We start from the raw sequence: 56,775 nt of genomic DNA on the forward strand, positions 1-56,775 counted from the left end.
TCAACGACCTCGTCGAGAACCTGATGGAGGTCACCCGCTTCGACGCGGGTACGGCCCGTCTCGTCCTCGACGACGTCGACATCGCCGACCAGATCACCGCCTGCATCGACGCCCGCGCCTGGCTGGACGCGGTGGAGCTGGACGCCGAGCGCGGCGTCCACGCCCGCCTCGACCCGCGCCGCCTCGACGTCATCCTCGCCAACCTGATCGGCAACGCGCTCAAGCACGGCGGTTCGCCGGTGCGGGTGTCGGTGCGGATAGACCAGCAGGACGGGGCGGCGGACACGGCGGGGGCGGGGGACGGGGTCCTGGTCATCGCCGTACGGGATCACGGTCCGGGTATCCCGGAGGACGTCCTGCCGCATGTCTTCGACCGGTTCTACAAGGCCAGCGCCTCCCGGCCGCGCTCCGAGGGCAGCGGCCTGGGCCTGTCCATCGCCACGGAGAACGCCCGCATCCACGGCGGCTCGATCACCGCGGCGAACTCCCCCGAGGGCGGCGCGGTGTTCACGCTCCGGCTGCCCCGGGACGCCTCCCGGCTGACGGAGGAGAGCAAGGAGGCCGGGGACACCGGCGACGCCGGGTACACCGGGGAGAAGGGCGTCTGATGCACGTGCGGAGACTGGCGGTACGACGGCGGGGCGCGCCGCTCCTGGCCGTCGCCGGGCTGGCGCTCGCGCTCTGCGGGTGCGGGATCCGGGCCACCGAGGTGCCGACCGACTTCGGCGGGGCGCCCTCGCGGGTGCCGTGCTCGATGACCCAGCCGGATGTGCCGGCGCAGGAAGAGCGCGGGGTGCCGGTGCAGGTGTTCCTGCTGTGCGGTTCCTCGCTGGTGACCGTCGACCGGCAGGTGCGGGTCCCGGACGGCACGGCGGACGCGCAGCGCCGGGTGATGGTCGCCCAGGGGCTGCTGGACCAGCTCGCCGAGACGCCGTCGGCCGCCGAGAAGGACGCGGGCTACACGACGTCCGTGCGGGGCGGGATGAGCGTCGGCGGGCCGCGGGCCGGTGATCCCGAGGACACGCTGCGGCTGAGCACGTCGCCGCCGCAGCTGACGTCGTACGCGCTCGCCCAGATCGTGTGCACGCTCTCCGACTCGGCGGCCGCCGAGGGGGACGGGTCGGTGATCCTGGGCGGGCCGGGGAGGGAGCCGTTGCTGCGGTACGAGTGCACCGACGCCGTGCGGAACTCTCCGAGTGGCAGCCGGCCCCCGTCCACCGAGGTGGCTTCCGGGTGAGGGGCGTTTCGGCGCCCAGCGGGGTGCCGGGGAGGGTGGTGGGGCGAGTGCGGGTGGTGGGTGGTGCTCGCGCGGTTCCTCCCCCGGCCTTCGGCCGGGGGTACCCCCAGCGCCCCTGACGGGTCGCTGTCGGCTCCGCGTGTCGATACAGCCCAGGCCCCTGACGGGGCATTGTCGGTGCCCCACATCGATGAAGCCGGACGTGCCGGGCGGGGCGCGTTTTCGGGGGCGTGTGTTTGAGGCCTCACTCCCCTGTCCGGAACCGATCGTGTGCGTGGGCGCGTCTTGGGGGGCGTGCAGCGTCAAGGCTCCATCGGCGGCAGCGCCGCGATCCGCGTCCGTGTGGCAGGGGGTGTCCTCCTTGCCGCACACCTCGCGCTCGTCGCCTGGCTGATGCTGCGGCCGCTGGACGTGCCCTGGGTGATGCCCGCCAACCTGCACCCGCTCGCCGGTATCCGCGCCGACCTGGCGCTGGGCTGGCGGGAGGCGGCCCACCGGATCGGGGAGGGGCTCGCGCTGCTCGCCCCGCTCGGGGTGCTGCTGCCGATGACCCACGGCAGACTCCGGGTCTCCCCGCTCGCCTCCCTGATCAGCTCGGCCACCGCGGGCGCCCTGATCTCGCTGGGGATAGCCCTGTTGCAGACCGGGGTGCCGGGCCGGGTGGTGGACGTCGACTCGATACTCCTCAACACGGCCGGCGTCGTCATCGCGCATCTGGCGGTGGTGCCCGCGGGCCGCTCCCGGCTCCGCCGGCGAGGTGAGCTGCGGCGGCCCGCCGCCCTCCCCCAGGAGGAAGCGGCTCAGGGTCGTACCCCGACGATTCCCAGGGTCGGGATCGCCCCGTAGAGCGACGCTTCGCCCTGGTTCGTCTTCGTACTGTGGACATCGGATGAGGGGCCGCAGGGGCCGCCTCGGAACAGACGCTCACGAAGGAGCCGCAGATGTCCAGCCTCGCCCGCCCCACCCATGGCCGCATGATCGGCGGAGTGTGCGCCGCGCTGGCCCGGCGCTTCGGCACCTCCGCGACGACGATGCGGGTGATCTTCCTGCTGTCCTGCCTGCTGCCGGGCCCGCAGTTCCTGCTCTACATAGCGCTGTGGATCCTGCTCCCCTCGGAGGAGAAGGCCTCCACCGCCTGGTGACCGGGTGGCACGGCAACGCCGTTGGGGCGCTCCGGAGGTTTCCGGGGCGCCCCAACGGCGTTGCCGGTCGGCTGGGGGAGAGGTCAGCCGAGCGGAACTCCGATGAGCGGCAGGCCGTGCGTGGGCAGGCCCCGCAACGGCAGTCCGCCGAGGAGACCGCCGCCGGGCTTGGTGGGGCCGCCGGCCAGGCCGTGCCGGACGGCGGGCCGGACGGCGGTCAGTCCGGCGCCGAGGGCGGTCTGCCCCTGGTGGACGGCCTCACCGGCCCCCGGCACGGCCGTGGAGACCTGCTCGGCCGGCAGCGTCCTGGTGACGGTGTCCAGGGCCTGCGAGGCGTCCGGGACGGCCGGGGCCGCGTCGGCCGCGCCCGCGCCGACGGCCGCGAAGGCGGCACCGAGAGCGGCGACACCGAGGGTCTTGGCAGCAGACTGCTTCATCGTAAATGCGTCCTTGGAATGCGGTGACGGGGATCGGAAACACGCTGAGCGGTCCACGACCGTAAACATGCCGGGCCGTCCGCCGCAAACTCCGAAATGCGGACGGCTGGTGAGAGTCCGGCCGCGTTCCGTTCCCCGCGCGGTGCCTGATCAGCCCTCCGCGTCGCCAGAACCGCTGGTGGAGACGGCCTTCGGGAACAGCCATTCGGATTTCAGTTCCGCATAACCCGGCTTCACGACGTCATTGATCATGGCGAGTCGTTCATCGAAAGGAATGAACGCTGATTTCATCGCATTGACGGAGAACCACTGCAGGTCGTCGAGCGTGTAACCGAACGCCTCGACGAGATGCTCGAATTCCCGGCTCATGCTGGTCCCGGACATCAGCCGGTTGTCGGTGTTCACGGTGGCCCGGAAGTACAGCCGGCGCAGCAGCCCGATCGGGTGCTCGGCATAGGAGTCGGCGGCCCCGGTCTGGAGGTTGGAACTGGGGCACAGCTCCAACGGGATCCGCTTGTCGCGGACGTACGACGCGAGCCGGCCGAGCTTGATCGTGCCGTCCTCGTGGACCTGGATGTCGTCGATGATCCGCACGCCGTGCCCGAGCCGGTCGGCGCCGCACCACTGCAACGCCTGCCAGATGGACGGCAGCCCGAAGGCCTCGCCGGCGTGGATGGTGAAGTGGTTGTTCTCGCGCTTGAGGTACTCGAAGGCGTCGAGGTGCCGGGTGGGCGGGTAGCCCGCCTCGGCGCCGGCGATGTCGAAGCCGACGACGCCCAGGTCCCGGTAGCGGTTGGCGAGCTCGGCGATCTCCAGGGAGCGGGCCGCGTGCCGCATGGCGGTGAGCAGGGCGCCGACCCGGATCCGCCGGCCGTTCTGCCGGGCGAGCGCCTCGCCCTGCCGGAAGCCCTCGTTGACGGCCTCGACGACCTCTTCGAGGGTCAGCCCTCGCTCCAGGTGCTGCTCGGGGGCGTAGCGCACCTCGGCGTAGACGACGCCGTCCTCGGCGAGGTCCTCGGCGCACTCGCGGGCGACCCGGACGAGGGCGTCCCGGGTCTGCATGACACCGACGGTGTGCGAGAAGGTCTCCAGATACCGCTCCAGCGAACCGGAGTCGGCGGCCTCGCGGAACCAGATCCCGAGTTTGTCCGGGTCGGTCTCGGGAAGGCCGGTGTACCCGGTCTCCCGGGCCAGGTCGGCGACGGTGCCCGGACGCAGGCCGCCGTCGAGGTGGTCGTGCAGCAGAACCTTCGGCGCCCGGCGGATCTGGTCCGGCGTCGGGGTGTTCGCGGTGCTCTGGCTCGTCATCTCCGCACTCTAACTCCTACGCGCGTAGATCGCTCGGTACCCGGAGATTCACGTGCCTGTCGATACGCAACGGTGACCGCACGGACGGGTCGCGTACACCACGTCTTCTGACACTGTTCTGTCATGGCACAGCAAGCGACGCCGGTCCGAACGGCCAGCCTGGGCAGGGCAGTCGGCCCGGAGCCGACGACGGTGAGCGGGGCGGTCCTGCTCCTTCCCGGCGGGGAGGAGATCTCCGCGCGCAAGCCGTCCCTCGTATGGGCGACGGCCTTCGTCCGCGCGCTCGGCCGCCGGCTCGCCCGTGACGGCCGGGACGAGGGGCTGGCCGCGCACGTCGTCCACTACCGCTATCGCGGCTGGAACGGCAGCGAGGCACATCTCGCGGGGGACGCGACCTGGGCGGCGGACGAGGTGGTACGGCGGTACGGCGACGTGCCGGTGTGTCTGCTCGGCGTGGGGATGGGCGGCCGGGCCGCGCTGCACGCGGGCGGCCACGAGGCCGTCAACTCCGTTGTCTCCATCGCCCCCTGGCTGCCGGAGGCGAACGCGGCGGCGCCCGAGGAACCCGTTCGGCAGCTGGCGGGGCGGCGGGTGCTGATCGTGCACGGCACGAACGACGAACGGACCGATCCGGAGCTGTCGTTCCGGCTGGCGGCGCGCGCGAAGAAGGCGAACCGGGAGGTGTGCCGGTTCGAGGTGCACTCGGACGGACACGGGCTGCACCAGCACCGGGACGAGGTCCTCGCGCTCGTGTCGGACTTCGTGCTGGGGGCGCTGTACGGGCGGGCGGTGTCGCGGCCCGTGGAGGACGCGCTGGCCGCGCCGCCGCCGATCGGGTTGCGGATGCCGCTTGCCGCGGGCTTCGGGCGGTCGCTTCGCAGGCGCTGACCTCCGGTTACGGGGTGGGTCGTGGGTGGTTCTGCGCGGTTCCGCGCCCCTGGAGGAGCGCGCTGTCGCTAGGCGGGAAGCAGGTTGCCCCTTCTCGACAGCAGGAACTTCTTGAAGGCCGCCACCGGCGGGGTGTCCGGATGGCCGTCCAGCCATGCCACGCCGATCTCGCGCGCCGCCCTCGGGGCCGTGACCGTCAGTTCCGCGACTCCCGGGCGGGGGAACACCGCCGGGGGCAGGAGCGCCACCCCCAGCCCCGCCGCCACCAGCCCCCGCAGCGTCTCCGCCTCCTCCCCCTCGAAGGCGACGCGCGGCCGGAAGCCGGCCTCCTTGCACAGGTCGTCGGTGATGCGGCGCAGGCCGTAGCCCGGCTCCAGGGTCACGAACGTCTCGTCGGCGGCCTCCGCCAGGCGGACGCGCTTGCGGGTGGCCAGCGGGTGGTCCACGGGCACCACCAGGCGCAGCTTCTGTTCGTCGAGGCGGCGGCCGACCAGGTCGGGGGCGTCCGGTACCGGGGAGGTCAGGCACAGGTCCAGCTCGCCCGCGCGCAGCTTCTCGAGCATCGCCTCGCCGTAGTTCTGGACGAGGCTGAAGCGGATGCGGGGGTGGTCGACCCGGAAGGCCTGGAGGAGGCCGGGGACGGTTTCCGCGCCCATGGTGTGCAGGAAGCCGAAGGCGACCTTGCCCGTCGTGGGGTCGGCGTCGGCGCGGACCTCGTCGGCGGCGCGCCGGACCTCGGCCAGGGCGCGCTCGACCGAGGTGAGGAAGGTGCGGCCGGCGGGGGTGAGGGAGACGGTCCGGCCGTGCCGGGTGAAGAGGTCGACGCCCAGGTCCTGTTCCAGGCGGGCCATCGCGCGCGAGAGGGTGGACTGGGGGACGTCGAGCTCCTGGGCGGCCCTGGTGACGTGCTCCGTGCGGGCCACGCCGGCGAAGTACGCGAGGCGGGGCGCCAGCAACATCGTCATGTCTTCTGTGTCACCGTACGGTGACAGGCGCCCCGCTGGCCTTTGCTGATGCTCCATGGGATCGATTATGGCGATTCCGTGCATTGGACGGATGAGGGCGGGGTCCGTACGTTCGAAGCATGTCTCCCGCCAGTACCGGGGCGTCCACCGTCGTGGGCGCCGTCTCGTCCGTCCCCGCCGCCGACTCGCGCCTGGCCCCCGGCGGTCCCGGCTACCGCCGGATGAGCTTCGCGCTCTTCCTCGCCGGTGTCGCGACCTTCGCCCTCCTCTACTCCACGCAGGCCCTGCTCCCGCTGGTCTCGGACGGCTACGGCGTGTCCGCGAGCGACGCGAGCTGGACGGTGGCGGCGGCGACCGGCGGCCTGGCGCTGTTCGTCATCCCGATGAGCGCCCTCTCCGAGCGCTTCGGGCGGCGTACGGTCATGACGGCGTCGCTGGCGGTCGCGGTGACCGTCGGGCTGCTGGTCCCCTTCGCGCCCTCCCTGGGCGTGCTGATCGTGCTGCGTGGCGTCCAGGGCGCGGCGCTGGCCGGTGTGCCGGCGTCGGCGCAGGCCTATCTGGCGGAGGAGGTCCGCCCGAGGGCGCTGGTCACGGCCATCGGCCTGTTCGTCGCGGGGAACAGCGTCGGCGGGATGAGCGGCCGGGTCATCACCGGCTGGGTCGCGCAGGAGTGGGGCTGGCGGGTGGCCCTGGGCACCATCGGCGTGGTCGCGGTCGGCTGCGCCGTCGCCTTCCGGCTGCTGCTTCCCGCGCCGCGGCACTTCAAGGCGGGCTCGCTGCACCCGCGCCGGCTGCTCGGCACGGTCGGCGACCACCTGGCCGACCCGCTGCTGCGCCGCCTGTACGCGATCGGCGCGCTCTTCATGACCGTCTTCGGCGGCGTCTACACGGTGATCGGCTACCGCCTGACCCAGGAGCCCTTCTCGCTCCCCCAGGGCGTCATCGGCTCGATCTTCCTCATCTACCTGGTCGGCACGGTGTCGGCGTCGACGGCGGGCCGTCTGGTCGGCCGCCTGGGCCGCCGCGGAGCCCTCTACCTGGCCGGCGGCACCACGGCCGCGGGCCTCCTCCTCTCCCTGGCCGACTCGCTCCCCCTGGTCCTGCTGGGCCTGGTCCTGATCACCGCGGGCTTCTTCGCGGGCCACGCGGTGGCCTCCTCGGCGGTCAGCAAGACGGCGAGCCACGGCCGCGCCCAGGCCTCGGCCCTCTACCAGTCCGCGTACTACATCGGTTCCAGCGCGGGCAGCACGGTCGGCGCACTGGCCTTCCACGCGAGCGGCTGGGCCGGCACGGTCGGGGTAGGACTGCTGGCGATCCTGGGCGTCGTGACCATCACGGCCCTGGGCTCGGTGGCAGCCCGCCGCCAGGTCCTGGCCAACGCCCACTGATCAGCGCCCCGTCAGGGGCGCTGGGGGCACCCCCGGCCGAAGGCTGGGGGAAGAACTGCGCGACCAGCCACCACGCACCCGCACCCGCCACCCGACCGCGCACCACTCCTCGGCTCGGTGGCAGCCCGCCGCCAGGCCCTGGCCAACGCCCACTGATCAGCGCCCCGTCAGGGGCGCGAGGAACTGCGCGACCAGCCACAACGCACCCGCACCCGCCACCCGACCGCGCGCCCCACCCCCTTGGGCGCCCCACTCCTCACCTGCATGTTTCCCCACTCCAGGGGCCGTTGTCAGTCCCCTGCGATAGCTTCCGAAGTGCTGGGGCGCAACGACGCGCGGACAGGAACGGCCACAGGGGCGGGTGGACGGCACGATGAGTGACAGCACGGCGACGGCGGAGCTGGACGTCGCACTGGAGAAGTACCGGACCGAGCTCACGGGGTACTGCTACCGCATGCTCGGCTCGTCGTTCGAGGCCGAGGACGCGGTGCAGGACACGCTGGTGCGGGCCTGGCGGAGCTACGAGAAGTTCGAGGGCCGCTCCAGTCTGCGGTCGTGGCTGTACCGGATCGCGACGAACGTGTGCCTGGACATGCTCAGCGCGGGCAGCAAACGGGCCCGGCCCATGGACCTCACCGAGTCGACCCCGCTCGCCCGGGCGGCGCTCTCCCCCCGGCCCGACAACACCTGGCTGGAGCCGGTGCCCGACGCGCGCGTGCTGCCGGCCGTGGACGACCCGGCGGAGGCGGCCGTGGCCAAGGAGTCCATCCGGCTGGCCTTCATGGCCGCCCTCCAGCAACTGCCGCCGAAGCAGCGGGCGGTGCTGATCCTGCGCGAGGTGCTGGCGTGGCGGGCCAGCGAGGTGGCCGAGCTGCTCGGCACCACCGTGGCGTCGGTCAACAGCGCGTTGCAACGGGCCCGGGCCACGCTGGCCGAGCAGCGGCAGTCGGGCGCCGCCGCCGAGGTCTCCGACCCGCTGGACGAGGAGCAGCGGAAGCTCCTGGAGCGCTATGTCGCCGCCTTCGAGGGCTATGACATGGCGGCGCTGACGGCGCTGCTCCACGAGGACGCCATCATGACGATGCCGCCGTTCGACCTGTGGCTCACCGGTCACGACGACATCACCGGCTTCATGACCACCCTCGGCTCCGCCTGCGAGGGCTCACGGCTGTTCCCGGTCCAGGTCAACGGCCTGCCCGGGTTCGCCCAGTACAAGCCCGACCCGGACACCGGAGGGTGGAGCCCCTGGTCCGTCCAGGTCCTGGAGATCTCGGACGGCGGGCTGACCGGGTTCCACTTCTTCCTCGACACCAAGCGCTGGTTCCCGCTCTTCGGTCTCCCCCTCCACCTGGAGGCCGAGACCGACGAAGCGGAGGAGGGAGCGTAGGGCCGGGTCGGGGTGGCGCAGCCGTGTCCGCCCGCCGGCCCGCCGGGCCGCCAGCTCCAGCCGCGCCAGCAGGTCGACGGCCGCCAGGCCCGGCGGCCCGAGACCGGCCACATCGCAGACGACGATCCCGGCCCCGGTGACCCCGAGCAGTTCGCGCACGTCGTCGCAGAGCCCCGGCACCTCGTCCCTGGCGACGGGGCCGGACAGCACGAGTACGGCGGGGGTCACGGCATCCACGTACCGGTAGACCGGCCACGGCCCGACAACTCATCGGCGGGGCGGCGGGCTCCGCCGGGTCGCGCAGATCACCAGGTCACAGCGTTGACCCGCGACTGACCGGACCCGAGGGTTAGGTGCATGTCGCACAGATCACCTCGCGGATCAGCGCCGCCCCGGACACCCCGCGGTCTCCTCCCCCGCAAGGGGGTTCCGTGCAGGGGGTGCTGAGCGGCTTCGCGGTCATCGCGATCGTCATCGCCGTCGGCTACGGCCTCGGCCGCGGCGGCCACCTGGGGGCGGGCGGCCGCGAGGTCCTCACCAGGCTCGCCTTCCACGTCGCCTCCCCCGCCCTCCTGTTCACCCTGCTCGCCAAGGCCGACCTGGCGGTGATCTTCTCCAGCCGCCTGCTGGTGACGGCCCTGAGTACGGCAGCGGCGGCGGGCACGTTCGTGGCGGTGGGTGTCGTACGGCACTGGGGCGTGGGCCGTACGACGATCGGCGCGCTGTGCTCCAGCTACGTCAACTCGGGCAACCTGGGCATCCCGATCGCCGTGTACGTCCTGGGCGACGCGTCCCTGGTGGCACCGGTGCTGCTCTTCCAGGTCGTCGTCCTCACCCCGATCGCCCTGACGATCCTCGACCTGTCGGGCATGGGAGAGAAGGGCCCCTGGTGGCGCCGGCTGCTGACTCCGCTCCGCAACCCGATAGCCGTCGGCTCTCTCACGGGAGTGACGGTCTCGGGTCTCGGGATCCATGTCCCCGGCCCGGTGATGGACCCGCTCACTCTGATCGGCAACATGTCCGTACCGGCCGTGCTGCTCGCCTTCGGCATCTCCCTGCGGGGCAGCAGACTCCCCGGCCGGGGCCGCGACCGCCACGCGGTGTTCCTGTCCGTCGCCCTGAAGTCGGTGGGCCAGCCCCTGGTCGCCTGGACCCTGGCGTCGGCCGTCTTCGGCCTGCGCGGGGCACCTCTGCTCGACGTGACGGTGACGTCGGCGCTACCGGCCGCGCAGAACCTGTACACGTACGCCAGCACCTACCGGGTGGGCGAGGAACTGGCCCGGGACTCGATCCTGCTGTCGACGGTGCTGGCGGTACCGGTGCTGGTCGTGGTGGCGGCGCTGCTGGGGTGACGGGCCGGTCAGCCGACGGGGAACTCGCCGGTGTTGATCGTGAGGCCGAACGGCTCCGGCAGCGTGATGGGGGCGCCGAACCCTGCTGTGCGCAGGATCCGATAGACGCCGTCCGTCGGCTCACCGTAGAGCGTGACCGTCGGTCCACCCCGTGCCAAGCCGTCGATCAACAGGTAGAGCGGGACGCCCGCCTCTGCACAGCCTGCGACCTTGTGGGTCCGATCGTTGACCGCAGTGGCTTTCGAGGTGATCTCCACGACGAGTTCGGCTCTGCCCGCCGGAACGAACCAGGCATCGCGAGTGCCTCCTCCGGCACCGCAGCGAGATCCGGCACGTACAGACTCAGTCGGGGCGGCACGGTCATGCCCAGCCTCTGGTAAATGCCCCAGTCCCCCGGGATCACCTCGTAGAGGCGACGCTGCACCCGTTCGGCAGTGTAATGGTGCGCGTTGGCGGACAGGGGAGATACCGTCACGAGCCCTTCGACGATCTCCACCCTGCAGCCCTTGGGGACATCCGTCTGCTGCCAGATCCAGGCCAGTTCGTCCCACTCGTTGTCAGCCATGATGTAGTCGGCGTCGATCACACACATGGGTCCATCGAACACGCCGAACGGGACCGGCGCAGGTCCACCGGTCCCGTTCACCCGATCGAGAAATCCCCTGGTCAGTCGATACGTTCCAGCACGACCGGCGACGCCGTGAACTCCGTACCCGCCGCCGCGATGTCGTACGCCCCCGCCACCGCCTGGAGCGCGTACTCGAAACGCTCCGGGGTGTCCGTGTGCAGGGTGAGCAGGGGCTGGCCCGCCGTCACCGGGTCGCCGGGCTTGGCGTGCAGTTCGACGCCCGCGCCCGCCTGCACCGGGTCCTCCTTGCGGGCACGGCCCGCGCCCAGGCGCCAGGCGGCGACGCCGATGCCGTAGGCGTCGAGGCGGGTCAGCACGCCGGACTCCGGCGCCTTGATCACGTGCTGTTCCCGCGCGACCGGGAGCGCCGCGTCCGGGTCGCCGCCCTGGGCCGCGATCATCCGGCGCCAGACGTCCATCGCCGAGCCGTCGGCCAGCGCCTTCGCCGGGTCAGCGTCCTTCACACCGGCCGCGTCGAGCATCTCGCGGGCCAGCGCGAGGGTCAGTTCGACGACGTCGGCGGGGCCGCCGCCGGCGAGGACCTCCAACGACTCGCGGACCTCCAGCGCGTTGCCCGCCGTCAGGCCCAGCGGCGTCGACATGTCCGTCAGCAGCGCGACCGTCTTCACCCCGTGGTCGGTGCCGAGGCCCACCATGGTCGAGGCGAGCTCGCGGGCGTCGGCCAGGGTCTTCATGAAGGCACCGGTCCCGACCTTCACGTCCAGGACCAGTGAACCCGTGCCCTCGGCGATCTTCTTCGACATGATGGAGGAGGCGATCAGCGGGATCGCCTCGACCGTGCCGGTGACGTCGCGGAGCGCGTAGAGCTTCTTGTCGGCGGGGGCCAGGCCGTCGCCCGCCGCGCAGATCACCGCGCCGGTGCCGTCCAGCACCGCCAGCATCTCCTCGTTGGAGAGCAGGGCGCGCCAGCCGGGGATCGACTCCAGCTTGTCCAGGGTGCCGCCGGTGTGGCCGAGGCCGCGGCCCGAGAGCTGCGGGACGGCCGCGCCGCAGGCGGCCACCAGGGGTGCCAGCGGCAGCGTGATCTTGTCGCCCACGCCGCCCGTGGAGTGCTTGTCGGCGGTCGGGCGGGACAGCGAGGAGAAGTCCATGCGCTCGCCGGAGGCGATCATCGCGGCGGTCCAGCGGGCGATCTCCCGGCGGTTCATGCCGTTCAGCAGGATGGCCATCGCGAGCGACGACATCTGCTCGTCGGCGACCTCGCCACGCGTGTACGCGTCGATGACCCAGTCGATCTGCTCGTCGCTGAGTTCACCGCGGTCCCGCTTGGTGCGGATGACGGAGACGGCGTCCATGGTGGCCATGGCGTTCCCTTCGAAGAGGTGCGAAACGTACGGCCCCTCCGGGCGCCGGGCGGGGAGGGGCCGTACGGGAGTCACTTGGTGAGATGGGCGGGGCCGAAGGCCTGGGGCAGCATCTCGGAGAGGGGCAGGACGCCCTGAGGGGTGTCCAGGAGGAGGTCCGGGCCGCCGAACTCGTAGAGCAGCTGGCGGCAGCGGCCGCACGGGACGAGGAGGCCGCCCGTGCCGTCCACGCAGGTGAAGTGCGTGAGGCGGCCGCCGCCCGTGCGCTGGAGCTCGGAGACCAGTCCGCACTCGGCGCACAGGCCGAGGCCGTACGACGCGTTCTCCACGTTGCAGCCGGAGACCGTACGGCCGTCGGCCACCAGGGCGGCCGCCCCGACCGGGTAGCCGGAGTACGGCGCGTAGGCGTGGGACATGGCCTGCCGCGCCTCGGCGCGCAGGGTCTCCCAGTCGAAGCCGGGGGCCGCGCCGGTCACTTGCCCTGTCCCTTCCGGTACGGCAGGCCGTCCGCCTTCGGCATCCGCAGGGACTGCGCGGACAGCGAGAGCACCAGCAGGGTGACGATGTACGGGGTCGCGGTCACCAGCTGACGCGGGACCTCGTTGGTGGCGGCGTACCAGACGAACATCAGGACCGAGATGACGATCGTGATGACGGCCGGGACGTACTTCCTGCGCCAGGCCAGGTAGGCCGCGCCGAACACCAGCAGGATCGCGATCAGCAGGATCAGCGCGTGGACGTTCACCGTGCCGCCGCGCAGGTTGAGGCTGTCGGTGTAGCCGAACAGGCCCGCGCCGAGGGCGAGGCCGCCCGGCATCCAGTTGCCGAAGATCATCGCGGCGAGGCCGATGTAACCGCGGCCGGCGGTCTGGCCGTCCAGGTAGACGTTCGAGGCGACGATCGAGAGGAACGCGCCGCCGAGGCCCGCGAAGCCACCGCTGATGATCACCGCGATGTACTTGTACTTGTAGACGTTGACGCCGAGGGACTCGGCCGCCACCGGGTTCTCGCCGCAGGACCGCAGGCGCAGGCCGAAGGCGGTGCGCCAGAGCACCCACCACGTGATCGGTACGAGGGCCACCGCGATCACCGTCAGCGGGGACAGGTCGGTCAGCAGACCGCCGACCAGGCCCGCGATGTCCGAGACCAGGAACCAGTGCTTCCCGTTGAGCGTGTCCAGCCAGTCCGACAGGCCGGGGACGCTGAAGGTGCCCAGCGAGTCGATCGGCGGGGACTGCTTGGAGGAGCCGCCCTCGGCGTTCTCGAAGGTGAACTTCGAGAGGTAGCGGGTGGCGCCCAGGGCGAGGATGTTCAGGGCCACACCGGAGACGATGTGGTTGACGTTGAAGGTGACGGTGGCGACGGCGTGCAGCAGGGCACCGAGGGCGCCGCCGAGGATGCCGAAGACCACGCCGGTCCAGGGGCCCCACTGGTAGCCGGCCCAGGCGCCGAACCAGGTGCCCAGGATCATCATGCCTTCGAGGCCGATGTTGACGACGCCCGCGCGCTCGGCCCACAGACCCCCGAGACCGGCGAGGCCGATCGGGACGGCGAGGCGCAGCGCGGTGGACATCTGGCCGGTCGAGGTGATGCCCTCGGCGCCGGTGATGAGGCGCACGGCCGAGGTGAGGACCAGTACGCCGGCGATGACCAGCAGGAGTACCGGGAGCGACATTCGGCGGCCGCCCTTGCCGGGCTGCTTCGCCTGCGGCTTGGCGATGGTCGCGGTGGACATCAGGCCGCCACCTCCTTCTTGGTGTTCTGGGCGGCGGCCGCGGCGAGCTCCGCGCCGACCTGGCGCTGCTGGCGGCGCAGACCCCACTGCCGTACGGCTTCGTAGGAGATGACGACGGAGAAGACGATCAGGCCCTGCATGATCGTGGCGATCTCCTTCTCGTACGCCACCGGGGTCGCGTAGTCGAGGGCGGGCGAGGCCTTGTCGAGGAAGGCCCACAGCAGGGCGGCGAAGGCGATGCCGCCGGGGTTGTTGCGGCCGAGCAGGGCGATGCCGATGGCGGTGAAGCCCAGGCCGGCCGGGAAGTCGAGGCTGTAGGTGTGGGAGTCGCCGAGCAGCAGCGGGAGGCCCGCGAGGCCGGAGACGGCGCCGGAGATCAGCATGGAGACCAGGACCATGCGCTTGGCGTCGACGCCGGAGGCGGCCGCGGCGGACTCGGAGGCGCCGGTGGCGCGCAGGTCGAAGCCGAAGCGGGTGCGGTTGAGGACGATCCAGTAGCCGATGCCGAGGGCTATGGCGACGAAGACCATGCCGTAGATCTCGCCGACGTCGGAGCCCAGGTTGATGCCGGGGAACCAGCCGGACTTCTTCATCACGCCGGTCGTCATGTTGTTGCCGACCTGGACGCCCCACACGTCGGAGAGGGTGACGTAGCCGATGACGCTGGTGGCGATGGCGTTCAGCATGATCGTGGAGACGACCTCGCTGACCCCTCGGGTGACCTTGAGGACGCCCGCGATGCCGGCCCAGAAGGCGCCGGTGAGCATGGCGACCAGGAGCAGCATCGGGATCTGCAGGAAGGCGGGCAGGCCGACGTTGGCGCCGACCACGGCCGTCATCACGGCGGCGAGGCGGTACTGGCCGTCGACGCCGATGTTGAACAGGTTCATGCGGAAGCCGAGGGCGACCGCGATGGCCGCGATGTAGTACATCGCCGCCTGGTTGATGATCAGGACCTGGATGTCCGAGTACGGCAGCTGCTGGAGCATCAGCGCGTACGGCTCGAACGGGTTGCGGTTCGAGGCGAGCAGCACGATCGAGGTCAGGGCGATCGCCAGGACGAGCGCGATGACCGGGCCGGCCAGCGCGAGGAGCAGTCGCTCCTTGTCGAACTTCTTCATCGGGCCTCGTCCTCCGGACCGGCGGCGCCTTCGTTTCCTTCTGGGGCGGTGTCTACGTGTTCCAGGTGGCCGGACGCGGCACCCGTCATGGCGGAGCCCAGCTCCTCCGGGGTGATGGTGGCCGGGTCGGCGTCCGCGACCAGCCTTCCGTCGAAGATCACCCGCAGGGTGTCCGACAGGCCGATCAGCTCGTCCAGGTCGGCGGAGATCAGCAGCACGGCCAGGCCCTCGCGGCGGGCCTCCCGGATGCGGTCCCAGATCTGCGCCTGGGCGCCGACGTCCACACCGCGGGTGGGGTGGGCGGCGATCAGGAACTTCGGGTTGTGGCTCATCTCGCGGCCGACGATCAGCTTCTGCTGGTTGCCGCCGGAGAGGGAGGCGGCGGTGACGTCGATGCCGGGGGTGCGGACGTCGAACTCCTCGACGATCCGGCGGGTGTCGGCCTGGGCGCCCTTGATGTCCAGCCAGAAGCCCTTCGCATTGGGCTTCTCGGTGACGTGGCCGAGGATGCGGTTCTCCCAGAGCGGGGACTCCAGGAGCAGGCCCTGGCGGTGGCGGTCCTCGGGGATGTAGCCGACGCCGGACTCGCGCCGCTTGCGGGTCTGCCAGCCGGTGATGTCCTCGCCGAGGAACTCGATCGCGCCGGAGTCGGCGTGCCGGGTGCCGATGAGCGCGTCGATCAGCTCGGTCTGGCCGTTGCCCTCGACGCCGGCGATGCCCATGACCTCACCGGCGTGGATGGTGAAGGAGACGTCGTCGAGGACGCGCTTGGCGGCGCCGGGGGCGGTGGCCTCGTCGAGGACGTCGCCGCGCGCGGTGGCGCCGGCCGAGCCGGCCGTCGCGGTCTCGGGCTGTGCGCCGAGCTCGCCGAGGGAGGCGCCGGCCGCGTACACGGTGAGGTTCTTCACCGTGACGACGGCCTGGTCGGTGACGGTGGACTCGGCGGTCTCCGGGGTGGGCAGCTCGCTGCCGACCATCAGCTCGGCGAGCTGACGGGGGGTGGTCTCGGACGGGATCACCGTGCCGACCGTCGTGCCGCGGCGGATGACGGTGATGTCGTCGGCGACGGACAGCACCTCGCCGAGCTTGTGGGAGATGAAGATGACCGAGAGGCCCTCGGACTTCAGCTCGCGCAGGTTGTCGAAGAGCGCGTCGACCTCCTGCGGGACGAGGACGGCGGTGGGCTCGTCGAGGATCAGGGTCTTGGCGCCGCGGAAGAGGACCTTGAGGATCTCCACGCGCTGCCGGTCGGCGACGCCGAGGTCCTCGACCAGGGCGTCCGGGCGGATGCCGAGCCCGTACCGGTCGGAGATCTCCTTGATCTTCTTCCGGGCGTTGCCGCCGATGCCGTACAGCTTCTCGCTGCCGAGCACGACGTTCTCCAGCACCGTCAGGTTGTCGGCCAGCATGAAGTGCTGGTGGACCATGCCGATGCCGCGCGCGATGGCGTCGGCCGGGGACGAGAAGGAGACCTGCTCGCCGTCGACCGCGATGGTGCCCTCGTCCGGCTTCTGCATGCCGTAGAGGATCTTCATCAGGGTCGACTTGCCGGCCCCGTTCTCGCCGACCAGGGCATGCACGGTGCCCCTGCGGACGGACAGGTGGATGTCGTGGTTGGCCACCACACCCGGGAATCGCTTGGTGATCCCTGCCAGCTCGACCGCGGCTGTCGTCTCTGCGGTGAGCGGAGGGCTGCTGGACGCGTCGATGGCGCACTCTCCTCGGGAAAGGGGTCGCTCTACGCGCGTAGCGCCCCTGCTTTAAATAGTGCCCGGACCTGACCGAGCTTTTTCGTCTCTCGATCCGTTCCGAGCATTCTGCCGCGCGAACGAGGGTTGCCCCTGCCGCTGTTCCCGGGATCTCTCAAGGATCTCCCGGCCCCGCACACCCGGGTCACCGGCCGATCTCCCCGCCACGCACCCGAGATTCCTGACCGAACTCTCGGATCCGCGTCCGGGGATCCGCCCGGACCCCCCGCACTCAGGCCCGGAACCCCCGGCAGGTCCGCCGGAGCGGCGCCCGGGACCACGGGCGACGCCCCGGACCCCCGATCGGTCCCCCGAACCCACGCCCGGAACCACCGGCCGACACCCGGACCCACGCCCGGAACCACCAGCCGATCACCCGGACCCGTGCCCGGGATCCCGCCCGGATCCCCGGAGTCCCGGATCTACGGCCGGGGCACGGGAAGAACATCCTTCCCGCACCCCGTTCCGTGGCCGTAACGCTGCCATTACGGCGCCTCTTTGACCATGCCTAGGACAAGGTCATGACTCCTGGGTCAGGAGGTCTTGACCGTGATGGAGCCGTTCTTGATGCCGTCCTCGGCCTTCTTGATCGCGGCCTGCAGGGTGGCGTTGTTCTTGAAGACCGGGTTGGAGTCGGCCAGGCCGACGCCACCGTTGCTCAGGGAGCCGCGGATCTCGCCGGACAGCGGCTTCTTGTCCTTGATGACCGACTTGGCCAGGTCGTACACCGCGCCCTGCACGTTCTTGAGGGCCGAGGTCAGGATGTAGTTCTTGTACTTCGACAGCGCGGCCTGGCTGTACTGGTCGGAGTCGACGCCGATCGCCCACACCTTGTGCGCGGCGGCGGCCTTGATGACGCCCTGGCCGGAGAGGCCGGCGGCGGCGTAGACCACGTCGGCACCGGCGCCGATCTGGCCCTCGGCGGCGGCCTCGCCCTTGTCGGGGCTGGAGAAGCCGCCCTCCTGGGCGGTCTGGGTCAGGTACTGGGCCTTGACCGTGACGTTCTTCTTGGTGTCCTTGACGCCCTGCTCGAAGCCCGCCTCGAACTTGTGGATCAGCGGGACGTCCACGCCGCCGATGAAGCCGACGGTGTTCGACTTGGTGGTCAGCGCGGCGGTGACGCCGGCCAGGTACGAGGACTGCTCCTCGTGGAAGACCATGTCGGCGATGTTGCTCGCCTGGTCCTGGTTGTCGTCGATGATGCCGAAGGTGACCTTCGGGAACTTCGCGGCGGCTTCCTTGACCGCGGGCGCGTAGGCGAAGCCGACGCCGATCACGGGGTTGTAGCCGGACTTGGCCAGGGTCTCCAGCCGCTGCACCTTGTCCGCGTCCGACTCACCGTCCTGCGGCTCGATGTCCCGGCCGGTGACGCCGAACTCCTTGTCGGCCTTCTGGAAACCGGCGTACGCGGCGTCGTTGAAGGACTGGTCGCCCTTGCCGCCGACGTCGTACGCGAGACCGACACCCTTGGAGGCACCGGCCTTGCCGGTGGACGAACTGGACGAGCTGCCGCACGCTGAAACGGTGACAGCGAGGGCTGCGGTTGCAACGCCCGCAACGGCGATTCGGGACACCCGGCGCATGGAACGAGACTCCTTCGTGCAAGCGCCCAAACCAGGCGCTGGTTCCGCGGCAGCGTAACGCGCGTAGACCAGACGGAAAACCCCCAATGTCCGGTCCGTTATCTAGCTGTGGCCACAGACACGGCCAAGGTTACGGACAGCATCGCGCCCCTTGCAGGAGGCAAGGGGCGCTTTGACCGTGCCGCCGTCGGGGCGGCCGTACACAGGGGTACGGCCGCTCACCCGGCGCCTTGTATGTGCCGCGTCACTTCGTGTTGACGGTGACCTTGCCGTCGATGATGTCCTGCTTGGCCTTGTCGACGGCGGCGACGACCTTGGTCATGGCCTTGTACTTCGGGTTGGTGTCCGCGAAGCCGACGCCACCGGTCTTGAGGGTGCCCTCGACGGTGCCGCTCTCCGGCTTGCCCTCGTGGACCGACTTCACCAGGTCGTACACGGCGCCGCCGACGTTCTTCAGGGCGGAGCCGAGGATGTAGTCCTTGTACTTGGCGAGCGCGCTCTGGCCGTACTGGTCGGAGTCGACGCCGATCGCCCACACCTTGTCGGTGGCGGCGGCCTCGATCACGCCCTGGCCGGAGAGGCCGGCCGCGTGGTAGATGACGTCGGCGCCGGCGTCGATCTGGCCCTGGGCCGCGGTCTTGCCCTTGTCGGGGCTGGAGAAGCCGCCCTCGGCCGCGGTCTGGGTCAGGTACTGCGACTCGATCTTGATCTTCGGGTTGACGGACTTGGCGCCCTGGTCGAAACCGGCCTCGAAGGTGTGGATCAGGGGGATGTCCACGCCGCCGATGAATCCGATGTGGTCCTTCTTGGTGGCGGAGGCGGCCGCGACACCGGCCAGGTACGAGGACTGCTCGGCGGCGAACACCATGTCGACGACGTTCTTCGCCTGGATCGTCGAGTCGTCGATCATGCCGAAGGTGATGTTCGGGTACTTGGCGGCGACCTCCTTGACGGCGGGCGCGTAGGAGTAGCCGACCCCGATGATCGGGTTGTAACCGGCCTTGGCCAGCGTGTCCAGGCGCTGCACCTTGTCGGCGTCGGACTCGCCGTCCTGCGGCTCGATGTCCCGGCCGCCGATACCGAACTCCTTCTCGGCCTTCTGGAAACCGGCGAAGGCGGCGTCGTTGAAGGACTGGTCGCCCTTGCCGCCGATGTCGTAGGCGAGGCCGATGCCCTTGCCGTTGTACTTGCCGGACGAGTTGGTGCTGGTCGCACCACTGTCCTGGCTGGACTTGCCGCACCCGGCGGCCGCGAGGGCGATGACGGCAACGGTCACCGCAGCTTGGGAGAACCGAGTCCTCCGACCCGAGATAGTACGCACAACAAGCACCCCTTCGTCCCCACGGCACCGTCTTCGGCCCGCTTCCCCAACCGTCCACCCTCGGTGGCGATTTCGGCGCACAGTAACGCGCGTAGAAGGGGAGGGGAACGGGGTTTCTCCGGGCCGTTATCGAACCGTGCCGACTCCGGGTTACAAGCGGCGGCCGCCGGTTACGACGGGGTGACACAAGGGGGCGAAGAGGTACTGACCGGGCACCTCTTCACCCCCTGCGGCTCGCGCGACGTACGGGAAGCCGACCGCTTCTCCCGCGGCCGTTTCTCCCGTTGATCACTCGACCGCACGCCTGCCGCCGATACGGCTACATGGTCGCGTCGATCAGGGCGGCGGCCGTGAACAGCTCCACCCCGACGGTGATGGCCCGCTCGTCGGCGTCGAAGTCACCCTGGTGCAGGTCGCGCGCGATCCGGTCGCCCGGCGTGCGCACCCCGAGCCGCGCCAGCGCGCCCGGCACGTGCTCCAGGTACCAGGAGAAGTCCTCGCCGCCGAGGCTCTGCTCGGTGGTCTCGATGGAGTCGGTGCCGCGCCGGGCGGTCATCGCGTCCCGCAGCAGTTCGGTGACCACCGGGTCGTTGACGACCGGCGGCACCCCGCGCACGTAGTTGATCTCGGACTTGGCCCGGTGCATGGTGGCGACCTCGTCGATCGCCGCGTGCACCACGTCCGGGGCCTGCCGCCAGGCCTCCAGGTCCAGGCAGCGCACGGTCCCGGACAGCTCGGCGTGCTGGGGGATCACGTTGGGCGCGTGCCCGCACTCGATCCGGCCCCAGGTCACGGCGAGCCCGCTGCGGCTGTCGACGCGCCGGCCGATGAGCGCCGGCACGTCGACGGCGACCCGGGCGGCGGCGGTGACCAGGTCGGTCGTCAGGTGCGGACGCGCGGTGTGCCCGCCGGGCCCGTCCAGGGCCACCTCGATGCGGTCGCAGGCGCTGGTGATGGCCCCGGTCCGGAGCCCGATCCGCCCCACGTCCACCCGGGGGTCGCAGTGCACGGCGATGATCCGCCCCACCCCGTCCAGCACACCGGACTCGATGGCGTCGGCGGCACCGCCGGGCAGCACCTCCTCGGCGGGCTGGAAGAGCAGCCGTACGGGCCGCGGCAGCTGCCCCCGCTCGTGCAGCTCGGCGAGGACCAGCCCGGCGCCCAGCACCACGGTCGTGTGCACGTCGTGCCCGCAGGCGTGCGCCCGGTCCGGCACGGTGGACCGGTACGCGCACTCGGTCTTCATGTCGGGGATGGGCAGGGCGTCGATGTCGGCGCGCAGGGCGAGCACCGGAAGCCCGTCCCCGACCGGCCCGATGTCACAGAGGAGGCCGGTCCCCGACCGGAGGACACGCGGCCGCAGACCGGCTTTTTCCAGCCGTTCCTTGATGGCGGCCGTGGTGCGGAACTCCTGGTTGCCCAGTTCGGGGTGCATGTGCAGGTCGCGACGGAAGGCGACGAGTTCGGCGTGCAGTTCCTCGCTGAGCACGCCGGGGAGCACATCTCCGGGAAGGTCGGCCTCGGTCTCTTGGGACATCAATTGGTTCACCCTCTGAAGGGTAGGACGCCCGGAGGGTCGGCTGACCGAGATCAACAAAACTTCAGCCCGTTAGGGGAAGAAAATCTGACCGCGGACGCATGACCTCGGACGTGGCTGGGTAACACGTATGTTTCCTCTTCCACGGATACCACGCCTGGCGACGATCACGCGCATCCTGTCCACCTACCGAAACGGGACCGAGCCGCAACCGCGACTTCGCCACGCGGGCCACGCCCGCCCGGTAGCGTGCGCGACCGTGACGGACTCGGAGACACCCGACTTCATACAGACCACCCGTACGTCCTACGACACGTTCGCCAAGGAGTACCGCGCCGCCTTCCCCGGCCTGCCCGAACGGCCAGTGGACATGTCGATGATCGCCGCCTTCGCCGCGCTGGTGAAGGCGAACGGCACCGCCCCCGTGGCCGACCTGGGCAGCGGCCCCGGCGACATCACGGCGCACCTGAACGACCTGGGTGTCCACGCCTTCGGCATCGACCTCTCGCCCGCCATGGTCGCCCTGGCCCGCGAAACCCATCCCGCGGTCCGGTTCCACCGGGGCTCCATGACCTCCCTGGACCTGCCCGACGAGACCCTCGGCGGCATCCTCGCCCTCTACTCGATCATCCACATCCCCGACGACCACCTGCCGGCGACCTTCGCCGGCTTCCACCGCGTCCTGGTCCCCGGCGGCCATGTCCTGCTGGCCTTCCAGAAGGGCGAATCACCCGGCCTCCACCTCACCGAACGCTTCGGCCACGAGATCGACCTGCGCTACTACTGGCGTCCCGCGTACGCGGTGGGCGACATGCTCGCCAAGGCGGGCCTGGAGGTGGCGGCGACCCTGATCCGGGAGCCGGTGGAGTCGGAGAAGTGGCCCCGGGCGTTCGTCCTGGCCCGCAAGCCGCGCTGAGCCGGGGGCGGGTCCGCCGGGGGCGGGGGAAGCGCGGCGTCACTCCTGGGTGCGGCGCACGCACTCCGTGACGACCTCCCGCAGGCTGCCGGTGCCCGCCAGCAGCTCCCGCTGCTCGACCGCGCCGTTGCCGCGCCCCAGCAGCCGTTCGACGGCCTCTTCCACGGCCGCCAAGTCGCCGCTGCCTGCGAGGGCGTCCCGGGTGTGCGCGAGCAGCGCGTCCAGTACGGCGGGGGCCGCCCGGGGCCGCAGGGTGCCGGGGTCCAGCAGTTCCCCGTCCAGCCCCGATCTCGCGGCCCGCCAGGCGGCCAGCCGGTGCAGCGTCACCCCGTGGTCGACGGGCTCCCGCCCGGCCCGCCACTCCCGCGCGGCGGTCTCCACCAGGGCACGGGCGAGGGTGGCCACGAGGACGGCGGTCTCCGCGCGCAGGCAGACATCCGCGACCCGGATCTCCACGGTCGGATAGAGCCGGGCCAGCCGGGCGTCGAAGTAGGCCATCGCCTCGTCCAGGATGACGCCGGTGGCCACCATGTCGGCCACCAGCCGGTGGTAGCGCCGGGGTGAGCCGAACAGCTCGGTCGGACCGGCGGACGGCCAGCGCGTCCACACCCGGCTGCGGTAACTGGCATAGCCGGTGTCGTTGCCCTGCCAGAAGGGGGAGTTGGCGCTGATCGCCGTGAGCACCGGCAGCCAGGGCCGGACCCGGTCGAGCACCCCCACCCCCTCGTCCTCGGACTCCACCGCAACATGCACATGGCATCCGCAGACCAGCTGCTCCCGGGTGGCGATGCCGTAGTGCTCGGCCATCCACTGGTAGCGCCGGTTCACGCTGATGGAGGGGCTGACGGGCAGCGGCGAGGAGGCGAGCGCGACCACGGCGGACCCGAGCTCTCCGGCGAGCCGGGCGGCCTCCTTACGGCACCGGACGATCTCCTCCCCCAGCTCCGCCATCTCCGACTGCGGATGGGTGGCGAACTCCAGCATCTGCCCGTAGAGCTCCTTCTCGAACACGTCCTGCCCGGGATCGGCCAGCGAGGCCCGCGCCAGCACGGCCGCGGCCGACGCCTGGGGCTCACCCGTCCCCGGGTCGACGAGCAGCAGTTCCTCCTCCACACCGACGGTACGCACCTGAGGCCGCCCTCCATCCACACCGCGCCCCTGCCGGGCAGGCTGTTTCCCCCCGACTTCCCAGGCCGGGCCAACGGACACCTGCCCACAGCCCGGGGGCGGCCCGGACGCTCACTCCTCGGCGAACAGCTCCGCGGCGTCGGTGACGTGCACTGCGCGCTGGGCCCAGATTTCGAGCTGGTCGAGATCGGTGCAGGCGTCCACCCGCTCACGCACCGGGTCACTCACCGGAACACCGCGCCATTCCAGCAGCCGCAGCACCATCTCGGCACGCTCCTGAACACGCCCCTGCTCCCGGCCTTCCTCCCGGCCTTCCTCCCGGCCTTCCTCGCGCACCTGTTCCGCCAGCGGGTGCCGCCAGAAGTACTGGATCGCCGTCATCAGGTCCCTCCACATCTGCTTCGCCTGGGGATCGTCCAGGCATGAATCGACGAACTGCACGAACACCGCGGCACTGTCGCGGTCGATGGTCTTCAGGGCGGCTGCCAGCGATTCCAGTATGGCCGGAGCCTGCCTGCCACGCCCGTGTGTCATGGCCGAAAGCACCGCAAGGGGTACGTCCCGTACCGCCTCCCGCTCATCCGCGATCACCGGAACGTTGTCCGGCCCCAGCACCAGCGGCCGCACCGTCAGCGACTCCCATCCCGGGAAGCCGAGCTGGATCGGCTGCGCCGCCCACTTCGCCGTCGCACTGCTCTGCGTCGTCACGATCAGCACCGGCTCGCACCGGTACTTCTCGTACAGGAAGGCCAGGTAATACGGCCAGCTCCCCCGCTTCCGCTCGTCCGGCTTCCCCTGCGACTCGACGACCAGGAGATAGGTCCCCTCGTCCGTCTCCGCCCGCAGCAACGTGTCCACCCGGCGCTCGACCGGCTCGATCTCCGTCAGGTCCACGTTCATCGCCGCGATCTCCCGCGGCTCCGGAAACGGGACCTCCAGCACCCGCTGTAACGCCTTCGTCAGCAACGCCGGATCCTTCTGGAAGATCCGGTGCAACGCCTCATGCGTCGACCCCACCATCACGCCACCCCCAAGGTGCACCACACGTACTTGCCGCGCTCCCCGAACCGGGACGACGGCTGCCAGCCCCAGCAGTCCGCACACGCGACCACCAGCCCCAGCCCCCGCCCCGCCTCGTCGAACTCCGTCACCACGCCCAACGACCGCGGCGGCTCAGGAGGCACGGGATCCGCATCCCACGCCCCGATCCACACGACACCCTCCGGGGAGCGCCGCACCCGCAGCGCGGCCGGCCCCTTCGTGTGCCGCACGGCATTGGAGACCAGCTCCGCGGCGAGCAGTTCCGCGGTGTCGGCGAGGCCGATCAACCCGTGCATCGTCAGGATCAGCCGCAGCGTGCGACGGCAGATCGTCACCGCTCTCAGATCGTTGGGGACGGACAGCGTGTAGTCCCAGGCTTCGGGCATGCGTCATCAACTCCGGTCGGATGAAGGGGATTTCACGCACGGTGGCATCGCCGCACGGCAACGTGCGGTGCACTTCCGCAGCGTGCGTGTTATGTCACCGACAGTAGGGGGCAATATTTCGATCCTGCAAGCCGGTCGCGTAATCTGCCCCCGAAAGAGTCGCGCTCGGAGGTGTGTTGGGAGGCCCCGTCGGTGGCAAAGAGGATCGAGCCAACGGCACGTCAGCTGCGCTTGGCGGTCGAGCTGCGCAGGTTGCGGGACGCGACGGGCCTCAGCTCGCGGGAGGCAGCCGTACTGCTCGGGGTGAACGCACCGCAGATCAGCCAGATCGAGTCCGGCCTGGCCGGGGTGAGCGAGAAACGGCTACGGGCCCTCGCCGCCAACTACTCGTGCTCGGATGATGAGTTGATCGAGGCCTTGGCGGCCATGACGAAGGACCGCACACGGGGCTGGTGGGAGGAGTACCGGGAGCTGCTGCCGGCGCCCTTCCTCGACCTCGCCGAACTGGAACACCACGCCACGTTCCTGCGGGAGGCGCAGTTCCTGTACATCCCCGGCCTGCTCCAGACGAAGGACTACGCCCGAGCCGTCTACTCCTACCGCGTCCCAGAACTACCCCAGACAGAGCTGGAGTTGCGGGTGCAGCACCGGCTGCGACGCAAGGTGGTCCTCGATCGCACACCGTTCGACGCCATCATCCACGAGGCGGCACTGCGCATCATGGTCGGTGACCGCGCAGCCTCGCGAGCCCAACTGAACGAGCTGCTGGAGGTCTCCGAAGCGGACAACGTCACCGTGCGGGTCATCCCCTTCGCCGCGGAAGGGTTCGCGGGCGCCGCAAGCGCCATGCTGTACGCGGGCGGCGCCGTGCCGAAGCTGGACACGGTCGTGCGGGACGGGCCCAACGGCGCGGCGTACGTCGACTCCGACGGCCAACTCGCCGCTCTTCGAACACTTCTCCGTAAGCTGGAAACCGCGTCGCTCAACCCCGGCAAGTCACGAGACTTCATCAACCGCGTGGCGAAGGAACTGTGATGCCCATCCCCGGCCTCTGGCACAAGTCGTCCTACTCAAGCTTCGGCGACGGCGACTCCTGCGTGGAGATAGCGAACTCCCCCACCCGCATATCCGTCCGCGACTCCAAGGACCCCACCGCCGGCACCCTCGCCTTCCCGCCCGCGTCCTTCGTCCTCTTCGTCGAGGCCCTTAAGGACGCGGGCGCGGTCACAACCCCGTCGGCGCGGGTCCGGTGCGGGTGAGGCGGGCGCGCAGGCGCGCCCCGTCCTGGACGGGAGGGAGGCCGTAGGCGGTCCGGTACTCGCGGTTGAACTGGGTGGCGCTCACGTAGCCGACCGCCTGGGCGATCTGGGCGGCCGTGGCGTCGTCGGCGACCAGACGGCGCCGGGCCTCCTGGAGCCGCAGGTGTTTCTGGTACCTGAGCGGGCTCATGCCGGTGGCCGCCTTGAAGTGCCGGTGCAGGCTGGCCGCGCTCATGTGCGCCACCTCGGCGATCTCGTCGATGCTGAGCGGCTCCGTGTAGCGGGCGCGGATCCAGCGGGCGGCCGCACGGACCCTGGTCGCCGCCGAGTCGGCCACTGACCACTGGCGCAGGACGGGACCGAGGGAGCCGCGCAGCAGCCGGTAGAGGATCTCGCCCTCGATACGGCCGGCGAGCGGGCGGATGTCCTCCGGGGCATCGAGGAGCTCGACCCAGCGGACGACCGCGTCGAGGAGTTCGGGGGGCATCGGCGCGCTGATCTGCCCGACCGTGGCCGACGGGGCGGTGTGGCCGGTCTCGTCCAGCTCGACCAGCAGGTCCGTGAGCGCGTTGCCGTCGAGTCGCATGACGGCGGACCGGTAGGGCACCTGCTCCAAGGCGACGGTGACGGGAACCTCGATGGCGGTGAGCATCATCTCGCCGGGCCCCGCGAACTGGACGAGTTCGCCCGCCGTGATGCGTTTCCGGCCGCCGGTGACGAAGCAGATCATCGGTTCGTACAGCAGGTCCACGGGCTCGATGGGGTCCACGACGGCGACCACGGACAGCCGGGGGACCGCGGTGTCCGAGCTCAGCCCCACGCAGTGCCGGTCGATGGCCGCGCCCAGGCGGTTCAGCACGGGGTGCTCCTCCTTCACGGTGAGAGGATCAGGCAATCCTATGCGAGCGGTGGCCCATGACCTCCGCCGGCCGCGTCCCTAGCGTTGAGCGCATGGCAGAACACACCACACTCCTCCCCCGGCGCACCCTCGGCACCCAGGGCCTCACGGCCGGGGCGATCGGTCTCGGCACCATGGGCATGACCATGGCGTACGGCGCCCCGGACGAGCGGAGCAGCATCGCCACCCTCCACCGGGCCCACGAACTCGGCGTCACCCTCTTCGACACCGCCGAGCTGTACGGCCTGGGCACCGGCAGCAACGAGCAGCTCCTCGGGCGCGCGGTGCGGGGCTTTCGCGACGAGATCCTGATCGCGACCAAGTTCGGCTTCGACCTCTCCGACCCCGCCCGGATCGGACGCGCCCTGGACAGCCGGCCCGAGCACATCAGGGAGGTGGCCGAGAACAGCCTCCGGCACCTGGGCACGGACCGCATCGATGTGCTGTACCAGCACCGGGTGGACCCCGACGTCCCCATCGAGGATGTGGCGGGCACCGTCGGCGAGCTGATCGCCGAAGGCAAGGTCCGCTATTTCGGCCTGAGCGAGGCCGGGCCCGGGACCATCCGCCGCGCGCACGCGGTGCACCCCGTCTCGGTGCTCCAGACCGAGTACTCGCTGTTCGAACGGGCCGTGGAGGCCGAGGTGCTGCCCGTGGTCCGGGAGCTGGGCATCGGCTTCGTGCCGTACTCGCCGCTCGGCCGCGGTTTCCTCACCGGCGCCGTCAGGCCGGCCGCGGAGTACGACGCCGACGACATGCGGCACACCATGGACGAGCGCTGGCGGCCCGGCAACTACGAGAAGAACGTCGCCGCCGTCCGTGAGCTGACCGAACTGGCTCAGAGCAAGGGCTGGACGGTCACCCAGCTGGCGCTGGCCTGGCTGCTCGCGCAGGGCGACGACGTCGTGCCCATCCCCGGCACCCGCAGCCCGAGGCGCCTTGAGGAGAACGTGGCCGCGGCGCACGTCGACCTCGGCGCCGAGGATCTGGCCCGCGTCCAGGAGATCCTGCCGTACGGCGCGGCCGGCTCCCGCTATCCCGCGGCGGTCATGCCGACCTGGCGGTGACCGGGCGGACGGGTTCGGCCGGACCGCAGACGCGTCGGGCGAGCCCGTCGCCTCTCGTCCGGCAGCGGATGCGGCCGGTCCTCCCCGCGGTTGCGGACGGGCCGGCCGGTACGGCCGCGGGCGTCCGGCTCGTGGAGCAGGGGCACGCCCGCGGCAAGGCGGTGATCAGGGGGGCGTGAGCAGGGGCTGGGACGGGCTCGTCACCGCGGTCAGGCGGTGTACGTCCTTCGCCGTTCCGGTGACCCCGGAGAGGAAGCCCTGGGCGCGGGGGGACGCGTTCTCGGTCAGCCACGCCGGGTCGATGTCGCAGACGGCCACCCGGACGCCCGTGCCGGCCAGGGCCAGGGGGAGGGTGTGCACGACCGTGGAGGGGAAGCTGAGGATCGTACGGCCGATGGGGCCGCGGCGGGCGATCAGTTCCAGGGGGAGGTCCGGGCGGACTATCTCCAGGCCGGTCTCGGCGGCCAGGCGGTGGAGTTTCTCGGTGCTCTCGCGGCGGTGCGCGAAGTAACGGGTCGCGCCATGGGCCTTGGCCAGGGCCTGGACGGCCTCCAGGTACCGGTCGCCGTCCACCACCCCCGTCTCCACCAGGGAGGTGCCGACCATGTCGGCGCCCTTGGTGATGCGCGGCGGACCGAAGCGGGCGCGGGTCCAGCCGAAGTCGTTCGCGGTGACCGTCACTCCCGTCGGCGTCTCCGCCATCGGCATGGAGGAGAAGACCTCCACCCGGCGGCGGGCGCTGGGGGTGAGGCGGCGGCGGGCGGAGGAGGAGACCGGGGCGAAGAGCAGGTCCCGGGCGCCGGGTCTGCCGCCCTTGCGGTGCCAGCGGACCAGGCGTTCGCCGCGCGCCAGCTGGGCGACGAACTCCATCGTCGCCGTGCCGTCGTCGACCACGACCAGGTCGCGGGCGCGGGTGATGGTCAGCAGGAGCTGTACGTAGCGGGAGAACGGGTCGCCCATCACGATGCGGTCGGCCCGGCGGAGGGAGCCCGCCAGGCCGCCGATCGTCTGGAAGGGGGCGGCGGTGCCGCCCCGTGCTTCCTCCCAGCGGACCCGGTGACCCTCGTCCCGGGCCAGGTCCGCCATGCGGCGCAGCTGGCCCCGGGTCATGGGGTCCGTCGGCGACAGGACGACGATCGTGAGTTCCGCGCCGGGTGCGGATATACCGGACACGGAGCGCCGTACCTGGCCGGGTACGGCGGGCATCGGGTCCGCCGCCGCGCGCCGGGCGCGGACATGCGCCCACTCCAGCACGTTCAGCAGCTGCACCGGACTCTCGACGAACGCGAGTGTGTGGGGGCCGGTGTTCCCGGCGCGGGGGCTCATCGACGTACGACCGTCCCGTCGTCGTAACACATCAATCAGACTCAGACCTGGACCGGCTCACCGGCGGCCGCGGCGATCTCCGCCTCGGCGACGACACCGGTGACGCGGCGCAGCTTCTTCATCGGGCCGAGCTCGGAGTCGTAGACCTTCTTGACGCCGTCGCCGAGGGACTCGGAGATGATGCGGATGTCGCGGACCAGGCGGTTGAGGCCCTGCGGCTCCACGGAGGCGGCCTGGTCGGAGCCCCACATGGCGCGGTCGAGGGTGATGTGACGCTCGACGAAGGTGGCGCCGAGCGCGACCGCGGCGAGGGTGGTCTGCAGACCCGTCTCGTGGCCGGAGTAGCCGATCGGCACGTTCGGGTACTCCTTCTCCAGCGTGTTGATCACGCGGAGGTTCAGCTCCTCGGCCTTCGCCGGGTAGGTCGAGGTGGCGTGGCACATGAGGATGTTCTCCGAGCCCAGGACCTCGACCGCGTGGCGGATCTGCTTCGGGGTCGACATGCCCGTGGAGAGGATGACCGAGCGGCCGGTGGCACGCAGCGCCTTCAGGAGCTCGTCGTCCGTGAGGGAGGCGGAGGCGACCTTGTGGGCGGGGACGTCGAACTTCTCCAGGAAGGCGACGGCCTCGGTGTCCCACGGGGAGGCGAACCAGTCGATGCCCCGGGTCCTGCAGTACTCGTCGATCTGACGGTACTCGTCCTCACCGAACTCCACGCGGTGGCGGTAGTCGATGTAGGTCATGCGGCCCCAGGGGGTGTCGCGCTCGATGTCCCACTGGTCGCGCGGGGTGCAGATCTCCGGGGTGCGCTTCTGGAACTTGACGGCGTCGCAGCCGGCCTCGGCGGCCACGTCGATCAGCTTGAAGGCGTTCTCCAGCTCACCGTTGTGGTTGATGCCGATCTCGCCGCAGATGTAGACGGGCTTGCCGGGGCCGACCTCACGGGAACCGAACTGGCGCAGACGGGAGTTGCTCATGACTGTGGGGTGTCCTTACTTAGGGAGGGAATCGAGAGAGGGGCCGAGGATCCAGCTGGCGATCTCTCGGATCGCGCCGTCACCGCCGGGGAGGGTGGTGACCGCGCGTGCGGCGCCGCGTACGACGTCGTGGGCGCTCGCGACCGCCACGGGCCAGCCGGCTACGGCGAAGCACGGGAGGTCGTTGACGTCGTTGCCGACATAGAGCACGCGCTCGGGAGCGATGCCCTGCTCCTCGCACCACTGCTTGAGGGCGAGGTCCTTGCGGTCGATGCCGTGCAGGACCGGGATCTTCAGCTTCCGGGCCCGCGCGGCGACGACCGGGTTCTGTTCCGTGGACAGGATCAGCATCTTCAGCCCGCTCTTTCGCAGGGCGGCGATGCCGAGTCCGTCGCCGCGGTGCACGGAGACGAACTCCTTTCCATCGGCGTCGATCAGCACCCGGTCGTCGGTCTGGGTGCCGTCGAAGTCCAGTACGACCGCGTCGACGTCGTCGGCGGTCGGCAGCGCGCCGGGGCGGTCCGCGTCGAAGAGCGGAGCCAGGGCGCGGGCGCGCGCGAGGTCGTGCGGGTCGTCGATCTCCAGCACGCGCGCGGGGTCGGTGCGCACCAGCTCGGTGTGGCCGAAGAAGCGGTGCTGGTGCTCGCGGAAGCCGTCCGCGCGCATCGCGTAGGCGGCGCCGGTCTCCAGGAAGTCCTGGGGGCGGTCCTGGCGGCGCGGGCGGTACGACTTGTCGTGGTTGACGCCGAAGCCGCCGCTGGCCGGGGTCTCGTCGCCGTCACCGGCGGCCGCCGCCGGCACCGGGGCGTGCACCTCGTCGCGCCAGACGAAGCCGTGGAAGGGGGCCACGGTCAGGGCCGTGTCGGCGCCGTTCTCGACGACCGCGCCGGCCACCCCGTCGAGGTCCTCGCGGACGATGAACGGGCTGGTGCACTGCACGAGCAGGACCACGTCGACCGAGGCGCCGTGCAGCGCCTCGTGGGCGTCCATGGCGTGCAGGACGGCGGCCTCGGAGGTGGCGGTGTCACCGGCGATGGCGGCGGGGCGCAGCACGACCTCGGCGCCGGCCGAGCGGGCGGCCGCGGCGATCGCCTGGTCGTCGGTGGAGACGACCACGTCGGTCACCAGGCGGGAGGCGCGGCACTCGCGGACCGCGCGGGCGACCAGCGGGACACCGCCGACCGGGGCGAGGTTCTTCGCGGGCACGCCCTTGGAACCGCCCCGGGCGGGGATCACGGCGAGGACGCGGGGCACTACGGCCGCTTCTGGGTGGGGCATCGGCTCTGTTCCTTCGATTCCGTCAGACGCCGGCGACGTCTGGCGCGGGATCCGGTCGCTCACAGCTCTCCCATTCGTCGGATCACGGGGGCCACCCGCTGGACGCCGTGGCGATAGGCGCCGCGTGCGGCCCGGCGCACGATCTGGCGGACGGGGCCCGGGGCCTTGTCGGCGGCGGGCGCGCCCGGGAGCGGGGCGCCGTCGGGGCCGAGGTGGTGGCGGGCCAGGATGCCGGGCAGGTAACCGGACGCGGTCTCGGTGGTGTAGTAGGGGTTCAGGGGCGGCAGCCCGCCGGGCCGGGCCAGCAGCTTCGCGATGCGTTCGCGGGCCGCGTCGAAGGCGGTGGCGTAGCTGCCGTCGGCGGCGACGCCCTGCCGTGAGACCCACTCGGCGTCGGGCACCGGGCGGTGTCCGGCGTCGAGCTGGTCCCAGGAGGCGAGGCAGCCGGAGCCGACGAAGTGGTGGTTGCCGAGCGCCTCGCGGATGCCGAGGTCGGTGAGGACGACGGTCGGGATCCGGCGGTGCAGGGACTCCAGGGCCGCCGTCGAGCTCATCGTGACCAGGAGGTCGGTGCGGTCGAGCACCTCGCCCATGTGGCCGTAGACCAGCCGGAAGTTGGCGGGCACGTCCTTGCCCTGGACCAGCTTCTGGTACGGCAGTTCCTCGATGTGGGTGGTGTGCTCGCCGGGCTTGGAGCGCAGCTTGAGCAGCACCTCCCGCTCGGGGTGCCTGCGGGCGTGCTGGATCAGCCGGTCGAGCAGGTAGGCACGGTCCTTGCGGCTGTCGGGGACCGAGGGCTGGGCGGCGAACACCACCGTGTAGGGGTCGTGTTCACCTTCGTAGGGCGCCCCGCCGAGGAACGGCAGCGCGACCTCGGTCACCGACGAGGAGTCGGCGCCGACCCCGTCGTACACCGCCCGGAAACGGTCGGCGTCCTGGCGGGAGTTGGCGAGGACGAGGTCCGCGCCGTGCCGCAGCAGCAGTCCGTCGGCGAGCTTCTCGTAGACGACGCCGACGTAGCCGGTGACGACGACGGGCCGCCGCTCCCGGCCGGCCCAGGCGTTGCGCAGCCCGTGCAGCATGGCCTGCGTGCCGCCGCCGACGAGGGAGAGGACGAGGATGTCGTACGACTGCTGTTCCATCTCTCTGAGGAACTCGACGGCCGTGACCTCGCGGAGCGAGTCCGCGTGGACGCCGACTTCCTGAAGCTGGCGGGCGGTGGGGGTGGCACGGCCCCGCAGAAGGTAGCCGTCGAGCCGGATGTCCGGACTGTCGGTTTCGCCGGGGATCAGGCGCTTCGCGGTGAGCGCCCCCCACTTCCACCGAGTGTCGGAATCCGCCAGGACGGCCACCCGCAGGGACTTCGTTGCACTTGCTGGCACACCGGAGACGCTAGGAAGCCATTCCGAGGATCTCCCGAACCCGAATCCAACAAAAGGTTAACAACACATCGCCGAATGGCGAATCAGGCCGGGATTGCTCGCCGAAAAGCCCTGGTTCACAGCTTCGCCATGCTTCGTTCACCTCAAATCAAGGCGGCGGTCAAGACGGATGACGGGGGCCCGCCTAACGTCCTCCACGTGGTCAAGCTCTCCGTCATCGTGCCGTTCTACAACGTGCAGCAATACGCGCCCGACACCCTGAGGAGCCTGCGCGCGAACGCGCGTGAGGACTTCGAATTCATTCTCGTCGACGACTGCTCGACCGACGGGACACCAGAGATTCTCGCGCGAGCAGAGCGCGAGCTCCCAGGCGCGGTCCATGTCAGACACGAGCAGAACGGGGGGCTGGCCACCGCGCGCAACACCGGCATCGACAGAGCACGCGGCGAATACGTCACCTTCCTGGACGGCGACGACTGGCTGGCACCGGGCTACTACCCCCAGCTGGTCGACGCGATCGAGTCGCTGGGCTGCGACTTCGTCCGCACCGACCATGTCCAGTGCACGGCGCGCGCCCGGGCCGTGTACCGGGTGCCGGTCGGCCGCCGCAACGTCGTGATGAACCCGCGGGACGCCATCCTCCCCGCGGACCGGTCCACCTCCGTCGACTACGCCTTCGCCTGGGCGGGCGTCTACCACCGCCGTCTGGTGGACAAGGGGCTCGTGCATTTCACGGACGGGCTGCGCACGGCCGAGGACCGGCCGTGGATCTGGAAACTGCACCGGGAGGCCGGGTCCTTCGCGGCGGTGAACCTGCTCGGCGTCTTCTACCGGCGTGGCGTAGCCTCCTCACTCACGCAGATCGGCGACGTCCGTCAGCTTGATTTCATTCGCGCGTTCGACCAGGTGATCGAGGAAACGGCACAGGACGCCGACGCGAAGGAACTCCTGCCGAAGGCCGTCCGCACGTATTGCGCCATCATTTCCCATCACCTGGGATCCATCGAAAGGTTCGAGCCCGCGGTGGCGAAGAAGCTGAAGTCCATGAGTGCCGCGGCCCTGCGGCGCATGCCGCAGGACGTGCTGGACGAGGCCCTGGACTCCATGGACCTCCAGCGCGCCACCAAGCTGCGCCGGCTGCGCCGCCGTCCCGCCACCGCGGGAGCCGCCGCGTGACCACCCAGATCTTCCAGGCGTCCACCCTCTACGGCACGGCCACCCTCGCCGCCGCCCTGGACTCCGGCGCCTTCCGCCCGGCCGACCGGCGCATCCTGCTGGTCTGCAACAACGCGGCGACCCCCGAGGTCACCCCGGGCCTGGACGAGGCGCCCGGCTTCGAGCGGCTGCGCGAGCGCTTCGACGACGTGATCTCGTACAACGAGACGATCCTCCCGTTCCACCCGGGCGGCTGGGCCCCGCGCGTCGACGACATGCCCCTGTGGGAACGCTTCTTCCGCCACGAGTGGCAGCTCGGCGACGACGACGTCGAGTTCGCCGTCGAGTCGATCCAGGTCAACCCCTCGCTCAGCCTCACCCAGATCTTCAACGGCGCCCCCGTCACGGTCTACGCCGACGGCCTGATGAGCTACGGCCCGACCCGCAACAAGATCGACCCGCTGGTCGGCACCCGCGTCGACCGGGTTCTCCACCTCGACCTGGTGCCGGGCCTCAAGCCCATGCTCCTCACCGAGTTCGGCGTCCCCGGCGAGCTGGTACCGACCGCGGCGTTCACCAAGGTGCTGGCCGAACTCGCACCCAGCGGCGACGAGTTGCCGCCGATCGAGGAACCGGCCCTGCTGCTCGGCCAGTACCTCTCCGCGCTCGACATCCTCACGCCGGAGCAGGAGGAGAACCTGCACGTCCGGATGTTGCGGGGCGCCGTCGAACTCGGCCACACCAAGGTCGTGTTCAAGCCGCATCCCTCCGCCCCGGCCCGGTTCGCCCGGACCCTGGAGCAGGAGGCCGAGAAGCTCAAGGCCGACCTCACGGTCCTGGACACCACGGTCCTGGCCGAGGTGCTCTACCAGCGGATGCGTCCCGCCCTGGTGGTCGGCTGCTTCTCCACCGCGCTGCTCACCGCGTCCGCGCTGTACGGCCTGCCGACCGCCCGCGTCGGCACCGACACCCTCCTCGACAAGCTCATCCCGTACGAGAACAGCAACCGCGTGCCGGTCACCGTCGTCGACGCGCTGGTGCCCGCCCTGACCGACCGCAAGGCGGTCGAGGCACAGCGCCCGCGCATGAGCGTTGACGAACTCGGCCGGCTGATCCGCGCGGTCGGCTTCGCCATGCAGCCGAAGATCTACCCGCAGCTGCGTGCGGAGGTCACGGGTTACCTGTCGAAGCATCTGAACGACACGACCATCCGCTATTTCAAGCGCAAGCGCCTGACGTCGCTCGGGCTGCCCGGCGGAGTGCCCGCGCAGCTGGCGTTCCTGCCGCGCAACGCGACCGTCCGCCGGATGGCCCGCAGGGCGCGCAACCTGCGCCGGGGCGTGCGCCGGTAGGTGTTCCGCCGAGCGCTCCGCTGGAAGCCGCCGGGGCATGTCGTCGGTCGGCCGCGGCGCCGTCGTGGCTGGTCGCGCCCACGCGGCGGTAGCCGCATATCCGATACAGCCCCGCGCCCCCAGGCGGCGGCTGCGCCGCCGATCAGGGGCGGGTCCCGATCAGGGGCCCGCCCCTTCGGTGTCACCGGCCCAGGATCTTCTTGATCGTGGCCGCGTTCTCCTGGGTGACCTTCCACAGCTGTTCCTGCCGGTCGTGCACGTCGGCGACGGTGCGGCTGTGGTTGTCGAGGATGCCCAGTGCGCGTTCGGTCAGGATGTCGCCGAGCTCCCGCTCGTGCACCGAGACACCCCACTCGGGCCGCTCGATGTCGCCCAGGAAGTACGCCATCTTCGGGTGCGAGATCAACGAGATGATCGGCGTGCCGACTCCGAACGGGATCATGCCGGCGTGCCCGCGCATGCCGATGACCAGGCGGGTCCTGGCGTACGTCGCACGGATCTCGTCGTTGGAGAAGTCGTACATCGGGATCACCGGCAGCGAGATGCCGTGCTCGCGGCGCAGGTCGAAGGCGATCCTCTCGTCGTCGAGGGAGTGCGCGACGCACTTGACCTCGGTGTGCTCGCCGATCTTGCGGACGGCCTTGGCCATCTCGGCGAGGAAGTGGCCGTAGTCGTGGCCGAAGCGCAGCCCCGCGCGGTCGTAGGCCGCGTTGAGCATGACCGTGTCCTCGCGGTACAGCGGGTCGGTCCAGCCGGCCACCAGCCGGCGCATGACCGTGGTGGGGCAGGGCTGGAAGACGACCTTGTCCTGGAGCTCCGGCGGGAGCATGCCGCGGACCTTGGCGATGGAGCCGTGGTTGCGCAGGCCGAAGAAGGAGGACTTCTCCACCAGCAGCCGCAGGCTGTCGTTGAACCGCTTGGCCCGGTAGGACTGGCCGTCGAAGGCGTTGAAGCCGACCGCGTAGACCATGATCGGGACGTCGATGGCGCGCAGGTGCTCGTCCGGGACGTTCCACTGCCAGGCGCTGTTGCCGTTGGGCATGGTGTCCGGAATGAACAGACCGCCGCCGCCGATGACCAGGCCCCGGCGGGCGTTGACGCGCTCCAGGGCGGCCTTGTCGAAGTACCGGTGGGCGTGCACGGAGTGCCAGCGCCGGGAGGTGGTGTCCGGGCCGAAGCCGAGCCGGACGGTCTCCGGGAGCAGCTTGTCGCCCGCGTTGCCCTGCCGGTCCATGTAGAAAGCGACGTGCGCCAGCTGGTCCTCGGCGCTGCCCTGCTCCTGGGAGGGGACGGCGGCCGCGCGCTGGGCCCACAGGCGGCTGGGGCGGTGGGTGGGGTCGACGGTGAGGCCGGCGGTGGCGTACCTGAGGGCCTCGGTGTTGTCGCCGTGCACCCAGGCGATCTGGGCGAGCCGCGCGAAGGCGGTGGCGGCCCGGTTGGGGGCGGCGCTGGCGAGCAGCAGCCGGGTCTTGGCCTCGTCGTAGCGGGAGACGCTCATCAGGGCGTGCCCGAGCACCTCGTGCGGCCAGGCCTCGTCCAGCGGGATGCGGACGCCGCCGAGCACGTCCACGGCGTCCTGGTAGTCGCCGTTCGCGATGTGCGCGGCGGCCACCTTGCGGGCGATCTCGACGTCACCGGTGCGCTTGACGTGCGGGGTGCCGAAGTGGACGACCAGGTCGTGGTGGAGGCCGCCGGAGGAGGCGAAGTAGGCCGCGTGGAACTCGGCGTCGGTCATCTCGAACCCGCGCCAGCGGTCCTCGGCCTGCGAGTAGCCGGACTCACCTCCCTGCCAGGGCTTGTGACGCCCGGTGAAGTGCAGGATCTTGGTGTCCTCCGGGACCGGGAGGTCGCCGGACAGCCGCCGCTTGACGAAGTTGTACTTGGCGTCGAGGCGGACGAAGTCGCCGTCCAGGACGGCGTTCAGGATGCCCTGGTCGTGCTTGTCCAGCTCGTAGTCGCCGCTGCGGCCGGTGTTGTCGATCTTCGCGCAGAACTCGTCGGACAGGTACTCCTTCTGGATCACCAGGAGACCGGAGTTCAGCTTGTGCTGCCCGTAGAAGAACTGCGGGACGGCCGCGAGCCCCTCGCGCAGCTCCAGGAGCTCGCCGAGACCGCCGAGGACGACCATGTCGGTGTCCAGGGTGATGATGGTGTCGTAGTCGCGCAGCCGGAAGACGTCGAGGATGAAGTACGCCTTGCGGACCAGGTAGTTGTCCTGGTCGCCCTTGACGTACGAGTCGTAGTGCGTGTCGTTGACCCGCTGGAGCACGATGCGCGGGTGCAGGGCGCGGATTTTCGCGACGGACGCCGGGCGCAGGTCGTCGTAGAGCACGACGAAGTCCTCGCAGACGCCCGGGTTGGACAGGGCGAGGCTGCGCAGCAGGACCAGGAAGCCGGGCAGGTAGTTCTCGTCCACGTAGGACGCGAACGCGATCCGGCGCTTCTTGGTGAGAGCGCTCGCGTCGGCGCTCGGTATCGCCGGGGTGGAGGTGGTCGTCATCGCAGGGAGATCCTCATGTCGGTCACGCTCTGGGCCCGCTGCATGACCCAATCCTTCTCGCTGGTGTATTCGTGCACGGAGGTGATGGCCAGCTTCATGGCCTCCGGCACGCGGTAGGCGCCGCTCTCGTAGAAGTCGAAGCCGATCAGGTCCAGGGTCGGGCTGACGTCCAGGAAGTCCAGCAGCCACAGCATGTTGAACCCGGAGGTCGGGATGCCCGTCCAGGTGTCGGTGCTGATCTGCCCGATGTTGCGCATCGGCCAGCGCAGCGACTCGTCGCCGAGGTACTTCTGCGCGCCGGGCACCAGCTTGTTGCGCAGCGAGTGCTTCCAGTCGCCCGAGACACCGCCGAAGATCAGCCGGGTGATCACCGGCTTCTCCCAGTTGAAGGCGTGCTTGTGGATGCTGACGTGGATGTCGGTGCGCTCACCGGTGTGCTTCGGGTCGATCTTGTACGAGTTGAAGCGCACGACCAGGTCGTAGTCGTCGATCTGCTTGCCGATGCCGCTCGCGCCCACCCGGCCCGAGTTGGCGATCAGGCAGACCGACTTGCCGGCGATCTGGTTGCGGAACTCGCCGAGGCTGATCCACCGCACGCCGTCGACCGTCGGGTTGGCGACCGGGCCGCGCATCCGGACCCGGCGCTGCTCGGCGTAGAGCGCGACGGCCTCGGCGACGCCGGCGTCGTTGCCCTCGGCCAGGCGCAGGTCCAGGTACTGGCTGAGCAGCTCCTGCCGGTCGTTGACCGGCGCCTCGTCCTCGGCGAGGGCGAGCAGCGCGCCCACCAGGCGGGGCTCGGCGGCCTGCCAGTCGCCGGCGGCCCGCAGGGCGAGGCCCTCGGCCCAGGTGGCGGTGGCGGGCCCGCGGACGTGGTCCGCGGCGGCCGGGACCTGGCGCCCCAGGAGGGCGAGGAGTTCGCCTTCGCACTCGGCGGCGCGGCGCATGCCGGAGATCCGGTTGGCGACGCCGAAGCCGTCGTCGGTGGTGAGTTCGAGGTAGCGCTCGTAGGCCTCGACGGCCTCGCGCTCCTCGCCGAGTCCCTCCAGGATGCGGGCGCGCAGCCGCCAGCCGGCGCGGGAGTTCTTGCGCTGGGCGAGGACGGTGTCGCTGATCAGCAGGGCGAGGTTCAACTCGTCGTTGTAACCGCACTCCAGGGCCTTGTTGGCGACCGCGAGCAGAGCGTCCAGCAGGTCGTTGTCGATCCCGCCCGAAGGGCTCGCCGCACCCTTGACGGCGCGCTTGAGAAGCGCCGTCGCGCCGCCGGCCGAGGCGGGGGCGGATGCGGTGGTGCCTTCCGTGGCGACGACCACCAGCAGCTTGCGCAGCTGCTCCGCCAGTTCCGCGCGCCGGCGGTCGAGGCTGCCGACCACTTTCCCGCTGTGCACGGCGCAGGCGTGCAGGCAGTCGTCCAGCTCCCCTCCGCGCGCAGGTGCCCGCCTGTTCTGGACCCTCGTCATAGCTCTCCTGATTTTGCCAAGCAAAGTTTGTGTAACGGCTGTGCGTGGGAAGCAGTCCGCACCGGGGGGATGGATGGAGAAACTAGGAAGCCAAAACGACTGTATGGTTAACGAACTTCAAAAGGTAAGAGAATGGTGAGCGGGTTCACCGCGCACTTCCTATGATTTCCCCAGGTGGCGGTATGAGGCTCCCCATGTCCCGATTCCCCCAGATGACGGTATGGGCCTTCCCACATCCCGGGGCTTTCGCAAACAGATCGGATGATTAACGGCCCGGTCTCTGGTAGACATCTCGGACCATGTCACTCGCCACCCCCGAACTGGCGCCCTCGCCTGCGAAGATCCCGGTCGTCCCGGCCCGCCGCCCCGGGCACCCCCGCACCCGACTTCTCGCCCTCGACGGACTACGGCTCGCCGCCGCCCTGATGGTCTGCCTCTACCACTACACCGGACGCGGCGGAGTCGTCTCCGCGTCCTGGCACCAGAACCCCGAGCACATCTTCCCGACCCTGTCCCGGGCCACCGTCTACGGCTGTTTCGGGGTCGAGTTCTTCTTCGTCATCAGCGGTTTCGTGATCTGCATGAGCAGTTGGGGCCGCTCCCTCGGCGACTTCTTCCGCTCCCGCGTCGCCCGCCTCTACCCCGCGTACTGGGTCGCCCTGGTGCTGGTCACCGGCGCCTCCCTGATCCTGCCGGCCGTCGTCCGGGCGGTGCGGCTCGACGAGTTCCTGGTCAACCTGACGATGCTGCAACAGCCCATGGGCGTACCGCGCGTGCTCGGCGTCTGCTGGACACTCTGGGTCGAGGTCCGCTTCTACGCCCTGTTCGCGCTGGCCGTGGTCCTGCCGGGCGTCACCTACCGCAGGGTGGTGCTGTTCTGCTCGGTGTGGACGCTGGCCGCCGTGCTGTCCACCGCGGCGGGCGACGGGTCGTGGGCCCAGCTGATCGTGATGCCCCAGTACGCCCCGTACTTCATCGGCGGCCTGGCCCTCTACCTCGTCCACCGCTTCGGCCACCGGCTGCTGCTGCCCTGGGGCATCGTGGCGCTCTCCTGGATCCTCGGGCTGCGCACGGCCACCGAGGGGCTGTGGCACCCGGGCGCAGCCCGCAACCCGTACATCGTGATGGTCGTCGTCACCCTGGCGTTCGCCGCGGTCGCGGCGGTGGCGGCGGGCTGGACACGCTGGGCGGCCTGGCCCTGGCTGACCACGGCCGGGGCGCTGACCTACCCCTTCTACCTGGTCCACGAGCACCTCGGCTGGTTCGCGATCCGGGTGCTGCACCGGGCGTGGGGGCTGCCGCCGTGGCCGACGCTCGCGGTGACGGTCCTCGGGATGCTGGGGCTCGCCTGGCTGATCCACCGGTTCGTGGAGACGCCGTTCGGGCCGAAATTGAAAAGGGCCCTGAAGGCGTCCTGATTTCCTTTTGATTCACCTCTCGTTCACTTGGGGAAGCGGGCCCGTCGTTCACCTCCCGGTTACTTTCGGAGGCGTACGGCGGGTAGGCGCCGCAGAGCGCTGCCGCGGCCGGGCCCACGCGGCAGAGCCGCACCCCGTGCCTCTTACGGGGTGCCGCAGCCCCGCCCGCTCGGAGCCCGCCGCGAACCCGTTCCTCAGGTGATCCTGTATCGGGTGCCGATTCCGTCGAGGAGCAGCTCCAGGCCCTCGTCGAACTGGCCGTCGTAGTCGGTGAACAGTTCCCGGCCCGCGGCTGCCGACAGCGGGAAGCCGGCCAGGACGCGGGCTCGCTCGTCCACGTCGTAGCCTTCTCGGCGCTCCCCCGGGAGGGGCTCCACACCCTGTTCCTCGGTCACGAAGCCGATCGTGTAGGCGTTCACCGTCCGACCCGCCGCCACTGCCTGGGCGAGGGTGAGACCGGCCTCTGTCATGAGACGCAGGAACGCCTCCTGCTCCGGGGCGTGGTCGATGCCCGTGAAGCGCGAACCGCTGTAGACCTTGGCGCCGTCGCGGTAGCCGAGCAGGGCGGCGCGCAGGCCCCGGCTCACCGTGCGCAGCCCGTCCCGCCAGGTGCCGGCAGGGTCGATCCGCGTGTCCGCGACCATCCGGCGGTACATCTCCGTCGCCATCTCGTCGAGCAGCGCCTGCTTGTCCTTGAAGTGCCAGTAGAGGGCCGGCGCCTTGACGTCCAGCTCCTTGGCGATGGCCCGGAGGGTCAGTCCCTCCAGGCCGGCCTCGTTCAGCAGGCGCAGGGCCGCGTCGGCGACCCGGCGGCGGTCGAGGGGGGCGCGTCGTTCCGTGCTCACACTTGACAGCTTAACAGCGTTAAAGGCAACCTTGTCGCCGACGGAACTTAACGACGTTAAGGGGAAATGTGATGGATGTGGCAGTCGTCGGCGCCGGACCCACCGGGCTCGCCCTCGGGATCGACCTCGCCCGGCGCGGGGTGGACGCACTGGTCGTGGAGGCGGGCGAGAAGCTGTTCCCCGGCTCCCGCGGGAAGGGGATCCAGCCCCGCACCCAGGAGGTCTTCGACGACCTCGGCGTGCTCGGCGCGATGCGCGCGGCCGGCGGCCCCTACCCTCCCCAGCGGTTCTGGAAGAACGGCGAACCTCTGGAAACGAAGCCGATGTTCGACGCGGTGGCGGCCGACGAGGGCACCCCGTACACGGAGCCGCTGATGGTCGCGCAGTGGCGCACGCAGGAGGTGCTGTACGCGCGGTTGCGGGAGCTGGGCGGCCGGGTCGAGTTCGGGCGCGCCGTGACGGGACTGGACCAGGACGCGCGGGGGGTGACGGTCCGCTTCGCCGACGGTACGACGACTCGCGCACGGTATGCGGTGGCGGCGGACGGCGGGCGTTCGACCGTACGGCGGGCGGTGGGCGTCGGGATGACCGGCGAGCCGGTCGACCCGAGCCCGTTCCTGGTGGCCGACCTGCGGGTGCGGGGCCTGGACCGCGACCACTGGCACACCTTCATCGGCGACGACGGCCATGGCGTGGCCCTGTGCCCGCTGGCCGGCACCGACGACTTCCAGCTGGGCGCGCGCCTGCCCGAGGGCACGGAGGTCGACCTTTCCCTCGAAGGCCTGCGCCGGCTGGTGACGACGTACAGCCACCTCGACGCCGCCGACATCACCGGGCTGCGCTGGGCCTCCGACTTCCGCCCGCGTGCCGCACTGGCGGACCGGTTCCGGGTGGGCCGGGTCTTCCTGGCCGGAGACGCGGCCCATGTCCACTCCCCGGCCGGCGGCCAGGGTCTGAACACCAGCGTCCAGGACGCCTACAACCTGGGCTGGAAGCTGGCCGCCGTCCTGACGGACCGGGCCCCTGAGGCACTCCTCGACACCTACGAGGAGGAGCGCCGGCCGAACGCGGCGGCCGTGCTGGGGCTCTCGACCCGGGTCCACCACGGCGAGGTACGGCGGGGTGCGGCCACGGTCCAACTGGGCATCGGCTACCGGCAGTCCTCGTTGGCCGAGGAGACCCGGGCGAACCCGGGACCGGTGCGGGCGGGCGACCGCGCACCCGACGGGCGGAACGCGGACGGGGTGCGGATGTTCGACGCGTTCCGGGGGCCGCACTGGACCCTGCTGACGCCGGAACCGGTGGACGGCGTCCGCGGTCTGCCGGCCCCTCGGTCGTACGGCCCGGGTGTGTTCCTGGTCCGCCCGGACGGCTATGTGGGCTGGGCGGGCGAGACGACGGCGGGCCTGCGGACGTACGCGGCACGCACCGGGGCCTTCGGCGTCGGCGCCGGGGCCGACGCCGCGTAGGGCCGGGCGCACACAGCCCGGTGCGCGGCCGGTGACTCAGGCGCTGGCCAGCGTCAGCTTCACCGCGAACCCGAGGAACAGCACCCCCGTCGCCGAAGTGGCCGTCGCCGACATCCGCCTGCGGCGGCGGAACGCTTCGGCGAGCCGGGTGCCGCTGAATATCAGGACGCTGAGGTAGAGGAAGCTGGCCAGCTGGGCGAAGGCGCCGAGGACGACGAAGGACAGTGCCGGGTAGGCATACCCCGGGTCCACGAACTGCACGAAGAAGGCGATGAAGAACAGGATCGCCTTCGGGTTGAAGAGGCTGATCACCAGGGCGCGGCGGTAGGGGCGCTCCTGCGCCGGGGCGGCGGCCGCCCGGGCCGTCTGCTCCGCCGCCTGCTCCTTCCGCGACCGCCACATCGACCAGGCCGCCCGCAGCATCCCTGCCGCCAGCCAGGTGAGGTAGCCGGCGCCCGCGTACTTCACGATCCCGAACAGCACCGCGTTGGCCTTGAGCAGGGAGGCCACCCCGGCCGCCGACAGTGTCATCAGCACGGTGTCCCCGCACCACACGCCCGCGGCGGCGGTGTAACCGGCCCGGACCCCCTGCCGGGCGGCGACGGACAGCACGTACAGGGAGTTGGGACCGGGCAGCAGGACGATCAGGACGAGTCCTACCAGGTAGGTGGGGAGATCGATGACACCGAACATGGGAAGCAGTGTCGCACGCGTGTCCGATAACACCCCCGGGGGGCCGTATGTCAGAACGCACCCGCCAGCCCCTGCCCGTCAGCACACGCCGCCAGAACGCGTGCGTCAGCACACGCCGTCGATCCCCGCCGTCAGCACGCGCCGTCGAACCCCACCCGTCGGACGCGCCGTGAGACACCCCGTCCGTCAGCACGCGCGGTCAAAACGCGCCGTCAGAACGCGTTCGTCGGAACGTACACCCCCCACACCTCCCGCAGCGCGTCGCACACCTCGCCCACCGTGGCCCGCGCGCGCAGCGCCTCCTTCATCGGGGGCAGGACGTTGTCGTCGCCCCCGGCGGCCTTCCGCAGGGCGCCGAGGGCCGCGGCGACGGCCGCCCGGTCGCGGTCGGCGCGCAGCAGGGCGAGGCGTTCCGTCTGCCGGGCCTCGATGGCCGGGTCGACGCGCAGCGGCTCGTACGGCTCCTCCTCGTCCAGCCGGAAGCGGTTGACGCCGACCACCACCCGCTCGCCAGCGTCGGTCTCCCGCGCGATGCGGTAGGCGTTCCGCTCGATCTCCCCCTTCTGGAAGCCGTGCTCGATCGCCGCCACCGCGCCGCCGAGGTCCTCGACCCGCCGCATCAGGTCGAGGGCCGCCGCCTCCACGTCGTCCGTCATCCGCTCCACGGCGTACGAACCGGCGAAGGGGTCCACCGTCGCCGTGACGTCGGTCTCGTACGCGAGCACCTGCTGGGTGCGCAGGGCCAGGCGCGCGCTCTTGTCCGTCGGCAGCGCGATCGCCTCGTCGAAGGAGTTGGTGTGCAGCGACTGGGTGCCGCCGAGGACCGCGCCGAGGGCCTGGACCGCCACCCGGACCAGGTTCACCTCCGGCTGCTGGGCCGTCAGCTGGACGCCGGCCGTCTGGGTGTGGAAGCGGAGCATCAGCGACTTGGGGTTCCGCGCGCCGAACTCGTCCCGCATCACCCGGGCCCAGATCCTGCGGGCCGCACGGAACTTGGCCACCTCCTCCAGAAGCGTCGTACGGGCCACGAAGAAGAAGGAGAGGCGGGGTGCGAAGTCGTCCACGTCCATGCCGGCCGCGACCGCCGTGCGCACGTACTCGATGCCGTCGGCGAGCGTGAAGGCGATCTCCTGCGCGGGCGAGGCACCGGCCTCGGCCATGTGGTACCCGGAGATGGAGATCGTGTTCCAGCGCGGGATCTGCGTCCGGCAGTACTGGAAGATGTCGGCGGTCAGCCGCAGGGACGGCTTGGGCGGGAAGATGTACGTGCCCCGCGCGATGTACTCCTTCAGGACGTCGTTCTGGATCGTGCCGGTCAGCACGCCCGCCGGTACGCCCTGTTCCTCCGCCACCAGCTGGTACAGCAGCAGCAGCACGGCGGCCGGGGCGTTGATCGTCATCGAGGTCGAGACCTGGTCCAGCGGGATGCCGCCGAACAGCACCCGCATGTCGTCGACCGAGTCGATCGCCACCCCCACCTTGCCGACCTCGCCGTGCGCGAGGGGCGCGTCGGAGTCGTGGCCCATCTGGGTGGGCAGGTCGAAGGCGACGGAGAGACCGGTGGTGCCGTGCGCGATGAGCTGCCGGTAGCGGGCGTTGGACTCCGCCGCGGTGCCGAAGCCGGCGTACTGGCGCATGGTCCAGGGGCGGCCGGTGTACATCGTCGGGTAGACGCCCCGGGTGTAGGGGTACGACCCCGGGTCGCCGAGTTTCCCGGCCGGGTCCCAGCCCGCCAGGTCCCCGGGGCCGTAGACCGGCTCGATGGGCAGTCCGGACTCCGACTCACGGGCCATGTGGGTGACCTCCGCAGTACGCCAGTACGCCGATATGCCGATTTCCCGGCACGTCTGTCAGTTCCCACCATGCCCCCTTGTTCGGCGGCGGTCACGCGGGGAAGCATCCTCGGCATGAAGGTCTCGGCGTACTCAGGGATCCTCGCCGCCGTGCTGGCCGTGCTGTGCGGGTGCACCGTGCGGGCGCCGGACGGCGGGGACGCCAAGGGGCACTCGCCCGTCCACATCGACCTCCCGCACAGCTCCGCCTCCACCTCCACGTCCCCTTCGACCGCCGTTCCGGCGCCGGAGCCGACTCCGTCCGCGGTGGAGACCGTGCCGCCGCACATCGTCTTCACCCGCGGCGACACCGGCACCGGCGTCCGCGAGCTCCAGGCCCGGCTGCGCCAGGTCGCCTGGCTCTTCGACGGGCCGACGGGGACCTACGACGACCTCACCGCCGAGGCCGTCAAGGGTTTCCAGGGCAAGCGCGGGCTGCCGCAGACCGGTGAGACCGACGCGGTGACCTGGCGGCTGCTGGTGGGGATGACGCACCGGCCGGGGAAGTGGGAGCTGTACCTGATGGGCGGTCAGCCGGCCGCCGCGCCCGACCCGCGGTGCCTGACCGGGCGGGTGCTGTGCATCAGCAAGACCAGCCGGACCCTGCGCTGGATGATCGACGGGCGCACGGTGTCGACCATGTCCGTGCGGTTCGGGGCGCAGTACACCCCGACCCGGGAGGGTGTGTTCCACGTCTACTGGAAGTCCCGCCACCACGTGTCGACGCTCTACCACTCCCCCATGCCGTACGCGATGTTCTTCAGCGGCGGCCAGGCGGTGCACTACTCCTACGACTTCGCGGCCCGCGGCTACGCGGGCGGCTCGCACGGGTGCGTCAACGTGCGGGACGAGGCGGCGATCGCGGACCTGTTCGCGCAGGTGCGGAACGGCGACAAGGTCGTCGTCTACTGGTGAGCGGGTGATGTGCGAAGGACGTGCGGGGCGCGGGCGGGACCGGGGGAACGTGTCCCGCCCGCGCCAATGCACGAGCCGCAGGTACGGGGGGAACCCCGGCTCTGTGCGACGGCCGATGACCAGTCGGCTCATTCAGTACTGCGTCACCGGGGCCGAAAACGTCACTCCTCGCCGGAAAAAAGTTCAGCGAATTTCAAAGCCGCAGGTCACAGCGGTGCGTAAAGGTCAAAGTGCGCTGTATGTGGGGCTGGGCGAGGTGGCGGACCGGCTCTGCGGCAGGGGCGCGAAGCCGGTCGGGGCGGGGGTGGCCACGCCGTCCTGGTGATGGTGGTCGCCCCTGCCCCAACCGGTGCCGCCCGTGCCGCCGGCGCCCCGGCCGGGCCAGCCCTCGTCGTCGCCGCCCGAGCCGTTGCCGTCATCCTGGCCGCCCTGGCCGTTGTCGCCGCCCTTGCCGTCACCGGGGGGCTCGCCCTTGCCGTTCAGTCCGGTCCCGAGGACGGCCTTGCAGAACTTGTCCACCCGGCCGGCGCCGCCCGCCAGTCCCTCCAGGGCCCGCCTGCGCTCGGTGTCCAGCGACTTGCCGCCCTGGATCGCGCGGCAGGAGGTCAGCGCGCCGCTCCACCCGCCGACGGGGAGGCCGGGGGAGGCGGTGTCCCGGGTCTTCGGCTTGCCCGTCGAACCGGGCGGGTTCTGCCCGGAGCCGCCGGACGCGGCATGGCTGGAGGGAGTGCCGGTCTCGCCGCCGGGCAGGGAGTCGGGCGACTGCGAGCCCTGCGGACGCGCGGGGGTGCCGGCGGCCGAGACGGAGGCGGCCGGGCCGGGCCGGTTGTCGTCGAACGGCGTCGGCAGCACCCCGGTGCCCGCGGCCACCGCGATCCCGCCGAGCATGCCGGCGGTCAGCGCGGCGGCGAGGCCGAGCCGTGCGGGGCGGAACCGGCGCGGGACCCGGGCCGGCCGGGCACCGGCGGCGATACGGAAGAGACCCGCGTCGGCGTCCCGCCCGGGCCCGCCGGACTGCGCGGCCACGACGGTCCCGGCGTCCTCGGCGGATTCGCGCGCTTTGCGGAAGGCAGCCAGCGCGGCTTCCTCGCCGGGGAGTTCGGTGGTGGCCGGCGCGACCCGCGCGGAGAGCTCGCCGAGCGCCCCGGCGAGACGTTCTGCCTGGTCACGGGCGGAGGCCTCGACAGCTTCCAGCGACTCACCGCGCAGCAGACGGTCCGCCGTCACCCGGTTCAGCCACTTGTACTGCTCGTCGGCCATCACATGTCCTTCTGCGTCCGCGAACGCGTATGCGTCACACTGGCGGACGTCGCCGCACGATCATTCGGTTCTCGCTGGGGCCGCAGCGCGTCGAGGACGTCCGCCGCCTCGGCGTCGGCGCCCAGCAGTTCCGCGAGCTTCCTGAGCCCCCGGTGGGCTGCCGTCCGCACCGCCCCGGCCCGTTTGCCGAGGGTCTCGGCGGCGGTCTTGGCGTCGAGCCCCATGACGACCCTGAGGACGACGGCCTCGGCCTGGTCCTGCGGCAGCCGGGCGATGAGGGAGAGCGTGGAGACGGTGGTCAGCGCCTCGATGGCCTCGCCGGCGGTGTCCGAGTCGGCGGCCCGGCCGGCCAGTTCCGTCTCGTCGCCGCCGATCGCGGGGCGGCGGCCGCGCATCCGTATGTGATCGAGGGCACGGTTGCGGGCGATCCGGGCGGCCCAGCCGCGGAACCGGTCCGCGTCTCCGCTGAACCGGTCGAGGTCACGGGCTATCTGCAGCCAGGTCTCCGAGGTGACGTCCTCGGCGTCCGGGTCACCGACCAGCGTTCGGACGTATCCGAGCAGGCGTGGCTGGACCGCGCGATAGACGATGCGGAACGCGGTCTCGTCCCCGCCCTGTGCCGCACGCACCGCGGCGGTCAGCTCCGCGTCGTCCCCCAGCACCCGTGTGTTCCCTACTTCGCGCCTCAACCGGCGCCGCTCTCGCGGTCGTGGTTCTCGCCGTCCGGTTCGTCGATCGATGGTTGCGGTGTTCGGGACCGCAGATCGTCGCGGTGGTCATATGCGTCCTCCGCGGCCCGGCGCGAACTGCACGTTACGACCTGAAACCGCTCGCCGTCCACGTCAGTACAAAGCGCAACTGACTCGTGACGCCCTGAGGTGTGACAGAAAACGCAGTCATGGCGCTGTACAGGGTACGGGCCGCCGCGCGGTCCGTACCGCGCGACGGCCGGGGCCTCTCCTGTGGGGGGTGGCGGCCCCGGTCGTTGCTTCGGTTCTTCCGCACCGCGGACGTGTCGCGGTCCGGAGGATTCTCCCGCGCGGAAGCTCGCCGAGCCGCACCGGACCGGCCGCGGACCCCGCCCGGTACCGGGCCGGGCAACCCGTCGGCGCTCGTCGCGGAGCCCCGCGTCGCCGGATCCGGAGCAGACCTCAGCCACCCGCCGCGCCACGCCCCGGTGAGCGGTGTCTCACCGGCGTCCGCCGCTCTCCCGTCGGCACGCCCACGGGTGACGTTTGGTCAGGGCCGGACGCTAAGCCTAAGCGTGGCCTGTGCGAAAGGTGTGACGGGCCTGACAGCGATGGTCTTTTTTTCTAGGGGTGGGGACGAGTGAGTCCACGCGGGACGCGTGCGTACAGACCGTTGAGCATGAGGCGCCGGGCGTGGCTGACGCTCGGTGCGGTGGTCCTGGGCGGCGGGGGTGTGGTGACGTACGCCGTCGCCAGCCCGTCCGCCGGCCACGGAACCGGCGGGCAGGCCAGACGGCCGGTGAAGGTCTACGACCTGGCGCTGAAGGGCACCACGAACGGCGAGCGGGAGCTTCCGCGCACGGACACCGGGCAGTTCTCGCTGCTCGGCGTCTCCTGGACGGGGGCGGCGAAGCGGCTGCACGGCACGGCCCGGGTGCGGACCCGGAGCGCCGAGACCGGGCAGTGGAGCGCCTGGCACGCTCTGGAGGCGGCCGACCCGCTGGAGGACCCGGAGGCCGGCTCCGACGCGCGCGGCGCGTCCGAGCCACTGTGGGTCGGCCCCTCCGACGGCGTCCAGGTCCAGGTCGCCGGCCGGGACGGCGCCACCAGTGCCGGCCTGCCCAGGGGACTCCAGGTGAACCTGGTCGACCCGGGGGTGGTGACACCTGCGGAGACCAGGGCGGAGCCGGCCGCGTTCGTGGCGGACGCCACCCCCGGCGACAGCACGTCGCCGACGGACTCCGCGTCCCCCGGCGCCTCCGTCTCCCCGGCCGACTCGGCCTCCCCGGCGGATTCCGCGTCGCCCACCGAGTCCGTGACGCCGGCCGACTCCGTGCCGGCCACCGGCTCGGCCTCCCCGAGCGGCTCCGCGTCCGCCGCGCCGACGGACAGCGCGTCCGCGAGCCCGTCGGCCTCCACGCCTGTCGCACCGCCGTCCACCGTGCCCGAGCCGCCGATCGTCTCGCGGGCCGGCTGGGGCGCCGACGAGTCGCTGAGCCCGGACCCGTCGGACTACAACGCGGACGTGAAGGCCGTCTTCGTCCACCACACGGACGGCACCAACGACTACGCGTGCTCGGATTCCCCGGCGATCGTCCGGGGCATCTACGCGTACCACACGCAGACCGAGCACTGGAACGACATCGGCTACAACTTCCTGGTCGACAAGTGCGGCACGATCTTCGAGGGCCGCAAGGGCGGTGTCGGCCTGCCGGTGCTCGGCGCGCACACCTACGGCTGGAACCGGGAGTCGGCCGGTATCGCCGTGCTCGGCGACTACACCTCGGCCGGCGCCACGAACGCGGCCCTGGCGTCGATCGCCCGGCTCGCGGCCTGGAAGCTCGGCCAGTACGGCGCCGACCCCGCCGGCACCGTCAAGCTCACGGCGGGCGCGACCCAGACCAACTACTTCGGCACCGGCTTCACTTCGGGCACCGCGTACACCTTCAACCGGATCTCCGGGCACCGCGACGGCTACAACACCCAGTGCCCAGGCAACTCCCTCTACCCCCAGCTGCCGACCGTCCGCGCCTGGGCGTCCGGCCCGGTGCAGGGCCTCAAGCTCACCTCGCTGTCCGGTGCGAGCCCGTCCGGTTCGACGTACTACACCAAGGGGGCGATCACGGCGAAGTGGTCGACCACCACGCCGGGTTCGCTGATCTCGAAGTTCGAGCTGCTGGTGGACGGCAAGACCGCCGCCACCACCTCCGGAACGGCGACCTCGGCCGCCGCCACGCTCACCGCGGGCAGCCACACCGTGGCCGTACGGGCCGTGCACCAGTCCGGCAAGACCACGACGACCGCCGCGCTGACCGTCGTCACCGACACCACGGCGCCGTCCTTCACCACCGCGCCGAAGCTGTCCCTGCGCACCGGCACCGTCAGCACCACCGCCGTGCCGGTCACCCTCGGCTGGAAGGCCACCGACGACGCGGCCCTGAAGTCGGTGAGCCTGCTGTCCCCGACGACGGCCGCCTTCGGCCCGACCACGACCGGCTCCAGCCGCACCGCCCGGCCCGGTACCGCGTCCACCTGGTCGATGAAGGCGTACGACTACGCGGGCAACACCCGCACCTCGTCCGCCTCCTTCACCCCGGTGATCCTCCAGGAGACGTCGGCCGCCAGGTCCGGTACCTGGACGGCCCGGTCGTCCACCAACTACCTGGGCGGCACGTCCTACTCCAGCGGCTCCAAGGGCGCGAGCCTGAGCTGGACCTTCACCGGCCGGTCCGCCTCCTGGGTGGTCTCGCGGGCGTCCACCTCGGGTCAGGCCTACGTCTACGTCGACGGCACCAAGGTGGCGACCGTCGACCTGAAGTCCACGACGACCTCGTACCGCCAGGCGATCTGGACCAGGGCCTGGTCCTCCAGCGCCAAGCACACCGTGAGGATCGTGGTGGCCGGCACCAGCGGCCGCCCGACGGTCACGACGGACGGCCTGGTGTACATCAAGTAGTTCTCAGGTGGCCGACTCCACCGGTTCGGGCGTCCGCTCCCGCGCTGCCTGCGGGGTGGGCGCCCGGTCCGCGTTCACGACCACTCCGGCGACCAGGGCGCCCAGCAGCAGAGCGGCCATCGCCCACCAGGTGGCCACGTTGAAGCCGTGCACCGCGGCCTTCGCCGCCAGCAGCGCCCTGTCCGGAACGGTCGCGGCGTGCGCGGTGGCGTAGCGGGTGGTGACGCTCGCGGCGATGGTGTTCAGGAGCGCCGTACCGATCGAACCGCCCACCTGCTGGGCGGTGTTGAAGGTGGCCGAGGCCGCGCCCGAGTCCCGTGGGGCGACGTTGCCGGTGGCCAGCGAGACGGAGGTCATCATCGCGGTGCCCATGCCGAGGCCGAGCATCAGCATGCCGGGCAGGATGTGCGAGGCGTACGCCGGTTCGACCCCGACCTGGGCTATCAGCGCCAGCGCCCCGGCCGCCAGCAGCAGCCCGGGCACGATCAGCATGCGGGGCGGGACCCGGTGCAGCAGCCGGGCGGCGACCTGGGTGGAGCCGGTGACCATGCCGACGGTGATGGGGAGATAGGCGACGCCGGTCTTCACGGGCGAATAGCCGAGGACGCGTTGCATGTAGTACGTCAGGAAGAGGAAGACGCCGAACATGCCGACGGTCACCAGCAGCACGGTGAGGAACGAGCCGATGCGCTGCCGGTCCCGTACGACGGTCATCGGGAGCAGCGGGACCCGGGCGCGGGTCTGCCAGTACCCGAAGAGGCCGAGCAGCGCCACTCCGCCGCCGAGCAGCGCCAGGACCAGGCCGTCACCCCAGCTCCGGGACTCCGCCTCGGAGAAGCCGTAGACCAGGGAGAGCATGCCGGCCGAGCCGAGCAGGGCGCCGGGGGCATCGAGGCGGGCGTCGGGATGGCGGCCGCCGTCGGGCAGCAGGACCCAGGCGCCGGCGAAGGCGACCAGCGCGATCGGCACGTTGACGTACAGGCACCAGCGCCAGTCCAGGTACTGGGTGAGGAAGCCGCCCGCGAGCAGCCCGACCGCGGCGCCCGCGCCGATGATGGCGCCGAAGATGCCGAACGCCTTCCCGCGGTCCCTCGGGTCGGTGAACGTCGTCGCGAGCAGCGACAGCGCGGCCGGGGCGAGCAGCGCGGCGAACACGCCCTGCAAGGCCCGCGCCCCGAACAGCATGCCCTGGTTGACCGCGGCCCCGCCGAGCGCGGAGGCGGCCGCGAAACCGACCAGACCGGTCATGAACGCCACCCTGCGTCCGGCCAGGTCGGCGATCCGGCCGCCGAGCAGCAGCAGCCCGCCGAAGGCGAGGGTGTAGGCGGTGATCACCCATTGCCGGTTGCCGTCGGACATGTGCAGAGCGACCTGGGCGGAGGGGAGCGCGATGTTGACGATGGTCATGTCGAGCACGACCATCAGCTGGGCCAGGGCGATGACCACCAGGGCCCACCAGCGTCGGTTGTCGGCCATGGGGCAATCGTGCTCCGCCACCGGCCTGTTGGGAACGTCCGCGTCTCTTATTTCGGTGTTTTTTGCCGAGCCGCCGGCTGTTCCAGCGCGTCCCGGCACAGCAGTCGCAGTGAGCCCTGGCCGCGGTAGCACCGCCGGGCCTCGTCGATCGGGTCCCACAGCCGGCCGTCGGGGGTGCGGATCCAGTGGTCGCCGCCGGTCGCCCACCACTCGGCGCCGGCGTGACGGACGATCACCTCGCCGGCGTAGGCCCCGAAACCGCGCAGCATCTCCCGCACGGCGTCGTACGGCGGGTCCTCCCGGCGTATCTCCTCCACCATGCGGTCGACCCGCCACAGGCTCTGCGCCGAGTAGTCGAGCCGGACCCGCGCGCCCTCGCGCATCATGGCCACCGCGTCCGCCGCCCACCGGGCCGGTCTCGCGGCGGCGTGCGGCCTGGTCCGCCGCGGCGCCGTCAGGTGGCCGTCGGGCAAGTGGCCGTCGGGCAGGTGGCCGTCGGGCAGGTGATCGACGGTCAGGTGGCCGGCTGTCGCATCGTGGGCTGTCACATAGGGAAGAGCGAGGCCGACGGCGGTTTCGTCACCCGGATACAGGGGGGTTGCGGCAACCGGCGCAGGACCCGCGCACCGCCGTCACGAATGGTTCACCCGAGCCCGCGGGCCCGCCGTGAGACCACCGCGCGCAGCACCCGGCGGCCCTCGGTGGAGACGTCCAGCGCACGCCGCAGCCCGGCCGCGCCGTGCTCCGCCAGCAGTTCGAGCACCGTGACCTGACGGCGCAGTTCGGCGGCGACCAGCGGCGACATGCCCTCGGTGCCGCCCTCCCGGAGGGAGTCGACCGAGGGTGCCGCGTCCTCGGCCGGGTCGAGGAGCCGGTGGATCTGCAGCGAGGCGACGGAGCAGGCGTCGGCCCACCGGCGGATGTCCGCGGCCTCCCGCGACTCGGGCGCGGCGTCGAGCATCCGCCGGGCGAGGGCCTCGGCCTCCCCTGCCCGGCCGTCGCGCTCGGTGCCGGCGCCGAGCGAGCCGCGCGCCTTCTCCAGTCCCGGGCCCCAGTCGGAGCCGTCGGCGAGGCTCGCCCACAGCGGCCGCAGCACCAGGTCGTCCCCGCCCAGCAGCGGCACGCACCGATCCAAACAGGCCAACCCACTGGCGGCCAGTCCGCGTTCATCGGCCTGAGCGATCAGCTCCACCAGGCTCATCCCACGCCTCCCAGAAACGGTACATACCAAGGCACCCATGTGCACGGATCCCACACTTGCCCTAACTGCGTGCGACGGTACGGCAGTGTCACACCGGCAGGACACCCGGGATCCACAGGAGTCCGAAGAATGTGTTTTCGGCCAACAGTGCGGCAGGGCCGGAGGAGGCGGGCCGGGGGGGCAGAACGCGGCCGGTGCGGTGTCCGCCGGAGCCTTCTCGTGCCGCATCCGGGTCAGCCGCGGTACGGGGAGGATCGCGAGCACGGCGGCGGCGATACCGGCGATACCGGCGCTCTGCAGGGCGGCCGCGATGAACATCTCCCCGGTGACGGCACGATTGCCCGCAGCCGGGACGCGGCCGGGCCCGGAGCCCTCCCCCGGCCCGCGCGCGGAAGGCGGCAGGCAGGGCCCGTCACCGCCGTACGTCCCCGTGGTTCGCCGGGTCAGCCCAGTCTGTTCGCGAGGGCCTTGAAGTCCGTCCAGGACATCGTCGGGGGGGCCGGGTCCCAGAGTTTCTGGATGGTGGCCCGCAGCGGCATCCGGATGCCGGCCGCCACCTGGTCCTGGGTCTGGGAGCCCGCGAGGTCGCACCAGACGGCGAAGGAGCCGCCGAGGATCTGGGGTTCGTACCGCGCGGCCACGGCGGAGGTGCCGCGCAGCATGCGCGGGATCCACTGCTCGTAGATCCGCTGTCCGGTCGGATAGACGAAGGTGTTGGGCTCGCCGAGGACGTAGTAGAGGTACTCGTCGTTGTAGTTGAGGACCTTGCGGCCCGCCCTCAGGTACTCCACGGGCTGCCGGGCGCCGATCTCCTTGCCGGTCCAGTAGGCGACCTGGAGGTCCTCGGCGGGCTGCACGGAGGTGCCGCGGAAGAAGCCGTCGTTCCAGGCCCGCATGGTCCGCTCGTGGGCGCGGACGGTGTCGGCGCGGGCGTTCAGCCAGCCGGTGGTGAGGTCGGCGACGGTGGCGCCGGAGCCGTACTCCTGCCGGGCGGCGGCCGCCAGCTGCGGGTAGGAGGCCTGCGGGTTCGCGACGCTCAGGGCCTGGTACTCGTCGCCGCCGAGGTTCCAGTAGGAGCCGGGGAACAGGTCGGCGTACTCGTCGAGCAGATCGTCGACGAGCTCCGCCGAGGCGTCCTTGGAGATGTCGATGGCCCCCCTGGTGACCACCCCCTGCGCGTTGCGCAGTCGCAGCTCGGGGTGGGCGGCGAGGACGGCACCGAGGTGTCCCGGCGAGTCGATCTCCGGCACGACCTGGATGTGCCGGGCGGCGGCGACCGCGACGATCTCCTTCACCTGCGCCTTGGTCAGGTGGTCCCGGGAGACGATCTCGGGGTGGGTGTCGGACTCGATCCGGAAGCCCTGGTCGTCGGAGAAGTGCAGCCCGAGCTGGTTGAACTTCAGGTCGCCGAGTTCCCGTATCCGCGACTCTATCCAGCCCGCGGTGAACGGCTTGCGCGCGATGTCGAGCATGAACCCGCGCTGCGGCTTGGCCGGCTGGTCCCGCACCACTCCCTCCGGGGCCGTACCGCCGCCGTGCACCTCCTGCTTCAGCGTCCGGGTGCCGTAGAAGACGCCCGCGTCCCCGGGCCCGCTGATCCGGACCGACCCGCCGCGCACGGTCATGGTGTACGACTCCGGGTCCCCGCTGCCGCCGAGGTCGAGCCGCAGGTCACCGGGCCTGACGTCGTCGTCGGCGCCCTTCTGCCCGGCGTACGACAGGCCCAGCTCGCTCGCCGTCAGCCGTCCCTCGTCGGCCAGCGCCGCGTTGCTCACCACGACCCGGCCGCCCTGCCGCGGGCGCCAGCCGGGGCCGCGGGCCGCGGTGTGGGAGCGGACGGCGGGGATGGTGCGGGGGGCCTGCGAGAGGGGGTAGCTGCGGGTCGGCGTGGGCGTGGGGGTCGCCGCCCCGGACGAGGTGGCCGGCGCGCTCGCGGAGGGCTGCCGGGCCGCGCCGTCGCCGCCGCCCGAGGTGGCCCATACGCCGATGCCCGTGCCGAGCGCGACGGTCCCCGCGAAGGCCGCGGCGACCATCACCGCCCGCCTCCGGCCGCCCTGCCGTGCTGACGGCTTCCGCCTGTGCTGGCTCACGGTGACAACTTACGACGCGGCAGCCCCACGACCGTCATCGCCCCAATCCGAAACTCTCCCGTTCGGGTGAAACTCAAGCAACCATCGGACACACCGTGAACGTCCTCTATAGCGTCGACGACACATATCTCACAGCATCCCCTGCCACACCGCCCGTGACGCGAGGACCCACGCTGCCCGCCCACCGTCTGCCCCCTCTCCCCGCCCCGCTGGACGCCTTCAACGCCGCCCCGGACGACGAGGCCGGCGCGCTGCTCCTGCACTGCCTGCACAGCCCGCGCTGGTCCCACCGCATCGCCGCCCACCGCCCCTACCCCGACGTCGAATCCCTCCTGGCGGCAGCCGACGAGGCGGCGTACGACCTGTCGCCGGAGGATCTCTCGGCGGCCTTGGCCGACGAGTGCCTGCCGCCGGTGCCCGACGGCACCTACTCGGCCGCCCACACCGCGCTCAGCGCGGCGCACGCGGCGTACGAGGCCCGCTTCGGACACGTCTTCGTCATCTACCTGGGCGACACGCCGCCCGCCGAATCCCTGGACCGCGTCCTGGAAGGCATCCGGTCACGTTTGACAAACGATCCGGAGGACGAACGGGTAGTGGCGGCGGAGGAGCTACGGCGCCTTGCCGGGCAACGGCTCGCGGAGAAAGTGGGGGGTGCGGGGCAGTGCCGGTCAGCGGCTCCGCCGCGTGGAGCGACCAGGTCAAAC

Annotated in this window: 50 protein-coding genes and 1 pseudogene (2 of these 51 only partly in view); 19 read left to right on the top strand and 32 right to left on the bottom strand. The window is 71.3% G+C overall.

What is annotated here, in order from left to right:
• The 4 genes from LQ326_RS11565 to LQ326_RS11580 all read left to right on the top strand — a co-directional run.
• Positions 1-608: the 3' portion of a sensor histidine kinase gene (locus tag LQ326_RS11565; RefSeq protein WP_234535346.1), read on the top strand. 1,012 nt of this gene lie to the left of the window's left edge; only the last 608 of its 1,620 coding nucleotides appear in the window; its start codon lies off the left edge, out of view; its stop codon occupies positions 606-608.
• Positions 608-1,237: a hypothetical protein gene (locus LQ326_RS11570; protein WP_234535348.1), complete on the top strand. Its 630-nt coding sequence runs from the start codon at positions 608-610 to the stop codon at positions 1,235-1,237. Before LQ326_RS11565 ends, LQ326_RS11570 begins: the two co-directional genes overlap by 1 nt.
• Before the next feature lie 294 nt (positions 1,238-1,531).
• Positions 1,532-2,083 carry a VanZ family protein gene (locus LQ326_RS11575; RefSeq protein ID WP_234535349.1) on the top strand — a complete coding sequence of 184 codons (552 nt, stop codon included), beginning with the start codon at positions 1,532-1,534 and terminating at the stop codon, positions 2,081-2,083.
• A 95-nt stretch (positions 2,084-2,178) separates the two neighbouring features.
• On the top strand, positions 2,179-2,379 hold the full coding sequence (locus LQ326_RS11580; RefSeq protein ID WP_181805292.1) for a PspC domain-containing protein: 201 nt from the start codon (positions 2,179-2,181) through the stop codon (positions 2,377-2,379).
• An 83-nt stretch (positions 2,380-2,462) separates the two neighbouring features.
• On the opposite strand, the gene LQ326_RS11585 is transcribed toward LQ326_RS11580, so the two are convergent.
• Both LQ326_RS11585 and LQ326_RS11590 read right to left on the bottom strand, forming a co-directional pair.
• Positions 2,463-2,816: an ATP-binding protein gene (locus LQ326_RS11585; RefSeq protein WP_234535352.1), complete on the bottom strand. Its 354-nt coding sequence runs from the start codon at positions 2,814-2,816 to the stop codon at positions 2,463-2,465.
• Positions 2,817-2,966: 150 nt separating this feature from the next.
• Entirely contained in the window at positions 2,967-4,124 is a 1,158-nt protein-coding gene (locus tag LQ326_RS11590; protein ID WP_234535354.1) for an adenosine deaminase, read from the bottom strand.
• Positions 4,125-4,247: 123 nt separating this feature from the next.
• Here LQ326_RS11590 and LQ326_RS11595 point away from each other — a divergent pair, with 123 nt between their 5' ends.
• The gene (locus LQ326_RS11595) at positions 4,248-5,012 is read left to right on the top strand and encodes an alpha/beta hydrolase family protein (RefSeq protein ID WP_234535356.1); all 765 of its coding nucleotides are present in this window, start codon (positions 4,248-4,250) and stop codon (positions 5,010-5,012) included.
• 68 nt (positions 5,013-5,080) lie between these two features.
• Here the strand turns inward: LQ326_RS11595 and LQ326_RS11600 are convergent, their stop codons facing one another.
• Positions 5,081-6,034, bottom strand: a complete 954-nt coding sequence (locus LQ326_RS11600; protein WP_234535357.1) for a LysR family transcriptional regulator — start codon at positions 6,032-6,034, stop codon at positions 5,081-5,083.
• Between the two features lie 62 nt (positions 6,035-6,096).
• On the opposite strand from LQ326_RS11600, the gene LQ326_RS11605 reads away from it, so the two are divergent.
• Together LQ326_RS11605 and LQ326_RS11610 are read left to right on the top strand one after the other, a co-directional pair.
• Complete coding sequence (locus tag LQ326_RS11605; protein ID WP_234535360.1) at positions 6,097-7,365, top strand: MFS transporter; 1,269 nt, start codon at positions 6,097-6,099, stop codon at positions 7,363-7,365.
• A gap of 373 nt (positions 7,366-7,738) precedes the next feature.
• Positions 7,739-8,752 (top strand): sigma-70 family RNA polymerase sigma factor, encoded by a 1,014-nt coding sequence (locus tag LQ326_RS11610; RefSeq protein WP_234535362.1) that lies wholly within the window; start codon positions 7,739-7,741, stop codon positions 8,750-8,752.
• 27 nt (positions 8,753-8,779) lie between these two features.
• Here the strand turns inward: LQ326_RS11610 and LQ326_RS11615 are convergent.
• Positions 8,780-8,989, bottom strand: a pseudogene (locus LQ326_RS11615) (STAS domain-containing protein); the annotation flags it as partial.
• 194 nt (positions 8,990-9,183) lie between these two features.
• Between LQ326_RS11615 and LQ326_RS11620 the strand changes: the two are divergent.
• Positions 9,184-10,104 (top strand): AEC family transporter, encoded by a 921-nt coding sequence (locus tag LQ326_RS11620; RefSeq protein WP_234535364.1) that lies wholly within the window; start codon positions 9,184-9,186, stop codon positions 10,102-10,104.
• Between the two features lie 8 nt (positions 10,105-10,112).
• Here the strand turns inward: LQ326_RS11620 and LQ326_RS48270 are convergent, their stop codons facing one another.
• The 9 genes from LQ326_RS48270 to LQ326_RS11665 all read right to left on the bottom strand — a co-directional run bounded on the left by LQ326_RS48270 (position 10,113) and on the right by LQ326_RS11665 (position 21,102).
• On the bottom strand, positions 10,113-10,361 hold the full coding sequence (locus LQ326_RS48270) for a Uma2 family endonuclease (RefSeq protein WP_308401900.1): 249 nt from the start codon (positions 10,359-10,361) through the stop codon (positions 10,113-10,115).
• 409 nt (positions 10,362-10,770) lie between these two features.
• On the bottom strand, positions 10,771-12,048 hold the full coding sequence (locus LQ326_RS11630; RefSeq protein ID WP_234535491.1) for a thymidine phosphorylase: 1,278 nt from the start codon (positions 12,046-12,048) through the stop codon (positions 10,771-10,773).
• A gap of 80 nt (positions 12,049-12,128) precedes the next feature.
• Complete coding sequence (locus LQ326_RS11635) at positions 12,129-12,533, bottom strand: cytidine deaminase (RefSeq protein ID WP_308401901.1); 405 nt, start codon at positions 12,531-12,533, stop codon at positions 12,129-12,131.
• Positions 12,530-13,792 (bottom strand): ABC transporter permease, encoded by a 1,263-nt coding sequence (locus LQ326_RS11640; RefSeq protein ID WP_181804377.1) that lies wholly within the window; start codon positions 13,790-13,792, stop codon positions 12,530-12,532. Before LQ326_RS11640 ends, LQ326_RS11635 begins: the two co-directional genes overlap by 4 nt.
• A complete protein-coding gene (locus LQ326_RS11645; protein ID WP_234535366.1) occupies positions 13,792-14,913 on the bottom strand; it encodes an ABC transporter permease in 1,122 nt (373 codons plus the stop codon). Before LQ326_RS11645 ends, LQ326_RS11640 begins: the two co-directional genes overlap by 1 nt.
• The gene (locus LQ326_RS11650; protein ID WP_234535494.1) at positions 14,910-16,622 is read right to left on the bottom strand and encodes an ABC transporter ATP-binding protein; all 1,713 of its coding nucleotides are present in this window, start codon (positions 16,620-16,622) and stop codon (positions 14,910-14,912) included. The genes LQ326_RS11645 and LQ326_RS11650 overlap by 4 nt, the downstream gene beginning before the upstream one ends.
• A gap of 572 nt (positions 16,623-17,194) precedes the next feature.
• Positions 17,195-18,244, bottom strand: a complete 1,050-nt coding sequence (locus LQ326_RS11655) for a BMP family lipoprotein (RefSeq protein ID WP_234535368.1) — start codon at positions 18,242-18,244, stop codon at positions 17,195-17,197.
• A 244-nt stretch (positions 18,245-18,488) separates the two neighbouring features.
• A complete protein-coding gene (locus tag LQ326_RS11660) occupies positions 18,489-19,520 on the bottom strand; it encodes a BMP family lipoprotein (protein ID WP_234535370.1) in 1,032 nt (343 codons plus the stop codon).
• Positions 19,521-19,884: 364 nt separating this feature from the next.
• On the bottom strand, positions 19,885-21,102 hold the full coding sequence (locus tag LQ326_RS11665) for an amidohydrolase (RefSeq protein ID WP_234535372.1): 1,218 nt from the start codon (positions 21,100-21,102) through the stop codon (positions 19,885-19,887).
• Positions 21,103-21,361: 259 nt separating this feature from the next.
• On the opposite strand from LQ326_RS11665, the gene LQ326_RS11670 reads away from it, so the two are divergent.
• Positions 21,362-22,018 (top strand): class I SAM-dependent DNA methyltransferase, encoded by a 657-nt coding sequence (locus LQ326_RS11670; RefSeq protein WP_234535374.1) that lies wholly within the window; start codon positions 21,362-21,364, stop codon positions 22,016-22,018.
• A gap of 39 nt (positions 22,019-22,057) precedes the next feature.
• Here LQ326_RS11670 and LQ326_RS11675 read toward each other — a convergent pair whose 3' ends face one another.
• The 3 genes from LQ326_RS11675 to LQ326_RS11685 all read right to left on the bottom strand — a co-directional run bounded on the left by LQ326_RS11675 (position 22,058) and on the right by LQ326_RS11685 (position 24,573).
• A complete protein-coding gene (locus tag LQ326_RS11675; protein ID WP_234535376.1) occupies positions 22,058-23,146 on the bottom strand; it encodes a glutamate--cysteine ligase 2 in 1,089 nt (362 codons plus the stop codon).
• 111 nt (positions 23,147-23,257) lie between these two features.
• Positions 23,258-24,166: a hypothetical protein gene (locus LQ326_RS11680; protein ID WP_234535378.1), complete on the bottom strand. Its 909-nt coding sequence runs from the start codon at positions 24,164-24,166 to the stop codon at positions 23,258-23,260.
• A complete protein-coding gene (locus LQ326_RS11685) occupies positions 24,166-24,573 on the bottom strand; it encodes an ATP-binding protein (protein ID WP_234535379.1) in 408 nt (135 codons plus the stop codon). Before LQ326_RS11685 ends, LQ326_RS11680 begins: the two co-directional genes overlap by 1 nt.
• A 192-nt stretch (positions 24,574-24,765) precedes the next feature.
• Between LQ326_RS11685 and LQ326_RS11690 the strand changes: the two genes are divergently transcribed.
• Together LQ326_RS11690 and LQ326_RS11695 are read left to right on the top strand one after the other, a co-directional pair.
• Positions 24,766-25,608, top strand: coding sequence for a helix-turn-helix domain-containing protein (locus LQ326_RS11690; protein WP_234535381.1), 843 nt, complete (start codon positions 24,766-24,768; stop codon positions 25,606-25,608).
• Positions 25,608-25,832 carry a DUF397 domain-containing protein gene (locus LQ326_RS11695; protein ID WP_234535384.1) on the top strand — a complete coding sequence of 75 codons (225 nt, stop codon included), beginning with the start codon at positions 25,608-25,610 and terminating at the stop codon, positions 25,830-25,832. The genes LQ326_RS11690 and LQ326_RS11695 overlap by 1 nt, the downstream gene beginning before the upstream one ends.
• Here the strand turns inward: LQ326_RS11695 and LQ326_RS11700 are convergent.
• The gene (locus LQ326_RS11700) at positions 25,798-26,709 is read right to left on the bottom strand and encodes an AraC family transcriptional regulator (RefSeq protein WP_308401902.1); all 912 of its coding nucleotides are present in this window, start codon (positions 26,707-26,709) and stop codon (positions 25,798-25,800) included. The genes LQ326_RS11695 and LQ326_RS11700 overlap by 35 nt on opposite strands.
• A 74-nt stretch (positions 26,710-26,783) precedes the next feature.
• Between LQ326_RS11700 and LQ326_RS11705 the strand changes: the two genes are divergently transcribed.
• Positions 26,784-27,797, top strand: coding sequence for an aldo/keto reductase (locus LQ326_RS11705; RefSeq protein ID WP_234535386.1), 1,014 nt, complete (start codon positions 26,784-26,786; stop codon positions 27,795-27,797).
• A 165-nt stretch (positions 27,798-27,962) separates the two neighbouring features.
• Here the strand turns inward: LQ326_RS11705 and LQ326_RS11710 are convergent, their stop codons facing one another.
• The 4 genes from LQ326_RS11710 to LQ326_RS11725 are packed head-to-tail and all read right to left on the bottom strand — an operon-like array spanning position 27,963 to position 32,760.
• Complete coding sequence (locus LQ326_RS11710) at positions 27,963-29,123, bottom strand: hypothetical protein (RefSeq protein WP_234535388.1); 1,161 nt, start codon at positions 29,121-29,123, stop codon at positions 27,963-27,965.
• Between the two features lie 41 nt (positions 29,124-29,164).
• Complete coding sequence (locus LQ326_RS11715) at positions 29,165-30,100, bottom strand: N-acetylneuraminate synthase family protein (RefSeq protein ID WP_234535390.1); 936 nt, start codon at positions 30,098-30,100, stop codon at positions 29,165-29,167.
• A 15-nt stretch (positions 30,101-30,115) separates the two neighbouring features.
• The gene (locus LQ326_RS11720; RefSeq protein WP_234535392.1) at positions 30,116-31,378 is read right to left on the bottom strand and encodes an N-acylneuraminate cytidylyltransferase; all 1,263 of its coding nucleotides are present in this window, start codon (positions 31,376-31,378) and stop codon (positions 30,116-30,118) included.
• A 59-nt stretch (positions 31,379-31,437) separates the two neighbouring features.
• Positions 31,438-32,760, bottom strand: coding sequence for a DUF6716 putative glycosyltransferase (locus tag LQ326_RS11725; protein ID WP_234535395.1), 1,323 nt, complete (start codon positions 32,758-32,760; stop codon positions 31,438-31,440).
• A 198-nt stretch (positions 32,761-32,958) separates the two neighbouring features.
• Here LQ326_RS11725 and LQ326_RS11730 point away from each other — a divergent pair, with 198 nt between their 5' ends.
• Together LQ326_RS11730 and LQ326_RS11735 are read left to right on the top strand one after the other, a co-directional pair.
• Positions 32,959-33,936, top strand: a complete 978-nt coding sequence (locus LQ326_RS11730; protein ID WP_234535499.1) for a glycosyltransferase family 2 protein — start codon at positions 32,959-32,961, stop codon at positions 33,934-33,936.
• Positions 33,933-35,267, top strand: coding sequence for an alpha-2,8-polysialyltransferase family protein (locus LQ326_RS11735; protein WP_234535396.1), 1,335 nt, complete (start codon positions 33,933-33,935; stop codon positions 35,265-35,267). The genes LQ326_RS11730 and LQ326_RS11735 overlap by 4 nt, the downstream gene beginning before the upstream one ends.
• Before the next feature lie 181 nt (positions 35,268-35,448).
• On the opposite strand, the gene LQ326_RS11740 is transcribed toward LQ326_RS11735, so the two are convergent.
• Together LQ326_RS11740 and LQ326_RS11745 are read right to left on the bottom strand one after the other, a co-directional pair.
• Positions 35,449-37,767 (bottom strand): glycosyltransferase, encoded by a 2,319-nt coding sequence (locus tag LQ326_RS11740; protein ID WP_234535398.1) that lies wholly within the window; start codon positions 37,765-37,767, stop codon positions 35,449-35,451.
• Positions 37,764-39,224 carry a glycosyltransferase family 29 protein gene (locus LQ326_RS11745; protein ID WP_234535401.1) on the bottom strand — a complete coding sequence of 487 codons (1,461 nt, stop codon included), beginning with the start codon at positions 39,222-39,224 and terminating at the stop codon, positions 37,764-37,766. The genes LQ326_RS11740 and LQ326_RS11745 overlap by 4 nt, the downstream gene beginning before the upstream one ends.
• A 299-nt stretch (positions 39,225-39,523) precedes the next feature.
• On the opposite strand from LQ326_RS11745, the gene LQ326_RS11750 reads away from it, so the two are divergent.
• The gene (locus LQ326_RS11750) at positions 39,524-40,642 is read left to right on the top strand and encodes an acyltransferase family protein (protein ID WP_234535403.1); all 1,119 of its coding nucleotides are present in this window, start codon (positions 39,524-39,526) and stop codon (positions 40,640-40,642) included.
• A gap of 194 nt (positions 40,643-40,836) precedes the next feature.
• Here LQ326_RS11750 and LQ326_RS11755 read toward each other — a convergent pair whose 3' ends face one another.
• On the bottom strand, positions 40,837-41,487 hold the full coding sequence (locus tag LQ326_RS11755) for a TetR/AcrR family transcriptional regulator C-terminal domain-containing protein (RefSeq protein ID WP_234535405.1): 651 nt from the start codon (positions 41,485-41,487) through the stop codon (positions 40,837-40,839).
• Between the two features lie 71 nt (positions 41,488-41,558).
• Between LQ326_RS11755 and LQ326_RS11760 the strand changes: the two genes are divergently transcribed.
• Positions 41,559-42,956 (top strand): FAD-dependent monooxygenase, encoded by a 1,398-nt coding sequence (locus tag LQ326_RS11760; RefSeq protein WP_234535406.1) that lies wholly within the window; start codon positions 41,559-41,561, stop codon positions 42,954-42,956.
• Positions 42,957-42,992: 36 nt separating this feature from the next.
• On the opposite strand, the gene leuE is transcribed toward LQ326_RS11760, so the two are convergent.
• Both leuE and LQ326_RS11770 read right to left on the bottom strand, forming a co-directional pair.
• Positions 42,993-43,649: a leucine efflux protein LeuE gene (leuE, locus tag LQ326_RS11765; protein WP_234535408.1), complete on the bottom strand. Its 657-nt coding sequence runs from the start codon at positions 43,647-43,649 to the stop codon at positions 42,993-42,995.
• Between the two features lie 212 nt (positions 43,650-43,861).
• Entirely contained in the window at positions 43,862-45,442 is a 1,581-nt protein-coding gene (locus tag LQ326_RS11770; RefSeq protein ID WP_234535410.1) for an acyl-CoA mutase large subunit family protein, read from the bottom strand.
• A gap of 114 nt (positions 45,443-45,556) precedes the next feature.
• Here LQ326_RS11770 and LQ326_RS11775 point away from each other — a divergent pair, with 114 nt between their 5' ends.
• Positions 45,557-46,396, top strand: a complete 840-nt coding sequence (locus LQ326_RS11775) for a L,D-transpeptidase family protein (protein WP_234535412.1) — start codon at positions 45,557-45,559, stop codon at positions 46,394-46,396.
• A 225-nt stretch (positions 46,397-46,621) separates the two neighbouring features.
• Here the strand turns inward: LQ326_RS11775 and LQ326_RS11780 are convergent, their stop codons facing one another.
• Together LQ326_RS11780 and LQ326_RS11785 are read right to left on the bottom strand one after the other, a co-directional pair.
• Positions 46,622-47,656, bottom strand: coding sequence for a hypothetical protein (locus tag LQ326_RS11780; RefSeq protein ID WP_234535414.1), 1,035 nt, complete (start codon positions 47,654-47,656; stop codon positions 46,622-46,624).
• Positions 47,656-48,318, bottom strand: coding sequence for an RNA polymerase sigma factor (locus LQ326_RS11785; protein WP_234535416.1), 663 nt, complete (start codon positions 48,316-48,318; stop codon positions 47,656-47,658). The genes LQ326_RS11780 and LQ326_RS11785 overlap by 1 nt, the downstream gene beginning before the upstream one ends.
• Positions 48,319-49,024: 706 nt before the next feature.
• Here LQ326_RS11785 and LQ326_RS11790 point away from each other — a divergent pair.
• Positions 49,025-51,301 (top strand): peptidoglycan recognition protein family protein, encoded by a 2,277-nt coding sequence (locus tag LQ326_RS11790; protein WP_234535418.1) that lies wholly within the window; start codon positions 49,025-49,027, stop codon positions 51,299-51,301.
• Positions 51,302-51,304: 3 nt separating this feature from the next.
• Here LQ326_RS11790 and LQ326_RS11795 read toward each other — a convergent pair whose 3' ends face one another.
• The 4 genes from LQ326_RS11795 to LQ326_RS11810 all read right to left on the bottom strand — a co-directional run bounded on the left by LQ326_RS11795 (position 51,305) and on the right by LQ326_RS11810 (position 56,011).
• Positions 51,305-52,777, bottom strand: a complete 1,473-nt coding sequence (locus LQ326_RS11795; protein WP_234535420.1) for an MFS transporter — start codon at positions 52,775-52,777, stop codon at positions 51,305-51,307.
• 47 nt (positions 52,778-52,824) lie between these two features.
• The gene (locus tag LQ326_RS11800) at positions 52,825-53,235 is read right to left on the bottom strand and encodes a hypothetical protein (protein WP_234535501.1); all 411 of its coding nucleotides are present in this window, start codon (positions 53,233-53,235) and stop codon (positions 52,825-52,827) included.
• A gap of 185 nt (positions 53,236-53,420) precedes the next feature.
• Complete coding sequence (locus LQ326_RS11805) at positions 53,421-53,978, bottom strand: hypothetical protein (RefSeq protein WP_234535422.1); 558 nt, start codon at positions 53,976-53,978, stop codon at positions 53,421-53,423.
• 443 nt (positions 53,979-54,421) lie between these two features.
• Entirely contained in the window at positions 54,422-56,011 is a 1,590-nt protein-coding gene (locus LQ326_RS11810) for a beta-N-acetylhexosaminidase (protein ID WP_234535503.1), read from the bottom strand.
• A 212-nt stretch (positions 56,012-56,223) separates the two neighbouring features.
• Between LQ326_RS11810 and LQ326_RS11815 the strand changes: the two genes are divergently transcribed.
• Positions 56,224-56,775: the 5' portion of a 2-oxo-4-hydroxy-4-carboxy-5-ureidoimidazoline decarboxylase gene (locus tag LQ326_RS11815; RefSeq protein WP_234535424.1), read on the top strand. 21 nt of this gene lie beyond the right edge of the window; only the first 552 of its 573 coding nucleotides appear in the window; its start codon is at positions 56,224-56,226; its stop codon lies beyond the right edge, outside the window.

Origin of the sequence: Streptomyces shenzhenensis, assembly GCF_021462265.1 — a bacterium.
Taxonomy (GTDB): Bacteria; Actinomycetota; Actinomycetes; order Streptomycetales; family Streptomycetaceae; genus Streptomyces; species Streptomyces shenzhenensis.

Excerpts from the sequence above, each read along its gene's own strand:
- LQ326_RS11570 (WP_234535348.1), top strand. The coding sequence starts at position 608 with ATGCACGTGCGGAGACTGGCGGTACGACGGCGGGGCGCGCCGCTCCTG.
- LQ326_RS11580 (WP_181805292.1), top strand. The coding sequence starts at position 2,179 with ATGTCCAGCCTCGCCCGCCCCACCCATGGCCGCATGATCGGCGGAGTG.
- LQ326_RS11585 (WP_234535352.1), bottom strand. The coding sequence starts at position 2,816 with ATGAAGCAGTCTGCTGCCAAGACCCTCGGTGTCGCCGCTCTCGGTGCC.
- LQ326_RS11590 (WP_234535354.1), bottom strand. The coding sequence starts at position 4,124 with ATGACGAGCCAGAGCACCGCGAACACCCCGACGCCGGACCAGATCCGC.
- LQ326_RS11595 (WP_234535356.1), top strand. The coding sequence starts at position 4,248 with ATGGCACAGCAAGCGACGCCGGTCCGAACGGCCAGCCTGGGCAGGGCA.
- LQ326_RS11600 (WP_234535357.1), bottom strand. The coding sequence starts at position 6,034 with ATGGAGCATCAGCAAAGGCCAGCGGGGCGCCTGTCACCGTACGGTGAC.
- LQ326_RS11605 (WP_234535360.1), top strand. The coding sequence starts at position 6,097 with ATGTCTCCCGCCAGTACCGGGGCGTCCACCGTCGTGGGCGCCGTCTCG.
- LQ326_RS11610 (WP_234535362.1), top strand. The coding sequence starts at position 7,739 with ATGAGTGACAGCACGGCGACGGCGGAGCTGGACGTCGCACTGGAGAAG.
- LQ326_RS11630 (WP_234535491.1), bottom strand. The coding sequence starts at position 12,048 with ATGGACGCCGTCTCCGTCATCCGCACCAAGCGGGACCGCGGTGAACTC.
- LQ326_RS11640 (WP_181804377.1), bottom strand. The coding sequence starts at position 13,792 with ATGTCCACCGCGACCATCGCCAAGCCGCAGGCGAAGCAGCCCGGCAAG.
- LQ326_RS11645 (WP_234535366.1), bottom strand. The coding sequence starts at position 14,913 with ATGAAGAAGTTCGACAAGGAGCGACTGCTCCTCGCGCTGGCCGGCCCG.
- LQ326_RS11655 (WP_234535368.1), bottom strand. The coding sequence starts at position 18,244 with ATGCGCCGGGTGTCCCGAATCGCCGTTGCGGGCGTTGCAACCGCAGCC.
- LQ326_RS11665 (WP_234535372.1), bottom strand. The coding sequence starts at position 21,102 with ATGTCCCAAGAGACCGAGGCCGACCTTCCCGGAGATGTGCTCCCCGGC.
- LQ326_RS11680 (WP_234535378.1), bottom strand. The coding sequence starts at position 24,166 with ATGGTGGGGTCGACGCATGAGGCGTTGCACCGGATCTTCCAGAAGGAT.
- LQ326_RS11685 (WP_234535379.1), bottom strand. The coding sequence starts at position 24,573 with ATGCCCGAAGCCTGGGACTACACGCTGTCCGTCCCCAACGATCTGAGA.
- LQ326_RS11695 (WP_234535384.1), top strand. The coding sequence starts at position 25,608 with ATGCCCATCCCCGGCCTCTGGCACAAGTCGTCCTACTCAAGCTTCGGC.
- LQ326_RS11705 (WP_234535386.1), top strand. The coding sequence starts at position 26,784 with ATGGCAGAACACACCACACTCCTCCCCCGGCGCACCCTCGGCACCCAG.
- LQ326_RS11710 (WP_234535388.1), bottom strand. The coding sequence starts at position 29,123 with ATGAGCCCCCGCGCCGGGAACACCGGCCCCCACACACTCGCGTTCGTC.
- LQ326_RS11715 (WP_234535390.1), bottom strand. The coding sequence starts at position 30,100 with ATGAGCAACTCCCGTCTGCGCCAGTTCGGTTCCCGTGAGGTCGGCCCC.
- LQ326_RS11720 (WP_234535392.1), bottom strand. The coding sequence starts at position 31,378 with ATGCCCCACCCAGAAGCGGCCGTAGTGCCCCGCGTCCTCGCCGTGATC.
- LQ326_RS11740 (WP_234535398.1), bottom strand. The coding sequence starts at position 37,767 with ATGACGACCACCTCCACCCCGGCGATACCGAGCGCCGACGCGAGCGCT.
- LQ326_RS11745 (WP_234535401.1), bottom strand. The coding sequence starts at position 39,224 with ATGACGAGGGTCCAGAACAGGCGGGCACCTGCGCGCGGAGGGGAGCTG.
- LQ326_RS11750 (WP_234535403.1), top strand. The coding sequence starts at position 39,524 with ATGTCACTCGCCACCCCCGAACTGGCGCCCTCGCCTGCGAAGATCCCG.
- LQ326_RS11760 (WP_234535406.1), top strand. The coding sequence starts at position 41,559 with ATGGATGTGGCAGTCGTCGGCGCCGGACCCACCGGGCTCGCCCTCGGG.
- leuE (WP_234535408.1), bottom strand. The coding sequence starts at position 43,649 with ATGTTCGGTGTCATCGATCTCCCCACCTACCTGGTAGGACTCGTCCTG.
- LQ326_RS11770 (WP_234535410.1), bottom strand. The coding sequence starts at position 45,442 with ATGGCCCGTGAGTCGGAGTCCGGACTGCCCATCGAGCCGGTCTACGGC.
- LQ326_RS11775 (WP_234535412.1), top strand. The coding sequence starts at position 45,557 with ATGAAGGTCTCGGCGTACTCAGGGATCCTCGCCGCCGTGCTGGCCGTG.
- LQ326_RS11780 (WP_234535414.1), bottom strand. The coding sequence starts at position 47,656 with ATGGCCGACGAGCAGTACAAGTGGCTGAACCGGGTGACGGCGGACCGT.
- LQ326_RS11790 (WP_234535418.1), top strand. The coding sequence starts at position 49,025 with ATGAGGCGCCGGGCGTGGCTGACGCTCGGTGCGGTGGTCCTGGGCGGC.
- LQ326_RS11795 (WP_234535420.1), bottom strand. The coding sequence starts at position 52,777 with ATGGCCGACAACCGACGCTGGTGGGCCCTGGTGGTCATCGCCCTGGCC.
- LQ326_RS11805 (WP_234535422.1), bottom strand. The coding sequence starts at position 53,978 with ATGAGCCTGGTGGAGCTGATCGCTCAGGCCGATGAACGCGGACTGGCC.
- LQ326_RS11810 (WP_234535503.1), bottom strand. The coding sequence starts at position 56,011 with ATGGTCGCCGCGGCCTTCGCGGGGACCGTCGCGCTCGGCACGGGCATC.